Consider the following 49159-nt stretch of genomic DNA (forward strand, 5'->3'; position numbering starts at 1 on the left):
GCGCGAGGCCTCGCGCGCGGCGGGCCGGTGGGCCGCATTGTCGGTGGTGTGCGGCACCATCGGAGGTGTGAGGTCCGCGCCGACGATTCTCCATCTCGACATGGACGCCTTCTTCGCCGCCGCGGAGCAGGCGTCCAAGCCGAGCCTGCGCGGCAAGGCGGTGGTGGTCGGCGGGCTGGGGCCGCGCGGCGTGGTGGCCACCGCCTCCTACGAGGCACGCGTCTTCGGGGTGCGGTCCGCGATGCCCACCGCCCAGGCGCGGAGGCTGGCGCCCAACGCCGCGTACCTGTCGCCGCGCTTCTCCCTGTACCGCTCGGTCAGCGACCAGGTGATGGCGCTGCTGCGCGCCCTGTCGCCGCTGGTCGAGCCGCTCAGCCTCGACGAGGCGTTCGTCGACCTCGAGGCCGGCGGCGTCGCCCACGACTCCGCCTCCGCCCTGCGGGCGGGCGAGCGGCTGCGCGAGGACATCCGCGCGGTCACCGGACTCACCGGATCGGTGGGGCTCGCCGCGTCGAAGATGCTGGCGAAGATCGCCTCCGAGGAGGCCAAGCCGGACGGCCTGGTGCTGATCGAACCGGGGACGGAGCGGGAACTGCTGGCGCCGATGCCGGTGCGGACCCTGCCCGGCGTGGGGCCCGCCACCGGCGACCACCTGCGCCGCGCGGGCATCACCACCGTGGGGGAGCTCGCCGAGGCCGGTGAGGACGAGTTGGTGCGGCTGGTGGGCAAGGCCCACGGACAGGGCCTGTACGCCATGGCGCTGGCCCTCGACACCCGGCCGGTGGTGGCCGAGCGGGAGACCAAGTCGGTGTCCGTGGAGGACACCTACGACGTGGACATCCACGACCGGGTGCGGATCCAGGTGGAGGTCCGGCGGCTCGCCGACCGCTGCGTGCGCAGACTGCGCGACGGCGGCCACGCGGGGCGCACCATCCAGCTGAAGGTGCGGCGCTACGACTTCTCCACGCTGACCCGCTCGGAGACCCTGCGCGGTCCGACGGACGATGCCGCGGTGGTTCAGGAGGCGGCGGCGCGGCTGCTGGAGGGGGTCGACACGACCGGCGGGGTGCGCCTGCTGGGAGTCGGCGTCTCGGGCCTCGCCGACTTCACGCAGGAGGACCTCTTCGCCCAAGCCGCGCAGGCCGCGCAGGCCGCGCAGGCCGCGCAGGCAGCCGAGGCCGCGCAGGCCGCCCCTGCTGCCCGTGAGGCGCCCGCGGGGGAGGGTGCCGGAGGAGAGCGGAAGGCCGGCGGTTCCGCGGTCGAGGACGACGCGGCGTACCGGTCGCCGCCCGGGCGGGAGCCGTCGGTCGAGCGGCCGGCGCCGCGGTGGCCCGCCGGGCACGACGTACGGCACGCGGTGCACGGACACGGCTGGGTCCAGGGCAGCGGGCTGGGACGCGTCACGGTGCGCTTCGAGACGCCCACGTCACCGGCGCCCGGGAGGGTGCGGACCTTCGCGGTCGACGATCCCGAGCTGGAGCCCGCCGACCCGTTGCCCCTGGTCGAGGCGGAGCCCGAGGCGGCTGCCGGGGGTCAGGACGATGCCGCTTCGTCCGGGACCGGGGCGAGCCCGGCGAAACCGGTCGCGGCGGCCGCCGGTGGCGGGAAGGACGACGGGGCGTCCGGCTGAGACGGCGGCCCGCCGGCCCGGCCCGGCCGGACGGCGGCGAGGATCAGGCGTCCTCCTGGTCGGGCAGGTGGCCGAAGTCGCGGTCGGGGATCGCGGCGGGAGGCTCGACGTCGAAGCCGTAGTGACGGTAGAGGGAGAGTTCCTGCTCGGGGGAGAGGTGGCGGCCCACCCCGTAGCCGGGGGCGTCCTTGATGTGGGCGCGGCCGTAGGGGACGCGCAGCGCGCCCTCGACCAGTTCGCTCGTCTCCAGCGGGACGAAGACGTCGCGGCCGAAGAGCCCGGTCCGCACCGCCGCCCATTCGGGGGAACCGGTGGCGTCGTCGAGGTACACCTCGTCGACCGTGCCGATGCGGTTGCCGTCGCAGTCGAACGCCTTGCGGCCTATCAGGCTCCGGGGATCGATGTCTGTCCGCACGTTCCCTCCTTCTGGTCGCAGCTCGCTGACGCAGCACATCCGTCGGGACCACCAAAGTGCACTTTCCGGGCGGCGGCCACTCGAAAGCCCACTCCACAGCCTCGCTGGTAGGCTGGGCAGTGGCTGCTGACCCCGCGCGGGAGAGTCCTCCGAGAGTCTTCGGAGGCGCCGAAGGAGCAAATCCTCCCCGGAATCTCTCAGGCACACGTACCGCGCGGACGAGGTCACTCTGGAAAGCAGAGCGGCGCCGGTCCTCCGGATGTCCGCCGCTCTCACCGACGGTGAAAGCCGGGCGCCTCGGGCGGCCGGTGAAGCTCTCAGGTCGTGATGACAGAGGGGGAGGCCGTCGGGCACCCCACAGCCGTGGTGCCCCCCGAAGGTCGCGCAAGACCAGGAGGCCTCCGCCCATGACTGCCCCTCGCACCCCGCTCTCCCAGCTCGAGCAGGGCATCCCCTTCGAGCAGCGTCACATCGGCCCCGACGAGGGCTCCCGCGCCAAGATGCTGGCGCAGGTCGGCTACGGCTCGCTCGACGAGCTGACCGCCGCCGCGGTGCCCGACGTGATCAAGAACGCCGACGACCTCGACCTGCCGGGCGCGCGCACCGAGGCCGAGGTGCTGGCCGAACTGCGGGAGCTCGCCGACCGTAACCAGGTCCTCGCCCCGATGATCGGCCTGGGCTACCACGGCACCTTCACCCCGCCGGTGATCCTGCGCAACGTGATGGAGAACCCGGCCTGGTACACGGCGTACACGCCCTACCAGCCGGAGATCTCCCAGGGGCGGCTCGAGGCGCTGCTCAACTTCCAGACCATGGTCGCCGACCTGACGGGTCTGCCCACCTCCGGCGCCTCGCTGCTCGACGAGGGCACCGCGGCCGCCGAGGCCATGGCCCTGTCGCGCCGGGTCGGCAAGAAGAAGAACGGCCTGTTCCTGGTCGACGCCGACGCGCTGCCGCAGACCGTCGCCGTGATCGAGACCCGCGCCGAGCCGACCGGGGTCGAGGTCGTCGTCGCCGACCTCTCCCAGGGCATCCCCGCCGAGATCGCCGGCCGCGAGATCAACGGCGTGCTGATCCAGTACCCCGGCGCCTCCGGCGCGGTCCGCGACATCAAGCCGCTGATCGACCAGGCCCACGAGCTCGGCGCCGTCGTCACCGTCGCCGCCGACCTGCTCGCGCTGACCCTGCTGACCTCGCCGGGCGAGCTCGGCGCGGACATCGCCGTCGGCACCACCCAGCGCTTCGGCGTCCCGATGGGCTTCGGCGGCCCGCACGCCGGCTACATGGCCGTCCGTGAGCAGTTCGCCCGCAACCTGCCCGGCCGCCTCGTCGGCGTCTCGCAGGACGCCGACGGCAACAAGGCCTACCGCCTGGCGCTGCAGACCCGCGAGCAGCACATCCGCCGCGAGAAGGCCACCAGCAACATCTGCACCGCGCAGGTCCTGCTCGCCGTGATGGCCGGCATGTACGCCGTCTACCACGGCCCGGACGGTCTCAAGGGCATCGCCGAGCGCACCCACCGGTATGCCGACATCCTCGCCGCGGGCCTGAAGGCCGGCGGGGTGGAGATCGTCAACGAGGCATGGTTCGACACCGTCACCGCGCGGGTCGAGGGACGGGCCGCCGAGGTCGTCGAGGCCGCCCGCGAGCGGGGCGTCAACCTCCGCCTGGTCGACGCCGACCACCTCTCGGCCGCCTGCGACGAGACCACCGGCCGCGCCGAGCTGGAGGCCGTCTGGGCCGCCTTCGGTGTCGAGGGCGACGTCGAGGCGCTGGACGGCACGGCCGCCGACGGCCTGTCCGAGGGCCTGCTGCGCACGGACGTCTACCTCACCCACCCGGTGTTCCACCAGCACCGCTCCGAGACGGCCATGCTGCGCTACCTGCGCCGGCTCTCCGACCGCGACTACGCGCTCGACCGCGGCATGATCCCGCTGGGCTCCTGCACCATGAAGCTCAACGCCACCACCGAGATGGAGCCGGTCACCTGGCCCGAGTTCGGCGCGCTGCACCCCTTCGCCCCGGCCGAGCAGGCCGAGGGCTACCTGTCGCTCATCCGCGAGCTGGAGGAGCGCCTCGCCGAGGTCACCGGCTACGACAAGGTCTCCCTGCAGCCCAACGCCGGCTCCCAGGGCGAGCTGGCCGGTCTGCTCGCGGTCCGCGGCTACCACCGGGCCAACGGCGACCTGGACCGCACCGTCTGCCTGATCCCGTCCTCCGCGCACGGCACCAACGCCGCCAGCGCCGTGATGGCGGGCATGAAGGTCGTCGTGGTGAAGACCGCCGACGACGGTGAGATCGACGTCGACGACCTGCGGGCCAAGATCGAGAAGCACCGCGACCAGCTGTCGGTGCTGATGATCACCTACCCCTCGACGCACGGCGTCTTCGAGGAGCACGTGGCCGACATCTGCGCCCAGGTCCACGAGGCCGGCGGCCAGGTGTACGTCGACGGCGCCAACCTCAACGCGCTGGTCGGGCTCGCCAAGCCCGGTCACTTCGGCGGCGACGTCTCGCACCTCAACCTGCACAAGACCTTCTGCATCCCGCACGGCGGCGGCGGCCCCGGCGTCGGCCCGGTGGGCGTGCGCGCGCACCTCGCCCCGTACCTGCCGAACCACCCGCTCCAGCCCGCCGCCGGTCCGGAGACGGGCGTCGGCCCGATCTCGGCGGCTCCGTTCGGCTCCGCGGGCATCCTGCCCATCTCCTGGGCGTACGTCCGCCTGATGGGCGGCGAGGGCCTCAAGCGCGCCACCCAGGTCGCGGTCCTCGCGGCCAACTACGTCGCCAAGCGGCTCGAGCCGCACTACCCGGTGCTGTACACCGGTCCCGGCGGCCTGGTGGCGCACGAGTGCATCATCGACCTGCGCCCGCTGACCAAGGCCACCGGCGTCACGGTCGACGACGTGGCGAAGAGGCTCATCGACTACGGCTTCCACGCCCCGACGATGTCGTTCCCGGTCGCCGGCACGCTGATGATCGAGCCGACCGAGTCCGAGGACCTCGCCGAGCTCGACCGGTTCGTCGAAGCGATGATCGCCATCCGCGCGGAGATCGAGAAGGTCGGCGCCGGCGAGTGGCCGGCCGAGGACAACCCGCTGCGCAACGCCCCGCACACCGCGGCCACGCTGGCCGGCGAGTGGACGCACGCCTACGAGCGGGAGACGGCCGTCTTCCCGGGCGGCGTCTCCATGCCGGACAAGTACTGGCCGCCGGTGCGGCGCATCGACCAGGCGTTCGGCGACCGGAACCTGGTCTGCTCCTGCCCGCCGCTGGACGCGTACGACAACTGAGGGACCGGCTGTCCCTTCCCGCGCGGCGCCGAGCCGCGCGGGGTCAGGGCCGGTGGCGGTGCCGCCACCGGCCCTCCCGCTTTCCCGGCCGGGCTCAGACCGCGGTGGCGAACCGGTGCGGCGCGATGACGCGGCCGTCCGGCAGGAGCTCCCCGGTGTCCTCGAACAGCACGACTCCGTTGCACAGCAGGCTCCAGCCCTGCTCGGGGTGGTGCGCCACGAGGCGGGCGGACTCCCGGTCGGGGGAGTCGGCTGTCGGGCACGGCGGCTGGTGCTGGCACATGGTCGGGTTCTCTCGTTCTGTGGTGGACGCTTCGGCTTTCCTGTCACGGCTGTTCACGGCCGCCCCCCGTATGACGTCGTGCGGACAAGTTTCGCGCTCACGGCGGGCGTTCCGCAGGGTTTTCGCGGTACGCCCCCTCATCGGTTCAGGACGCACCGCCCGTGCGGTCGGTTCGTGCCCCGTGCGTAGATCTTCCGGGTGGTTCGAACGGGTGGTACGGGTCTGGTCACTTCGGGCCCGGCACGCGCCGCGCCCCCACGGCACGGGGGGCCGTGGGGGCGCGGCGCGTGGCGGTGGACGACGCTCAGGCGGCCGGGCGCAGGACCGGCGGCGGGCCCGCCGGGCCCACCCGGCGGGTGAGCAGCGGCAGCAGTTCCTCGACCCGGTGCGGACGGTGGCTGGCGATCCCCGGTGGGGCCGGGGCCAACGGGATCAGCAGGTCCAGGGCGTCGGGCAGCCCGGCCGCGGCGTCCGCCTCGGGGTCCGCGTGCAGCCAGAGCGTCAGCATGTACAGGCCCGGTACGGACAGCAGGCGGGGCTGGTACGGCTGTCCCGCCTCCTCGGCCTGACGCAGGGCGCGTTCGGTCGACATGACGTAGGGGCCCTCGAAGAAGTGGGAGAAGGCCCAGCCCTCGGCCGTCTCCAGGGTCTCCGCGGCGGCCACGGCGTGGTCGCCGGAGCGGATCAGGAAGCGCCACCCGGCGAGCCGGACGACGGGCGTCCCGTCCGCCGTGATTCTGTCCAGGACATGGACCGGCAACGGCAGTTCGGGGTTGAGGGGCCCCTGGGCGCCGCGCAGGGACGGCGTTCGGGGATCACGGACGGCGGCGGGTGTGCCGAGGGCCGCCAGTACGGTGCGCAGGGCGGCGGGCGGTGCCGGAGGGACATGCAGCGGCATGGTGGGTCGCCTCTCTTTCGACAGGCACGGTGGCGCGCGGGCGAGGGGTGGGGCGGGCGCTGTCTGCTGCCAGCTCGAGGGGGTCGGAGAGCCGCGCCGGACCGGTCGGATCACCCGGACCGGGCCGGCCCGATGTCACCTTCGGTGACGGGGCGCACGATCGTGGGCGCACGTGCTTCTCCGCCTCGTTTGCGCAGTTTATACGACCCGTGTTCACGGAGTGTTTCCGCTAGCTGTTTTCCATGTGAACGGCAAGTATTGTTCGCGCCGGAAATCCGTCGGGTTATGTTCCGATTTCCAGGACGCTTCCACGGGGTGACCTCGGGCGACGCCCGAAGCGGGGTCGGCCGGTTTTCGACGGCGTTTTCCCGGGCTTCCGGAACGCCGGAAACCAGGCCCTGGCGCATGCCGTGCGAATGTGCCGAATGGCGCTGGAGGTCAGCCTAACGGTCGGCGGGTCCTCATGGGGACGTTATCGATCGGCCAGGGCGGGCATCATCAGTTGCGGACCGGACGAAGACCCGGGCGACAGACAGACGGACACCGGCCGCACAGGCGGCCACCCATCCGAGGAGGACGCAGCGATGGGGGAGAAGGTCGAGGCAGGGTCGTTCGACCTGTCCGATCGCCAGCGCTACCGGGACAAGCTCCAGCGGTGCCTGGCGGGTCTCGAGCGGTTGCTGAAGGAGAGGCAGTTCGACCGGCCCAAGAATCTCATGGGCCTGGAGATCGAACTCAATCTCGCGGGATCCGACGGCATGCCGCGAATGATGAATGCGGAGGTGCTGGAACGGATCGCCAGCCGTGATTTCCAGACCGAACTCGCGATGTTCAACCTCGAGGTCAACATCGAACCGCACCGGCTCGGCGGGCAGGTATTCGACCAGCTCGCGGAGGAGCTGCGGACATCATTGGCATATGCCCACCGAAAGGCGGGGGAGGTCGACGCCGGGATCGTGATGATCGGCATCCTGCCGACGCTCGAGCGGGACGATCTCATCTCCGCCAACATTTCCGACGTCGATCGTTACACGCTTCTCAACGACCAGATCGTCTCAGCGCGCGGGGAGGACTTCGCGCTCGAGATCGACGGGGTCGAGAAGCTCACCACCACGGCGCGTTCCATCACTCCGGAGGCCGCCTGCACCTCGGTGCAACTGCATCTGCAGGTGACCCCCGAGCGGTTCCCCGACGTGTGGAACGCGGCGCAGGCGATCTCCGCGGCGCAGATCGCGGTGGGCGCCAACTCGCCGTTCCTGTTCGGCAAGGAGCTGTGGCGGGAGTCGCGGCCGCCGCTGTTCCAGCAGTCGACGGACACCCGGCCGCCGGAGCTCCAGGCGCAGGGCGTGCGGCCGCGGACCTGGTTCGGCGAACGATGGGTCTCCTCGGCGGTCGACCTGTTCGAGGAGAACCTGACGTACTTCCCGGCGCTGCTGCCGATCCTGGACGACGAGGACCCGATGGAGGTGCTCGACGCCGGAGGCACGCCCAAGCTCGGCGAGATGGTGCTGCACAACGGCACGGTGTACCGGTGGAACCGGCCGGTGTACGACGTCGCCGACGGGACGGCGCACCTGCGGGTGGAGAACCGGGTGCTGCCGGCCGGGCCGACGGTGATCGACGTGGTGGCCAACGCCGCGTTCTACTACGGGCTGGTGCGCGCCCTCGCCGAGGAGTCGCGACCGGTGTGGACGCGGCTGCCGTTCGAGTCGGCGGCGGCCAACTTCGAGGCGGCCTGCCGCTACGGGATCGACGCGCGGTTCGAGTGGCCGCGGCGGGGACGCATGGGCGGCACGCAGCAGGTCGAGGCGGTCACCCTGGTGCTCGAGGAGCTGCTGCCGCTGGCGCACGCGGGTCTCGAGGCATGGGGGATCGAACCGGCCGACCGCGAGCTGTACCTCGGAGTGATCGAGGAACGGTGCCGCCGGAGGGTGAACGGCGCCTCCTGGCAGGCGGCGGTGTTCCACACGGCCCTCGAGCGCGGGATGTCGCGGCAGGAGGCGCTGGCCGCGATGACCCGCCGGTACGCGCAGCTCCAGTGGGAGGGACAGCCGGTCCACACCTGGCCGCTGGGCCTGCCGGAGCCCGGGGAGGGGTAGGTCCCACCCCCGCCGCGCCGCCCACCCGTCGCGCCACCCACGCGCCGCCCCCCTGACGCCGCCCCCGGGCCGCGTCAGGGGGGCGGCGCGTCGGCGTGTCGTCGGGGCTCTGGCAAGCTGTGGGGCCTGTGGTGCGTGCGGACGGAGGCGCGGGTGACGGGGACGACGGGGACGGGGTCCGGGATCGGGGTCGAGACGGTGCCGCGGCGGATGCTGCGGGACGAGACGTTGCTGGTGCTCGCCGTCTCCCTCGGCGCGAGCGCCGTGGCGGCGGTCATCAGCTTCGTCGGGTCGCTGACCCGGCCCGGCGGCCTGAAGGACCAGGCGGCCACCCTCAACGCGTCCGCGGCGCCCGGTCGCCCCTGGCTGGACCTCGCCTGGCAGCTGTTCGGCATCGCCTCCGCGCTCGTCCCCGTGCTGCTGGTCGCCCACTTCCTCACCCGTGAGGGCGGGAGCCTGCGGACCCTCGGCCTCGACCGCACCCGACCGTGGCAGGACCTCGGGCGCGGCGCCGCCGTCGCCGCGGTGATCGGCAGCACGGGCATCGCCTTCTACCTGGCGGCGCGGGGCCTCGGCTTCAACCTCACCGTGGTGCCCGAGGCGCTGCCGGAGGTCTGGTGGAAGTTCCCCGTGCTGATCCTCTCCGCCGCGCAGAACGCGGTGGTGGAGGAGGTCATCGTGCTGGGCTACCTGCTGCACCGGCTGCGCGGCCTCGGCTGGAGCCCGGGCGCCGCGCTGGCCGCCGGCTCGGTGCTGCGCGGGAGTTACCACCTGTACCAGGGCATCGGCGGCTTCATCGGCAACATGGTCATGGGCGTCGTGTTCGTGCTGCTGTACCGGCGGTGGGGCAGGGTGGGACCGCTGGTGGCGGCCCACACGCTGCTCGACGTCGGCGCGTTCGTCGGGTACGCGCTGCTCGCCGGGCGGGTGGACTGGCTGCCCACCGCCTGACCCGCCCGGTCAGGGGGCGGGTGCGAGGAGCTCGCCCTCGACGACGGTGACGGCCCGCCCGGTCAGCAGGGTCCGGTCGCCGCGTACCTCGGTGCGCACCAGGCCCGAACGGGCCGACGCCTGGAGGCCGGTGAGGTCCGGGCGGCCCAGGCGCTCCGCCCAGAAGGGGGCGAGGGCGGTGTGGGCGCTGCCGGTCACCGGGTCCTCGTCGATGCCGACCCTGGGGAAGAAGCACCGAGAGACGAAGTCGTGGCCGGCGGCCGGGTCCGCGGGGCGGGTCGTCGCGATGACGCCGCGCTCCGAACAGCGGGCCAGCGTCTTGAAGTCGGGGCTCAGCGCGAGGAGGGTGCGTTCGTCGGCGACCTCGACCAGCAGGTCGCCCACGTCCGGGCCGGTGTCCAGGACCGTCAGCGGCTCCGCGCCGAGGGCTTCGGCCAGCTCGGCCGGGGCCTTCGCCGGGGTCAGCGGGGCGGTCGGGAAGTCGAGGGTGATCCAGCCGTCCTTGGCCGGTGTCGCGGTCAGGACGCCGCTGAGCGTGGCGAACCGGACCGGCCCCTGGTGGGCGCCGGTGGTGTGCAGGACGTGCGCGGTGGCGAGGGTGGCGTGCCCGCACATCCTCACCTCGGTGGCCGGGGTGAACCAGCGCAGGGCCCAGTCCGCCTCGCCGCCGCCGGGCAGCGGGTGGGCGAAGGCGGTTTCCGCCTGGTTCATCTCCAGCGCGACGTTCTGCAGCCAGGCGTCGTCGGGGAAGGCGTCGAGCAGGAGGACCCCGGCGGGGTTCCCTGCGAACGGGCGGTCGGTGAAGGCGTCGACGAGTCGGATACGCATGCCAGGACGTTAGCCGGGCCCCGGCGGGGTGCGACAAGGCCAATCGCGGGCGGGTGGACCCGGTGGCGCCGGGCCGCCGGGTCCACGGGGGCACGGGCAGGGCCCCGCCCGAGGCGTGAGACAGCAGCCATCGAGGATGACGGTGCTGTCACCTGCTGTCATCATGTGTCGGTGCGTGACTCAGGAATCGGTGTGGTGCGGTCCGGGAAGGGCGCGGGACTCACTCTCGCCGTCCTGTCCGCGGTGACCTTCGGCGGATCGGGTGTGGCGGCGAAACCGCTGATCGAGGCGGGGCTCGCCCCGCTGGAGGTGGTCTGGCTGCGGATCACCGGGGCGGCCCTGGTGCTGCTGCCGGTGGCCTGGCGGCACCGGGACCTGCTGCGGCGACGGCCCCTGATGCTGCTCGGCTTCGGCATGTTCGCCGTGGCGGGCGTCCAGGCCGCGTACTTCGCGGCGATCTCACGGGTCCCGGTCGGCGTGGCCATGCTGGTGGAGTACCTGGCGCCCGCGCTGGTGCTCGGCTGGGTGCGGTTCGTGCAGCGGCGTCAGGTCGCCCGCGCGGCCGCGCTGGGCGTCGCGCTGGCGGTGGCGGGACTCGCCTGCGTGGTGGAGATCTGGTCGGGGCTCGGCTTCGACCCCCTCGGCCTGCTCCTGGCGTTCGGGGCGGCCTGCTGCCAGGTCGCCTACTTCGTCCTCGCCGACCACGGATCCGACGGGGAGCGCGAGGCGCCCGACCCGCTCGGCATGATCGCCTTCGGGCTGCTCGTGGGCTGCCTGGCGATCACCCTGCCGGCGCGGCCGTGGGCGATGGACTGGCAGGTGCTGACCGGGACCGTCGACATGAACGGCGCCGCGGTGCGGGCGTGGGTGCTGGTGGGGTGGATCGTCCTCGTCTCCACGGTGCTCGCCTACCTCACCGGCGTGCTCTCGGTACGGCGGCTGTCGCCGGCGGTCGCGGGCGTGGTCGCCTGCCTCGAGGCCGTGGTGGCCTCCGCGGCGGCCTGGCTGCTGCTCGGCGAGAACCTGGGGGCGGTGCAGATCGCGGGCGGCGTGCTGGTGCTGGTCGGCGCGTTGATCGCCCAGTCGTCCGCCCCGGCCACGCCGGCGGCGGAGCCGGTGGCCGGCGGGACCGGGACGGTCGCCGCCGCCACCGAACCCGAGGCGAGGGTCGGGGACGCCGGGCGGCCCTGAGGTCCGTCCGCGGTGACTCCGTGACGTCGGCGTGCCCTGCTGTCCGGCCGCGCGGTGACCGGGGGGTCGGGCCGTGGAGGAACGGGGCCCTCCACGGCCCTCGGGGGGCAGGCCGGCACGGCCGCGATGTCAGGCCAGCACGGCCGCGATGTGGGGCGGCAGTTCCGCGCCGGGGACCAGGGCCTCGTCGGGGAGCGGGGCCTCGTAGCCCTTGCGGAGGGGGAGGACGCCCGCCCAGTGGGGGAGGCCCAGGTCCTCGGGTTCGTCGTTGACGCCGCCGGTGCGGATCTTGGCGGAGACCTCGGTCAGGTCCACCCGCACCACGGCCGTGGCGGCCAGCTCCTTCTTGTTCGCGGGACGGCTCTGCGCCGAGCGGCCCGGGACCACGTGGTCGACCAGGGCGTCGAGCGCCGCGCGCCGCTCCTCGGGGTCGGTGACCTGGTGGGCCGTGCCGTGCACCACCACCGAGCGGTAGTTGACCGAGTGGTGGAAGGCCGAGCGGGCCAGGACCACGCCGTCGACATGGGTGACCGTCACGCAGACCGGCATCCCCGGCTCCTCGCCGTGCGCCTCCCCGGCGCCCCGCATCGGGCGCGAACCGGTGGAGCCGTGCAGGTAGAGCCGCTCGCCGACCCGCGCGTAGATCGTCGGCAGCACCACCGGGGCGTCACCGCGGACGAATCCGAGGTGGCAGACCCAGCCCTCGTCGAGGATCGCGTGCACCACGTCCTTGTCGTACGAGGCGCGCTGCGGCGCCCGGGTCGGGACGGTGCGCTCGGTGGGCGTGTACTGCTCCCCCTGCATGGCGTTCTCCATTGTACTAGTGCATAATGTTCTTTGTGCTAGGAGAATATAGGATCGCAGGTCGTCGCGCCACGGAGATCGCCGCCGACGTCGAACAGGCGGTGAGCGCCGGGGTGCTCCAGCCTGGTCAACAGCTCCCGCCCATGCGGGAGTTGGCCGAGGAACTCGGGGTCAATCCGAACACCGTGGCCGCCGCCTACCGGACCCTGCGGGAGCGCGGGGTGATCGAGACGGCGGGCCGCAAGGGGAGCCGGGTCCTGCCCAGGCCCGCCACCACCGGTCGCGACGCGATCGACGTGCTGGTGCCGGAGGGGGCGCGCGACGTCTCCCGGGGCAACCCGGACCCCGCGCTGCTGCCGCCGCTCGCTCCCGCCTTCGCGGCGGCCGCGGCGCTGGCCGACCGGGCGCCCGTGCTCTACGGGGACGACCCGCTCGACCCCGATCTGGTGCGCCTCGCCCGCGCGGACCTCGCCGCCGACGGGGTGCCGGACGGACCGGTCGCCGTGACCTCCGGCGCACTCGACGCGATGGAGCGGGTGCTGGTCGCCCATCTCCGGCCCGGCGACGCGGTCGCCGTCGAGGACCCGGGCTGGGGCAGTGTGTTCGACCTGGTTCCGGCCCTCGGGCTGCGGGCGGTGTCCGTCGGCGTGGACGACGAGGGACCGCTTCCGCAGGACGTGCGGCGCGCCCTGGAGGACGGCGCCCGGGCGCTGGTCGTGACCGCCCGGGCGCAGAACCCCACCGGTGCGGCGGTGGGCGCGGCACGTGCCGGGGAGCTGCGGGAGGTGCTCGGGCGGCACCCGCGGACGCTGCTGATCGAGGACGACCACGGGCACGGCATGGTCGACCTGCCGCTGCACCCGCTGGCCGGGGTCACCAGCTCCTGGGCGTTCGTCCGCTCCGCGGCCAAGACCTACGGGCCGGACCTGCGGCTCGCGGTGCTCACCGGTGACGCGGTCACCGTCGACCGGGTACGCGGACGCCAGCGGCTGGGCCCCGGGTGGGTGAGTCGGCTGACGCAGCGGGCGGCGGTGGAGCTGTGGACCGGCGGCGCGGTGGACCGGGCGGCCGTCGCGGAGTCCTACGGGCGGCGGCGAAGGGCGCTGATCGGTGAGCTCGCCCGCTGCGGGGTCGAGGCGCACGGACGCAGCGGCATGAACGTGTGGATCCCGGTCTCCGACGAGACGGGCGCGGTGGCGGGACTGCTGCAGGCCGGGTGGGCGGTGGCGCCGGGGGCCCGCTTCCGGACGGTCGCCGGGCCGGCGATCCGGGTGACCGTCTCCACGCTCGAGGAGGCAGACATGCCGGAACTGGCCCGCGCCGTGGCCCGCGTCCTGAACGGCGACACGACGCGGGGATACGTCTGATGCCCGTCCCCGCTCCGGCGCCTCCGGCGACCGTGGGCCGGCGAGGACACCGGGCCGGTTCCCCTGGCCTCGTAGCATCGCCGCCATGATGAACCTCGAACGCCTGCGGGTGCTGGACGCCCTCGCGCGGCACGGGACCGTGGGCGGGGCGGCCGAGGCGTTGCACGTGACGACCTCGGCGGTCTCCCAGCAACTGGCCAAGCTGGAGCGGGAGACCGGGGAGAGACTGCTGGCCCGGCACGGCCGCGGAGTGCGGCTCACCGACGCGGGGCTGCTGCTGGCCGGGCACGCGGCGCGGATCCTCGCCCAGGCGGAGCGGGCGCGCGCCGAACTCGAGGCGCGGCGCGGGACCGTGGCGGGCGAGCTGCGGGTGGCGGCGTTCCCGACCGCCGCCCGGGGCCTGCTGCCGGGCGCCCTGGCGGCGCTGCGGGCCCGGCACCCCGGGCTGCGGGTGCGGTCCTGGGAGGTCGACCCCGGGGCGGCGGTGGTGGGGGTGGCCCGCGGCGACCACGACCTCGCGGTGGTGCTCGACTGGCACGACCGGCCGCTGGCCGTCCCGGAAGGGCTGCGGACGGCCTCGCTGCTCGACGACCCCGCCGAGGCGGCGCTCCCCGCCGGGCACCGGCTCGCGGGCACGGTCGAGATCGACCTCGCGGAACTCGCCGGCGAGGAGTGGATCACCTGGGGAACGGGGGAGTTCTGCCACGAGTGGCTGCTGGCCACGCTGCGGGCGCGTGGCGTGGAGCCGGACATCGCCCACCGGGCGCCCGAGACGCACACCCAACTCGCCCTGGTGGCCGCCGGTCTGGGCGTCTGCGTGGTGCCGGCGCTGGGGCGCGAGCCGGTGCCGGCCGGCGTGGTGACGGTTCCGCTGCGGCCGCGGGTCTCCCGTCACGTCTACGCGGTCTGGCGGGGCGACGCGGACCGGCGGCCGGCCATCGGCGCGATCGTCGGCGCACTCCGCGCGCAGGGCGCTCGGGGCGGGGGAGCCGTGCCTGCGTAGGACGGGGGAGCCGGCCGCCAAGTCCTCTGCCCCCGCCCGCGAGTTCAGCCCCGGGGGAGCTTGCGGAAGTCCCAGGAGGCGACGGCCTCGGGGGTGAGGCGGATCCACGCGTGGCGGTGATCGTGCGGAAGCGCCTCCAGACCGAAGTACTTCCGCGCGAACAGGGCTTCCACCCTCTCGAGTTCGGGGAACGGCTCGCCGACGCGCGGGATCTCGCCGACGAACTCGGCCGTGCCGGAGAGCTCCGCGCCGCGCAACTCGCCGTACTCGTCACCTGAGTCGACCACCACCGCGACCCGGAGGTCCTTGCGCAGGTCGGCCCAACGGCGGCTGCGCGTCAGGGAGTACAGCCACAGCGAGGAGCCGTCCCAGACGAACCAGAGCGCGCTGACGTGCGGCGCGCCCTCCGGTGAGACCGTGGCGACGCGGCAGGTGCGTTCCGTGGTGAGGAACGCGTCCAGCTCCTCGGCGGTCATCATGATCTTCCGGCCACGTCGCTGTGTCGCTGCCATCTGCTCCCTTTCCGGGGGGTTGTTGCCGACCCGCACACTCTCACCTCGTCCCCGGCCGGCGGGCAAGGGGCGTCGGCCCGTGTCGCCGACGGTCCCGGCAGGTCGGGACCTTCGGCCCTGAGGGAGGGGCCCCACCGGCACGCAGGCGCGGTGGGCGGCAGCCAGGACATTGGACCTGTCAGCAACCGACGGACCCCGTCGGACACCGCCAGGACCCGTCGGACGCCGACCGGACCTCACGCGAAGGGACTTCTCCCATGGCCGTGCACGAGCAGCTCCGATCCGACGGCTCCACCCCCCGCTCCGGCGTACCGGCGGCGGCGTCGGCCGCGTCCACCCCGGCGTCGGCCCTCGCCCTGGCCGCGCTGCGGCTGGCGACCGGCTTCGTGTTCCTCTGGGCGTTCCTCGACAAGACCTTCGGCCTCGGGTACGCCACCGGCTCCGGCAAGGGCTGGATCGACGGCGGCTCCCCCACCGCGGGCTTCCTGGGGCACGTCTCCGTAGGCCCGCTGCAGGAGACCTTCCGCGGCTGGGCCGGGGCGACCTGGGCCGACTGGCTCTTCATGCTCGGCCTGCTGGGCGTCGGGCTCGCGGTCACCGCCGGCGTCGCGCTGCGGCCCGCGGCCCTCGCCGGCTCCGTGATGATGGCGCTGATGTGGGCCGCGGAATGGCCGCCCGCCCGGCAGCTCACGGACGGCGCTCCCAGCATGTCGACCAATCCCCTTGTCGACTACCACCTGATCTACGCGCTCGTCCTGGTGGTCCTGGCCGCCGCTTCGGCGGGCCGGGTCCTGGGCGCGGGAGCGCTGTGGGCACGCCTGCCCCTGGTGCGTGACCACCGCTGGCTGCGCTGAACCGGCCCTTGCGACACCGGCCGGTTCCTCCGCCGACGGACCGGCCGGCTCTCCCCGGGGAGCCGCGCCCATCGGCTCGGCTCCCCGCGACACCGACGACGGACCACCCCACCCCACCCCACCCCACAGGAGGCCACACCATGACCCGCACCATCGTCGCCGCGATCGACGGCTCCCCGGCGAGTCGTTCCGCCGCCGGCTGGGCCGCCCGCGCGGCGGAACTGCGGGGGCTGCCGCTGACACTCGTGAAGGCGTGGGAGCCGCTGCCCGACCGTCTGGCCGCGGCCACCGGGTCCGACGCCGCGACCCTGGAGCACTGGAGCGGCCGGGTCCTGCGCGCGGTCGCCGAGGAGATCACCGGCCGCAACCCCGGTCTGGAGGTGTCCGAGCGGCTCGTCGCCGGACGGCCGGCCGAGGCGCTGGCCGAGGCGGCCGCGGAGGCGGAACTCCTGGTGCTCGGCTCGCGTGGCCTGGGACGCGTCGGCGGATTCCTGGTCGGCTCGGTCGGGCAGGCCGTGGTCGCCTCCAGCCGCACCCCCGTGGTCCTGGTGCGCGCGGGGCAGACCGGCGCGGAAGAGTACCTGCCGGCGGTTCCGTCCGGCGGGCGCCCCGTCCCTCGGCCCGTCGTCCTGGGCATCGACACCGAGAAGCCCGGCGAGGCCGTCACCGCCTTCGCCTTCGAGGAGGCGGCCCGGCGCGGCGCACCGCTGCACGTCGTGCAGAGCTGGGCGCTGCCGCCGTACACCGTCCACTCGGTGGCCGCCGCGGTGGACCTGTACGAGCAGTACACGCGGGAGATGGCCGCCCTGCTGGCCGAGACGCTGGCACCCTGGCGGGAGAAGTTCCCCGCGGTCGAGGTGGTGGAGGTCTCGCGCACCGGCGGCGCCGCCGACCACCTGCTGGACGCCGCCGCCGAAGCCTCGCTGGTCGTCGTCGGCCGACGGATCCGGCGCGGCCCCCTGGGCGTCCACATCGGGCCCGTCACCCACGCGATGCTGCACCACGCGACCACGCCCGTAGCCGTCGTGGCCCACGAGTGATGCCGCGTACGGAGCACGGAGCCCCGCGGGCCGAACGACGGGCGGGCCGAACGGCCCTCCCGGACCGGGCCGGGCGGCCGGGTCCACGCACCCGGAGGTCCCTCGCGCGACGCCGCGGGCGTCATCAGAATCGACGTACATCCCCTGTCGGCACCGGGCGAAAGACGGAAACGGCCATGTACCTCAACGACGGATTCCGCGAACTCGACCGGCCCGAGAGCCTGCGACTGCTGGGGACCGCCGCCATCGGGCGGATCGTCCACACCCGGCAGGCGCTGCCCGCCGTGCTCCCGGTGAACTTCTGCCTCGACGACGACGGCGCGGTGGTGCTGCGCACCTCGGCCGCCTCCGAACTGGCCCGGGCCGTGGACGGCACCGTGGTGGCCTTCGAGGCCGACGAGGTCGACCGGGCCGCCCGCTCCGGCTGGAGCGTCCTGCTCACCGGCGCCGCCGAGGTGGTGACCGACCCGGCGGAGCACCGGCGGCTGGCGGAGCGGGGCCCGCGCTCCTGGGTGGCCGTGCCGCCGCGGCAGGAGGTCTTCATCCGGATCCTGCCCGAGCTGGTCACCGGCCGCAAGGTCGTCGGCGACCGCGCCCCGCACGACGCGGAGATCGGCGCCCGACCCGCGCCCGCCGGAACGGGCGGTCCGCCGCCCGTTCCCCGTTCCCCGGCTCCCGCCTGACGCGGGGCCGTCCGGCCGGGACGGCAGGGCCGTCCGGCCCTTTCCCGCCCGTGCGGGGCCCGGAGATGCTCGGCGGCGGGGCCTGCCGACGACCGGCCGCCCCACGCCACGGCGGACCCGCGGGACGGCGAGCAGGCGAGAAGGAGTGAGAAGGAGAGAGATGGCGGACATCGGGCGGACCGGCGAGGAGGGCCCGGTGCGGGTCTTCCTGCTCGACGACCACGAGGTGGTGCGGCGCGGGGTGCGCGACCTGCTCGACGACGAGCCGGACATCACCGTGGTCGGAGAGGCGGGCACCGCCGCCCAGGCACTGGCGCGGGTGCCGGCGCTGCGCCCGCAGGTGGCCGTCCTCGACGTGCGGCTGCCGGACGGCGACGGGGTCTCCGTCTGCCGCGAGCTGCGGTCGGCCATGCCCGGCCTGGCGTGCCTGATGCTCACCTCGTTCGACGACGAGGAGGCCCTGCTGGACTCGATCATGGCAGGGGCCGCAGGATATGTACTGAAACAGATCCAGGGCTCCGACCTGATCACCGCCGTCCGTACGGTCGCCCGGGGCAGGTCGCTGCTGGACGCCGGCGCCACGGCGAAGCTGATGGCCCGGCTGCGCGCGGGGGCCGCGCCCGAGCCGGAACCGCTGCGGAACCTCACCGACCGGGAGCGTGAAATCCTCGCACTGGTGGGGGAGGGCCTCACCAACCGGCAGATCGGTCAGCGGCTCCACCTCGCGGAGAAGACCGTCAAGAACCACATCTCGCGGCTGCTGGCCAAGCTCGGCGTGGAACGCCGGGTCCAGGCGGCGGTCATCGCCGGCCAGGCCCATGGGCGTCCGGCGCGCGAGCAGTACTGAGAGGCCGACGTGGGCAGCACCGACGAAGTCCCCGAGCCGCCGCGCCTGCGGCTGCCCCAGCTGCAGCTCGACGAGCTGCTGCTGGAGGTACAGGCCCGGCTCGACCTGGCCCGGGGCACCCGGGACCGGGTGCACAGCCTCCTGGAGGCCGTCCTCGCGGTGGGCCGGGAGCTCGACCTGCAGCAGGCGCTCCGCGGCATCGTGGAGGCCGCGGCCGTACTGGTCGACGCGCGGTACGCGGCGCTCGGCGTGATAGGCCCGGACGGTCAGCGCCTGTCGGCCTTCCACACGGTGGGGGTCGGCGAGGAGGAGGCCGCTGCCATCGGTCCGCTCCCGGAGGGGCACGGCATCCTCGGCGAGCTGATCCGCCGTCCCGAGCCGCTGCGGCTGGGCAAGCTGTCCCAGCATGCCGCCTCCTACGGCCTGCCCCCGAACCATCCGCCGATGAACAGCTTCCTGGGCGTCCCGATCCGGGTCCGCGACCAGGTCTTCGGCAACCTGTACCTGACCGAGAAGCGGGGCGGGGCGCAGTTCGACGAGGACGACGAGTCCGTGCTGTCCACGCTGGCCGTCGCGGCGGGCGTCGCCATCGACAACGCCCGCCTGTACGAGGAGTCGCGGCTGCGTGAGCGCTGGCTGCGGGCCAACGCGGAGGTCACCCACGGCCTGATGTCCGGCGTCGGCCGCACCGAGGTGCTCCGGCTGGTGGCGGACCGCGCCCGGGAGATCACCGGCGCCGCCCGCGCCGTGGTCGCCGTCCCGGTCGACGGGGACCGGACCCTGCGGGTCGAGCTGGCCACCGGCGCCGGGACCGAGGCGTTCCACGGTGCGGAAATGGCGCCCGGCAGCGGCCTGATAGGCACCGCGTTCTCCTCGGCGGCCCCGGTCACCAGCGACGACATCGCGCACGACGACCGGCTGGCCACCTCCGCCTCCCGCGTCACCGGGCTGGGCCCCGCCGTCGCCCTCCCCATCGGCACCGGTGACACGGGCGTCAGGGGCGTGGTGATGCTGGTGCGCGAGGCGGGGGAGCCCCGGTACACGGAGAAGGAGACCGAACCGCTCCAGACCTTCGCCGCGCAGGCCGCCATCGCGATGGAACTGGCCGACCGGCGGCACGACGCCGAGCGGATGGCCGTCCTCCAGGACCGCGACCGCATCGCCCGCGACCTGCACGACCTGGCGATCCAGCGGCTCTTCGCCACCGGGATGACGCTGCAGAGCGCGGGGCGGTTCATCGACCATCCGCGGGCCTCGGACCGGGTGATCCGCGCGGTCGACGACCTGGACGAGACCATCAAGATCATCCGGTCCACCATCTTCGGCCTGCGCTCCCACGGCGACGGGGAGAGCTCCGGGCTGCGGGCCCGGGTGGTCCGCCTCGCCGGCGAGTCCGCCTCCGTCCTCGGCTTCGCGCCCGGCGTGCGGATGCAGGGCCTGGTCGACACGCACGTGCCTCCGCGCATCGCCGACCAGGTCGAGGCCGTCCTCTCCGAGGCCCTGACCAACGTCGCCCGGCACGCCGGGGCGAGCCGGGTGGACGTCGGCCTGGAGACCGACAGCCGGGTCGTGCGGCTCACCGTCACCGACGACGGCGTCGGCATGCCCTCCGGCGGTCGCCGCAGCGGCGTGCGCAACATGACCGAGCGCGCGGAGCAACTGGGCGGGACCCTGGAGTTCAGCACCCCCGAGCAGGGCGGTACCCGCCTGGAGTGGTGCGTGCCGCTGACCGGCACGGGGTGAACCCGCCCGGAGTGGTGCATGCCGCTGACCGGCACGGGGTGAACCCGCCCGGGACGGACGTTCCTCGGCGGACCCGCCGCCGCGGGGCCCTGGCCCCGCCCTCCGCACGGCTCGCGCGGCTCCGCGATCCGTGATCCTGGTGTCGTGCGGCTCCCGGATCAGGCCGCCGGGACCGCCCCGATCCGCGACGATCACGAGCGGCGGCACCGTATAACCTGGGCGGATGCTCAGCGAAGTCGCAGCCTCCCGCTTCGTGACGCCGCTCCGGGAGGGCGGGTCCATGCCGGCGCTGGTCGAGGCCGACGACCTCGGCCTGTACGTCCTGAAGTTCCGCGGCGCCGGACAGGGCCACAAGACGCTGACCGCCGAGGTGGTGTGCGGCGAGCTGGCCCGGGGGCTCGGGCTGCGGATGCCGCGCCTGGTCGTCGTCGACCTCGACCCGGCGCTGGGCCTGGGCGAGCCGGACCGGGAGGTGCAGGACCTGCTGCGCGGCAGCGGCGGCCTCAACCTCGGGATGGAGTTCCTGAGCGGCGCCGTCGGCTTCGACCCGCTGGCCTTCGAGGTCACCCCGGAGGAGGCCGGACGGATCGTCTGGTTCGACGCGCTGGTCAACAACGTCGACCGCTCCTGGCGCAACCCCAACCTGCTGACCCACCGCGGCGAGCTCTGGCTGATCGACAACGGCGCCACCATGATCTGGCACCACAACTGGCCCGGCGCCGACGCCTCGGCCGCCCGCCCCTACCGCGCGTCCGACCACGCCCTCGCCCGCTTCTCCCCGGACGTCGCCGCGGCCGCCGCCGAGCTGGCCCCCCTGGTGACCGAGGAACTCCTCGCCGAGGTGACGTCGCGGATCCCCGAGAGCTGGCTGCCCGACGAGCCCGGCTTCGACTCGCCCGACGCACTCCGCCGCGCCTACGCCCGCCCGCTGCTGGCACGCGCCGCCGTCGTCCACGACCGCATCGAGGGACTGAAGTGAGCCGGAACCCCGAAGGCCACGACCGCCACGACGCCGACCGGCAGGTGTTCACCCGCAACGTCGTCGACCGCAGGACCCGCGACCGGCAGGTCTACGAGTACGCCCTGCTGCGGGCCGTGCCCCGCGTCGAGCGGGGGGAGTGCGTCAACGTGGGCGTGCTCCTCTACTGCCGCGGCGAGCGGTTCGTCGCCGCCCGGACCCACCTGGACGAGCCCCGGCTGCTCGCCCTGGACCCCCGTGCCGACGTCGGCGCGGTGCGGGCCGCGCTGCGCGCGGTGGAGGCCGTCTGCGCGGGCGGCGAGGCCGCGGGACCCGCCGCGGACGACGACGCCGGCAAGCGGTTCCGGTGGCTGGTGGCCCCCCGCTCCACCGTCCTCCAGCCCGGCCCCGTGCACACCGGGCTGACCGCCGATCCGGCCGCCGAGGTCGACCGGCTGCTGGACCTGCTCGTCCGGTAGACGCCCGGACGGTCACCTCGCACCAGTCAGGTGTCGGTCAGGTGGATCACATCACGCGGTGGCCCGTTGACAGCGGGTGTCCGGGCTTCTAGCGTCACGTCCTGCCGAGGGTACTAAGCGGTCGCTCACCTGTCGGGCGTAGAGTCCGCAGGAGAGACCGCACCGCGGGATCACCGAAGGCGTTCAGGCTTTCCGAGGGCGAGGAGACGCACCCATGTCCACCACTGAGCAGCGAGTCGCAGTCGTCACCGGCGGTGCGCGCGGCATCGGCGCCGCCACCGCCGTCCGGCTGGCCGCCGAGGGCCGCGCCGTCGCGGTCATCGACCTCGACGAGGCCAACTGCAAGGACGTCGTCGACGAGATCACCGCGGCCGGCGGCAAGGCGATCGGCGTCGGCTGCGACGTGTCCGACGAGGCGCAGGTCGAGGCCGCCGTGTCCCGCATCGCCGAGGAGCTCGGCGCGCCGACCATCCTGGTCAACAACGCGGGCGTGCTCCGCGACAACCTGCTCTTCAAGATGAGCGCCCTGGACTGGGACACCGTCATGGGCGTGCACCTCAAGGGCGCCTTCCTGATGGCCCGCGCCTGCCAGAAGTACATGGTGGACGCGGGGTTCGGCCGCATCGTGAACCTGTCCTCCTCCTCGGCCCTGGGCAACCGCGGCCAGGCCAACTACTCCGCCGCCAAGGCCGGTCTGCAGGGCTTCACCAAGACCCTCGCCAAGGAGCTCGGCAAGTTCGGCGTCACCGCCAACGCCGTCGCCCCCGGCTTCATCGCCACCGAGATGACCAAGGCCACCTCCGAGCGGGTCGGCGTGGACTTCGAGGACTTCAAGAAGGGCGCCGCCGCGATGATCCCGGTCCAGCGGGTCGGCGTCCCCGAGGACATCGCCAACGCCGTCGCCTTCTTCACGGGCGAGGAGGCCGGCTTCGTCTCCGGCCAGGTCCTGTACGTCGCCGGCGGCCCGCTCAACTGACGCCGGACCGCAAGGTCCCGGGACACGGAGGTAACACCCCCATGACCGCACAGCCCGAACTGCCCGAGCTCTCCGGCAAGGTCGCCGTCATCACCGGCGCCAGCCGGGGCATCGGCTTCGGCATCGCCGAGGCGTTCGTCGCCCGCGGTGACCGCGTCTGCATCACCGGACGCAACGAGGAGGCGCTGAAGGAGGCCGTGGAGCGCCTCGGCTCCGAGCGCGCCATCGGCGTCGCCGGCAAGGCCCACGACCTGGCGCACCAGGACGCGGTCGTCGCCGCCACCATGGAGGCGTTCGGCCGGGTCGACCACCTGGTCAACAACGCCGGCACCAACCCGGTCTTCGGGCCGATCGCCGACCTCGACCTGGCGGTCGCCCGCAAGGTCTTCGAGACCAACGTGATCTCCGCGCTCGGCTTCGCCCAGAAGACCTGGGCCGCCTGGCAGCGGGACAACGGCGGCACCATCGTCAACATCACCTCGGTGGCCGGCGTGCAGGCCTCGCCCTTCATCGGCGCGTACGGCATCAGCAAGGCCGCGATGATCAACCTGACCCTGCAGCTGGCGCACGAGTTCTCGCCGCAGGTCCGGGTCAACTCCATCGCGCCCGGCGTGATCAAGACCAAGTTCGCCGAGGCGCTGTACGAGAACCGCGAGGCCGAGGTCGCCGCGGGCTACCCGCTCGGCCGGCTCGGCGTGCCCGAGGACATCGGCGGCGTCGCCGCCTTCCTGACCTCGGACGCCTCCGGCTGGATGACCGGCCAGAACCTGGTGGTCGAGGGCGGTCTCTTCCTCAACGCCGGCGTCGCCTGACGCGAGGCGCCAGAAGTGGGCGGGGGCCCGGTGACCGGCCGGTGGGGCGGGTCACCGGGCCCCCGCCGTGTGCCGGCCCGCCGTCCGCGCCCCTCACGCGCTCCGGGGCGCCGGTACGGTTGTCGGTGGGCGGCTGTAGGTTCCAGACCTGGAAGTGACCGCACACCGGAGGACGTTGACGTGACCGACATCGCCATGCTGCCCGAGTCCTGGCGCGGGGTACTGGGCGGCGAACTGGAACAGCCCTACTTCAAGGAGCTGACCGAGTTCGTCGAGAAGGAGCGGGCGAACGGCCCCGTCTACCCGCCCCGCGAGGAGGTCTTCGCGGCCCTCGAGGCGACGCCGTACGACAAGGTCAAGGTCCTCGTCCTCGGCCAGGACCCGTACCACGGCCCCGGCCAGGGCCACGGCCTGTGCTTCTCCGTGCGACCGGGTGTGCGGACGCCTCCGTCGCTGCGGAACATCTACAAGGAGATGCAGGCCGAGCTCGGCCACCCCGTCCCCGACAACGGTTACCTGATGCCCTGGGCCGAACAGGGCGTGCTGCTGCTCAACGCGGTGCTCACGGTCCGCGAGAGCGAGCCCAACTCGCACAAGGGCAAGGGCTGGGAGAAGTTCACCGACGCGGTGATCCGCGCGGTCGTCGAGCGGCCCGACCCGGCCGTCTTCGTGCTGTGGGGCGCCTACGCCCAGAAGAAGCTGCCGCTGATCGACGAGAGCAGGCACGCGGTGGTGAAGGGCGCGCACCCCTCGCCGCTGTCCGCCAAGAAGTTCTTCGGATCGCGCCCCTTCACCCAGATCGACGAGGCGATCGCGGCCCAGGGCCACGAGCCGATCGACTGGCGCATCCCCGACCTGGGCTGACGCCCACCCGGGCCGACGTCGGCCTCGGCTCACCCCGACCCGCACGGCACCGGACGCGGCCCTGCGTCCGGTGCCGAGCGGGTCAACGGCCGGGGCCCGCTCGGTCCCTGCTCCCGCCCCCACGCGGGAGCGCCCTGCCGCCGACCGGACGGCGTCGCCGGGCGGGGCGACCCCGGTGGCCCTAGCGTCGACCGCGGGACCGCCGCGCGGCGGTCCCGCCGGTCAGGCCGGAAACGGCGGGCGACGGAGGGCGCGATGGGGCTTCAGGAACGGGACGCGGGCGCGGTCGGCGTGACGACGCGGATCGGCCAGGCCGTGCTGCTGCACCACGGCGGCGACCGGGAGGAGGCACGCGGCCGCTTCCTCGGCCTCTGGCAGGAGATCGGCGCGGACGGCGACGCCTTCCACCGCTGCGCCCTCGCCCACTACCTCGCCGACACCCAGGACGACCCCGCCGACGAACTCGCCTGGGACCTGCGGGCGCTGTCCGCGGCCGAGGAGCTGATGGAGGCGGTCCGGTCGCTGTACCCCTCGCTGCACCTGAACGTCGCGGCCGACTACGCCAAGCTGGGCTGCCCGGAGGCCGCCCGCAGCCACCTCCACCGCGCCCGGCGCGCGGCCCAAGACCTGCCGGCGGACAGCTACGGCACGCGGGTGCGCGAGGAGATCCGGGAGCTGGAGGCCGGCCTGGAACCCTGACGCGCCCGCGTGCCGTAGCCGTGGTGGTAGGTGCTCGGGCTACTTGGTGGCGCGGTTCTGCATCCTGCGGCAGATCGCCTCCTCGGCGCTGCCCTGACTCCAGCCGCCGTACTCGGTGCCGATGCCGCAGGCGTCGACCGAACCACCCTTGGGACGGCGCGGCCGGTCCGGTCGGCCCGCCGCGTCCCGGGCACGCTCGCCGGAACGGTGACCGGGACCGTCGTCCCCCTCCCGGTCGGAGCCCCGGCCGGCGGATCCGCCCTCGCGCGGGCCCTTGCCCTTCTTGGCGCTCTTCGAGGACGTGCCGCCGTCCCCGCCCTTGCCGTCCTCGCCCTCCCCGGCGTCCTTGCGGCCGTCGGAGTCCTTGCCGCCCTTGCCGTTCCTGGCGTCGGCGCGGTCCTTCGCGTCCTTGCCGTCCCCGGAGCCCTTCTTCGCGCCTTCCGCGTCCTCCGCGGCGGCGGAACCCACGGGCAGCGGTGCGCCCTGGCCGTCCGGGCCGGGCACCGACCGGGCGGACGGGGCCCCCGACCCCCCGGGGGAGGGGCCGGCGGAAGGAACCGTCACACAGCCGGAGAGCGCGGCGCAGGCGACGGTGACGAGAAGCAGTGCGGTGGTGGTCGTCGTTCGCTTCACCCTCGTCACTCTGGCGGCTGCGGGACGGGCGGGGACAGCCGACAGGCGGGCGGTCCCTTCGTAAGGGTGACGTGGCGCCTGCGGGGTTGCCGCGTCGACGCGGACCGCGTGGGCCCTGCCGCGGCGGGGCCCACGCCCCGTCCCGGCCGTTCGCTGCGGTCGGCGGTCGGCGGTCGGCGGTCGGCGGTCGTCGGTCAGCGACCGCGTCGTGCGCGGAGCCGGGCCGTGGCCGCCATGGCCGCCAGGACGACGAGGACGCCCGCCGCGCACGGCAGCGGCCACGAGCCCCACGTCGTGTACAGCGTGGCGCCGGGCCCGGCCAGGTGGACGGTGTGCACCGAGACCCCGCGCTCGGAGGTGCCGAGCCGCGGCCCCACCGCACGCCCGGAGCCGTCGTACACGGCGGAGACCCCGGTCAGGGTGGCGTGGGCCGTCGGGACGCCGGTCTCCGCCGCCCGCAGCGCTGCCAGTGAGGCGTGCTGCTCGGGGGCCCAGGTCCCCTGGAAGGTGGAGGTGGAGGACTGGACGACCAGCAGCCCCGCGCCCTCGGCGGCAAGATGCCGGCTCATGTCGGGGAACGCGGACTCGAAGCAGACCAGCGGCCCCAGCCGCAGCCCGGGCGCGGCGTCCATCACCACCGGGGCCGATCCGCGACGGCGGTCCTCGTCGGCCGCGCGCCCCACCGAGGTGGCCCAGCCGAGCATCGACCGCAGGGGGACGTACTCGCCGAAAGGGACCAGCCGCATCTTGTCGTAACGGTCCCCGGTGGGGCCCTGCGGGCCGATCAGCACCGAGCTTTTGAAGATCCCGGGACGGTCCGAACGGCGGGCGTCCACGTTCACCAGCAACGGCGCGCCGGTGTCACGGGACAGCGCGGTGAGCCTGCGGGCGAGGTCGGGACGGGTCGCCAGGTCCTCGCCCACGCTGCTCTCGCCCCAGACCACCAGGTCCAGCTCCTCGCCGCGGGAGGCCGGCTCGCGGGTGAACCGTTCCTCCAGGGCGAACCGCCGCTCGGGGCCGTCCTCACCGGTCACGACACCGGGCTGGACCAGCGCGATCCGGGCCGTGCCGCCCGGCGCGGGCCGGGGGGCCCACGCCCAGGCGCTCGCGGCGGCCACCGCCACCACGGCCAGCGCCGCCGCCGCGACCCGCCGGGCCGAGCCGACGACGAGCAGCAGCGTGACGGCGGTGTTGACGCAGACCAGCAGGAAGCTCAGCAGCCACACCCCGCCCACCGAAGCCAGGGCCAACGCGGGAGCCGTCTGCCACTGGCTAGCCCCGAGCATCGCCCAGGGACCTCCGAGCCCTTGCCAGGACCGCACCAGTTCGATCATCAGCCAGCCGGAGGGCAGCGCGAGCAGCGCCGCCACGGCCCGCCGGGCGGACGGAGCGCCGGTCAGCAGCCGCCGGGCCAGCGCGCCCCAGGGTGCCCACAGCGCCCCGAGCAGCGCGGCGAGCACGGGCGTGAAGACGTGCAGGCTCGGCAGCAGCCAGTGGTGGGCGGTGAGCATCAGGCCGAAGCCGCCGCACCAGCCGTCCAGCGCGGCCCGCCGGCCGGTCGGCGCGGTCCGGATCAGCAGCAGCCAGGGGACCAGCGCCACGGGAGCCGACCACCACCAGTTCGGCTCCGGGAACGCGAGCACGGGCAGCGCGCCCGCCGCGGCGGCCACCACGGGCCGCCGCCAGGAGGAGATCGCCCACCGCCCGGCCGTCACGCCTTCAGGGTGCCCGCCCCGGGGCGGATGAGACGGGTACGGCGGAGGGAAACGGCGCCCGCGGAAATGCGTGGCGGCGCGCGGGGCGCGCGGGGCAGGCTGTCCGGATGAACGACGAGACCGGCGTGGACACCCTCCCGCGCCACCAGGTCAGGGCGGACTGGTCCGAGGACGCCGTCACCGTGTACCAGGCCTACCGGCCGGAGATCGGAAGGCCGGCCGCCCGCGCCGGCCGCTTCCCGGTGACCTGGAAGCGTGACCGGATGACCTGGATCAAGCCGTCCTTCCTCTGGATGATGTACCGCTGCGGCTGGGCCACCAAGGAGGGACAGGAGACCGTGCTGGCCGTGCGGATCCGCCGGGAGGGCTTCGAGTGGGCGCTGCGCCACGCCTGCCTCTCGCACTACGTACGTGGCCTGCACGAGGACCGGGCGTCCTGGAGCCGGGAGCTGCGGCGGGCGCCGGCGCGGGTGCAGTGGGACCCCGAACGGGACCTGTGGATGCGGCCGCTGCCCCACCGGTCGCTGCAACTGGGCCTCGCGGGCGAGGCGGCGGCCCGGTACGCGGACGAGTGGATCCTGGGCATCGAGGACGTGACGCCGCGGGCCCACGAGATCAAGGCGCTGCTGACGGCGGGGGACGTCGAGGGGGCCGGGGCGCTGCTGCCCGCGGAGCGGGCGTACCCGCTCGACCGGGAGGCATGCGCCCACCTGCTGCGCTGAGGGACCTACGGGTCGCGGCCGCCGCTCAGGGAAGCAGACGCTGTTCCTTGGCCGCGGCGACGGCGCCGGCCCGGTTGTCGACGCCGAGCTTGTCGTAGATGCGGCTCAGATGGGTCTTCACGGTCGCCTCGCTGATGAACAAGGCGCGGGCGATCTCGCGGTTGGCCAGGCCCTGGGCGAGCTGGGCCAGGATGTCGAGTTCGCGGGCGGTGAGCGTCGGCCGGGGAGCGCGCATCGCCGCCACCACGCGGCCGGCGATCGGAGCGGAGAGCGCGGTGCGGCCCTGCGCCGCGGCGCGGATCGCGGCGAACAGTTCCTCCGGCCGCTCGGCCTTCAGCAGGTATCCGGTCGCGCCGGCCTCCAGCGCACGGGTCACGTCGGCGTCCGTGTCGTAGGTGGTGAGGACCAGCACGCGCGGAGCGCCGGGCCGGGCGGTGATGCGACGGGTGGCCTCGATGCCGTCCGTGCCGGGACCGAGCTGAAGGTCCATCAGCACGACGTGCGGCGCCAGCCGGTCGGCCAGGACCACCGCCTCGTCGCCGCCGGCGGCCTCGCCGACGACGTCGATGCCGTCGGCGCTGGACAGCAGCGCCCGCAGCCCGGCCCGCACGACGGCGTGGTCGTCGCAGACCAGCACCCGCGCGACAGGTTCGGCGGCGGAAGGGGTGGGGGAGGTCATCGGGACTCCGGCGGGGTGAGGGGGATCGAGGCGGTGAGCACGGTGCCCTCGCCCGGAGCGGACTCCACGGTCAGTGTGCCGCCCAGCTGCGCGAGACGGGCACGCATCGCGGGCAGTCCGTGGCCGCCCTCTCGGCCGGGCGCGGGGACCGCGCCCGGATCGAAGCCGCGGCCGTCGTCCGCGACGTCCAGGACCACCTGGTCGTCGAGATAGCTGAGGGTGACGGCGGCCCGGTTCGCTCCCGCGTGCTGCCGCACGTTGGCCAGCGCCCCCTGTGCGACGCGCAGCAGCGCGGCCTCGCCCCGCTCGGGCAGGGGCAGGGGCACCCCCTCGATGTGGTGGCGCACGGTCAGGCCGTCCTTCGTCCCGCGCTCGGCGAGCCGGCGCAGGGCGGCGAGGAGCGAGCCGCCGTCCGCCAGATCGGCCGGCGCCAGGTCGTGCACGAAACGGCGGGCCTCGGCCAGGTCGCGGCCCGCGCCCCGGGCGGCCTCCCGCACGTGCTCGAGCGCCGCCGCCGGGTCGGTCGCCCACACGCGCTCGGCGGCCTGCAGCAGCATCCTCTGACTCGACAGTCCCTGGGCGAGGGTGTCGTGGATCTCCATCGACAGCCGTGCCCGCTCCGCCAGCGCGCCCTCGCGGCGCTCGGTGGCCGCGAGCTCGCGCCGGGTGCGCAGCAGGTCCTCGATGAGGGCGCGCCGCCGCTCCGCCTGCCGTTCCATGTGCAGGAAGACGCCGGTCATCAGAGCGGCGACGGCGGGCGGGGTGACCAGGACCGCCGGGTCGAAGCCGTCGCTCAGCCGTTGCAGCGACACCACGACGAGCACCGTGAGCAGGCACGCCAGCGGGATCGCCGCGCCGGCCGGCAGGGAACGCAGCGCCAGGATGAGCAACGGGGCCGCGCACCAGGCGAAGCTGGGCGCCAGCAGGGTCAGGACCGACCAGGCCGCCACCACCGCCACCAGCCACACGAGCGGGCGGGAGGCCGGCCGGTCCCGCCCACGGGCCGGACCGGCCACCGGGCCGAGGGCGTAGAGCAGGGCGAGCAGCGCCGCCGCCGCGACCACCGAGGTCACACCGGGGCCCGGCGGATGGCGCAGCAGGTAGCGGGCGAGCGAGCCGCCCAGCAGCGCGTAGAAGGCGAGGTGCACCACCGGCCCGAGCCAGCGCGCGTCCGGATCCGCCCCTGGATCCGCCGCCGGGTCCGAGGCCTCGGGAGACCGGTGCCGTGTGTGCCGCATGGGTGTTTCCTCGCGTCCGCCGTGGGCCTCGCGGCCCTCGGCCTGCCTCGGGCTCACGCCCGTCCTTGCCGCTGCTGCCGTCCCGCCTCCTGGGAGGCCGGCCGGAGCGACGGGCCGTCCGGCCGGAGAGGGCCGGGCGGCGACCGCCGCCGTCTCCAGGTAAACCCGTGCGCGGGATGGGCGCATCAGCCGTTCGGATGACACCTCCGTCAGCCGTCGGGACCCGCGTGACCAGCCGGAACGCCGACGCCCCGGGACCGGGTGCGCTCCGAGGATGGATACCGAGAGGCCGGGGAGCGAGGTTCCCCGGAGGACCCACGAGGAGCTGTGCACCATGACGAAGAAGAAGACGACCCCGCGTACCCGCGTCCTGCTCGGCACCATCGCCGCCGCGGCGCTGGGCGCCGGAACGCTCGGTGCCGTGACCGCGAACGCCGCCGGCCCCGCGCCCGCCGCGGCGGCCGACGTGGCGAAGAGCCGGGACACCACACAGACCACGCATCTGTCGGCAGACGCCGCCGTCCGGGCCGCGCAGGCCGCACTGGACGCCGCGGAGGACGCGGACCAGAAGGTGACGGTCGCCGTCGTGGACCGCAACGGCAACACCGTGGTGACCCTGCGGGGCGACGGCGCCGGTCCCCAGTCCTACGACTCGGCGGTGCGCAAGGCGTACACGGCCGTCTCCTGGAACGCGCCCACCTCGGTGCTCGCCGGGCGGCTGGACCAGGCCCCGAACCTGAAGGACATCCCGAACACCCTCTTCCTGGCCGGTGGCGCGCCGGTCACCGCCAAGGGCGCCCCGATCGCCGGCATCGGCGTCGCCGGGGCCCCGTCCGGCGACCTGGACGAGAAGTTCGCGCAGGCGGGCGTGGCCGCGCTCGGCAGGTGAACCTGTGCGGCGGCGCCCGGTCCGAACCGGTGCGCCGCCGCGGTCCCACGTCCGCCGGGGGCGGAGCGACGGGTCAGAAGGTCAGGCTCCACTTCACGAGCGTTCCGGAGTCCAGGTCGAAGATGCCCGGGGTGCCGTCGTCGACGCGCAGCTTCCAGGTGCCGACCGCGGGAACGGCCGAGGCGTCGACCGTGTACGTGGCCCGCAGATCGGGCCTCAGCTCCCAGGGACCCCAGGGCTTGACCGGCACGACCGTACCGTCGGGGGCGACCAGGTCGATCACCATGGCATTGCCCATGGGGTGGGTGATGTCGACCGTGACCTCGAGATCGCCCGATGCGTCGACCGGCCTGCCCCGGACGGTCATCGGGGACTCCACGGTGCCCTTCTCCGGGATCACGTAGCTGGTGGGGTTGACGAAGTAGTGACCGCCGGATTCCAGCGCGGTCCAGGTGAACGACAGCTGCCGGGTGTCGCCGGCCGCGTTGGTGACGGAGATGACCGTGTCGGATTCACCGGCCTTCTCGGGCGTGCCGGTGATCAGGCCGCTGGTGCGGTCGATCGACAGACCCCGCGGGAGTGACTTCCCCGAGAAGGTGAGCGCGCCGGGACGGGTGCTGGACGCCGTGATCCGGCGGCTCACCGGCTGGCCGACCGCGACCGGCTCGGTCTGCGGCGGGTCGACGGCGATGTGGTTGACGTATCCGTTCCCGAGGTTGACGGCCGCCCAGGCGTTGGCCACGGCCTCGTAGGCGTCGCTGCCCGCGCCGTAGAGGTCGGCCGCGGCCAGGAGCGTCGCGGTCCGGGCGCCCGGGTAGTCGGTGGTGCTGGTCATGTAGACGGTGAGCGCGCGGTACACCACGTCGGTGGCGTCGGTCAGACCGATGCCCGCGACCGGCCGCCCGTCGTAGGTGGGGCTGTCGTACTCCACGCCGTTGATCGTCTTCTGCCCGCTGCCCTCGGCGAGCAGGTAGAAGAAGTGGTCGCCGACGCCGGCCGCCATGTGGGACTCGGCCTTCTTCGTCTGCGGCGTCCAGTAGTCCAGGGGGATGTAGCCGTAGTACTCGCCGGCCCTGGTGGGACGGTCCATGTACCGGATGGGCTGTCCGGTGCCGCGCAGGTCGGCCAATTCGGCCTGCAGGTAGTCGGGAACGTCCTTGGGGTTGCCGGCGTGGAATTCCACGGCCGTGGCGAACATGTCGCTGATCGCTTCGTTGAGGGCCGCGGATTCGCCGAAGTCGCCCAGCCCGGCCGTGGCCGAGGTGACACCGTGCGCCATCTCGTGCGCGGTGATGTCCAGCGCGGTGACCGGGTGGAGACCGTCCCTGCCGTCGCCGTAGCTCATGCAGAAGCAGCCGTCCTGCCAGTTGGCGTTGGCCAGGTGGACGCCCTCCTGCGCCTGGTAGTGCACCCGCGAGGTGCTGCCGCGACCGTCGCCGGCTATGCCGTGCCGGCCGAACCGGTCGCGGTAGAAGTCCCACGTGGTCTGGACGCCGTACGCGGCGTCGGCCGCCGCGGTCTCGCGGTTCGCGGCGGTGCCGTCACCCCAGACGTCGTCGGGCCCGGTGAACAGGACGCCGCGGGAGTTGCCGGTGGCGTCGAGCGTCCGCTGGCCACCGCGCTCGGGGTCGATCAGGGCGTAGGTGCCGTCCTCCTGGCGGGTGGAGCCGATGGTGACGTCACCGCTGTACTGGCTGTGACCGTCGGCGAGCCGCACGTGTTCGCTGTTCGCCAGGACGGTGCCGCTCGCGGCGTCGGACACGACGTGGCGTTCGCTGGGGGACCCGTCCTCCTGCAGGCCGGTGACGACGGTCTCCCAGGCGAGTTTCGGCCGGCCGTCCGCCATCCACACCACCAGACGGGGGTCCTCCTTCGCGTCCGCCTTCCGGGTGCCCTTGTTCCTCGCCTTACCCAGGGCGGTCTTCCTCGCCGTGGTCGCCGGCACCTCGGCCGTGGTGGTCGACAGGGCCGGCGTCGCCGTGGAGGCGTAGGTGACGGTCTGCTCGTCGCCGCGCCGATGGACCACCAGGTCGCCGCCCAGGAGCGGCAGACCGGCGTAGGTGCGCTCGTAGCGGGTGTGGACCGTGCCGTCGGCGTCCTTGATCACGTCCTTCGGGACCAGCTTCTCCCGGGAACCGAGCTCGAGCGAGCGTGCGGTGTCCGACGCCGTGTCGGTGGCCCGGTCGAGCAGCTTCCCGCGCTGTCCGGGCGAGAGGTCCGCGGCCCTGGCGCCCGGCCTGGCGGTCGCCTCGATCCGCGGAAGAGCCTTCACGCCCCGGGCGTGGTCGGAGGCACGAGGCGCCGGTGCGGGGTCTGCCGAGGCAGGCAGCGAGGACAGCGCGAGCGCCAGGGCGGTGACCGTCACGGTGGCGGCCAGGCGCTGTCGGGGCCGGCACGGCCCCTGTGGGGACGCGGCCGGATTGCTCAGGGGATTCACTTCTGTGTCCATTCGTTCCGTCGTTCCGTCGTTCCGTCGTTCGTCGAGCTCGCCGGAGCAGGGAGCCTCCGGCGGGAATGCGCGCGTCAGCGCGGTGCACGGCCTTCTGGGCGTGCCGGGCGGTGCGGGTGCGGGTGCGGGTGCGGTGTGAGGAGTGCGGCGCTGTGCGATGCCGCGCGATGCGGTGCGGCGCGGTGCGGGGCGGTGCGGGGCCGCGCGATGCGGTGCCGGGCGGGGCGGTGCGGGGCGGGGCGGTGTGGGAGTGCGCTGTGGTGTGCCGGGCGGCCCTTGGGGCAGGTCCGCGCGGGATGCCGGCCGAGCCGGCGGCGTGCACCGGCGCGTCACCTGCCGACGCACGGGCGAGGGCCTGGCGTACGGTCCTCGCAACCGCGCCGCGACCGGCGGTCGTTCTAGCCGTTGGCGGCGGTGACGTTCACCGCGGCCCACGCCTCGTCCACTGCCTGGTACTCGGTGCCGCCCTGGCCGTAGAGGTCCGCGGCGGCCTGGAGCGTCGCGGTGCGGGCGTCGTGGAAGTCGGTGCTGGAGACCATGTACCGGGTCAGCGCCTGGTAGAAGATCGCCACCGCCTTGTCGCGGCCGATGCCGGTCACCGTGGAGCCGTCGTACGTCGGCGAGTCGTACTCGACGCCGTTGACGGTCTTGCGCCCGCTGCCCTCCGCCAGCAGGTAGAACGCGTGCGAGGAGACCCCCGAACCGGCGTGCACCTCGGTCTGGGGGGCGGCGGGGCTCCAGTAGTCCACGGCGCCCTCCAGCACGTCCAGCGACGGGCGGTCGAGCCGGCGCAGGAAGCCCTGTGCCAGGCCGAGGTCCTCACCCAGCAGGTAGTCGGGGGTGTGACCGGCGGTGTCGGTGTCGAACTCCACGGCCACGGCGAAGATGTCGGCCAGCGACTCGTTCAGCGAGCCGGGCTCCCCGATCTGGTCGCCGTACACGCTGTAGTCGGTCTCCAGACCGGCCGTGGCCGACACCACACCGTGCGTCAGCTCGTGTCCGGTGATGTCGAGCTGGGTCAGCGGCTTCGTGAAGAACACGCCGTCGCCGTCGCCGTAGACCATGCACCAGCAGCCGTCGCTCCACCCGGCGTTGCCGTAGTTGGTCGCGTAGTGGACGACGCCGGCCGGGCCGACCCCGTCGTCGCGGATGCCGGAGCGGCCCAGCGTGTCCTTGTAGAAGTCGAAGGTCGACGCGAGCCCGAACTGGGCGTCCACGCCGGCCGTGTTGGTGTCGGACGTGGTTCCGTTGCCCCAGCTGTTGTCCGCGTCGGTCATGGTGCTCGCACCGGAGAGGACACGTGACTCCGACAGGACCCTGTTCCTGGCGTCCCTGATCTCGGCCTTGCCCCGGGTGCCGTCCACGAGGCTGTAGCTCGAGGCGGCGGTCCGCGTGGTGTTCAGGGTCACCGTGCCGCTGTACATCGACAGACCCGTGCCCACGGCCGGCGCGGGGTAGGAGCCGCCGCCGGGCTTCTCCGGCTTGCCCGCCGCCACGCTCCCGTCCAGGGACGGTGCGGCGCGCCCGCCCAAGGCCTTGAGTCTCCTCTCCAGCTTGGGGGAGATGAACCCCTCCAGGGCGGCGGCGTCGCTGATCACGCCGCCCGTGCTCGCGTCGAGCACGACCTTGCGGGACGCCGCGGCGTCGCCGTTCACCGCCACCCGGGTCTCGTAGGCGAGAACGCTCCTTCCGTGCTGGACGCGCACGATCAGCCGGGGTGTCGACGCCGTGCCCTCGGACACCACCGACGCGGCCCTGTCGCGTGCCTGCTTCACCGTCACCTTCGCCGCTACGGTCGGGAGGGAGACCGGCTCGTCCGAGGCCCGGGTCACTCCGAGGTACTTCGAGGACGCGGTGAGGTGGACAACGATGTCGGCACCCACGACAGGGAGGGCCCGGTAGGTCTGCGAGAAGCGCACGTGCTGATCGCCGTCCCCGTCGGCCATGACGTCCGTGGCGACCAGTCCGCTCCGGTCGGTCAGACCGGTCTGCGAGGCGTGTGCGAAGGCCGCGGACCGGGCCGCGTCGGCGATCGCGGTGTCGACGGACGTGGTGCCGGCCACCGCGGTCGTCGTGACCGACGCGGAGGCGGCGGTGGCGAGGGCGACCGCGATCGCCACCTTGGATATGAGAGGAGCACGCATGTAAGGGCTGTCCTTTTTCCTGAGGCGTCCTGGCGCGCTCGGTGATTGACGTACTCCGCGCCATTGGGAGGAGCATGCCAATCGAGTGTTGCTTGCGGGTTGCCGCGAGTTAAGAGATCAATGCGTCGCCGATCTCGGCGCCTTGACTCCTCGGGGGCCTTAGCCTTTCCGGTGGAGAGGGGCCGCGTCGCGCCGTACCGGAAAGGCCGCGACGGGCCAGGTGAACGGCAGGGAGCTCAAGTGTGCACGGCGTGCCCGGAGTTCGCGCCGCGTCCTGACGGTCAGTTTTCAGGAATCGGCATTCCGCGCGCCGCGCCTCTTTCGGCGTGCGGAAAACGGTACGGATGCATGCTGAAACGACACGTCTCCGCTGGAATTGAGCGGCAGGTTCCGGGTCGGCCCGCGAAGGCGCGGCGCGGGACGCTTGGAGCCGCCCTGGACGGCCCGATCACCGGAAAGGCCCTAAGGCTTGTCCCGTATAACGCTGTGACCTGGTACATCGGTCGGCGGTACTGTCGGCCGATGGAGCCTGACAAGTCAAAGGAGTGCCCGCTTCATGGTGCTGGGGCGAGCGCGCAGAGCTTGGTGGGGCATCGGCTCGCGGAGGTCGTCGGCTCGTGGCACATGTACGGCAGTGATGCCCCTGCGGGCCCGCTGGATGTGTGGCTGATCGATGACCGGGGTGCCGCCATCCACGTCACGACCGGATCGGATTGGTGTCTGATCGTTGAGGCGTCGATGCCGCACGCCGGCTACGACATGGGCGACTTGGGACGCGTCACCGTGGGGACGATCGATGAGGAGTCGCCGTTCGTGGACCACGTCGGGGAGGAGGTTCTGGAGGTGCGGGAGGAACACGCACCGAACACCGGGCGCGTCGCCCTGGAGCTCACGTTCCCTACAGGTCGGGTCCGTTGTGACAGCTGGGCTGGGGACCTCCGCTTGACCTCGGTGTGATGATCTCGGCGTGACTGGTGTGATCACGGCGTCAGAGTCTTCCTGGACAGGCCCGTTCATGGGGCTCAGCCCAAGGCTGTTCCAGAAGCTGGTGGCCAAGCTGCGACGCGAAGGGGCAGACGCGACCCGCAGGGCCGGCCGTGGAGCCTTCCGCTGGAGAACAGGGCATTGCTGGTCGCCGCCCACTGGCGGACGAACCTGACCATGCGACAGGTTGGCCCGCTGTTCGGGGTCTCCAAGTCGGCGGCGGGCCGCATCATCGACCGTCTGGGACCGATGTTCGCGCTCCAACCGCGGAAGCGGTTCGCCAAGAACACTGTGCTCATCGTGGACGGCATCCTCGTGCCCACCCGCGACCACACCGTGGCCGAGGGGTCGAAGAACTACCGGTACTCCCCGAATCACCAGGTCGTGATTGATGCTGACACCCGCCTGGTCGTGGTGGTTGGCCAGCCGCTTGCCGGCAACCGCAACGACTGCAAGGCGTGGGAGGAGTCCGGGGCCAAGGCCGCCGTCGGCAGGACGCTCACGATCGCCGACGGCGGCTATCTGGGCACGGGACTCGTGATCCCACACCGTCGCGAGCGCGGCCAGATCGAACTCCCGGCCTGGAAGGAGGAGCACAACCGCTCCCACAAGCAGGTCCGAGCCCGTGTCGAGCACGTCTTCGCCCGCATGAAGACCTGGAAGTTCCTCCGCGACTGCCGACTCAAAGGCGACGGCGTCCACCACGCCATGCTCGGCATCGCCCGCCTGCACAACCTCGCCCTGGCCGGGTAGCGGTGAGAGTACGCACTACCACTGCCGTGTCCACCGCGACTCGAAGATCGATTGGGGGACAGCCCTCAGGCCGGCTGCAGTGCCTCCGCCCGCACGGCGCGGGCCCACTCGACGACCAGCTGTTCGTAGCGGGCGCGGTCCTGGGCGGTCGGCGCGCCGCTCGAACGGAGCCACAGCGCGCGGATCATCTCGTTCAGCTCGGCGGCTGAGCGCGCGGAATCACGGACCTCGGCATTGAGGAGCATGGTGTCCACCCTAGGGGCAAGGTATGACACTCCGCTACCGCCTCACTACACATCGGCCGCGTGCGGGCTCAGCACACCCGTCGTGATCAGGCCGAGGATGATGAGGCCGAGGGCGATTCGGTACCAGACGAACGGCATGAACGACTTGGTGCTGATGAACTTCATGAACCAGGCGATCACCGCGTAGCCGCAGACGAACGCGATCACCGTGGCCAGGAACGTCGGACCCCAGGAGACGTGGGAGCCCTCCGCGGCGTCCTTGAGTTCGAACAGGCCCGACGCCAGGACGGCGGGGATCGCCAGCAGGAAGGAGTAGCGGGCCGCGGCCTCCCGGCGGTAGCCCATGAAGAGGCCGCCGCTGATGGTGGCTCCCGAGCGGGAGACGCCGGGGACCAGGGCCATGGCCTGGCAGAGGCCGAAGATCAGGCCGTCGCGGATGCCGAGGTGCGTCAGGTCCTTCGGCCGGCGGAGACGGTGCCGCCCGCCGCCCCCGGAAGGCCGCCCGCCGCCCTCCACGGGCCGCTCGGCGGCCTCCGAGGCCCGCTCGGCGAGACGGTCGGCGACGCCGATGACGACGCCGACCACGATCAGCATCGTGGCGGTGACCCGCAGATCGCGGAACGGGCCCTCGATGTGGTCCTTGAGGGCCACACCGAGGACGCCGATCGGGATCGAGCCCACGATCACCAGCCAGCCCATCTTGGCGTCGTGGTCGCGGCGCGCCTCCCGGTCCCGCAGGGAGCGGAACCAGGCACTCACGATCCGCCCGATGTCCTGGCGGAAATAGATCAGCACCGCGGCCTCGGTGCCGATCTGGGTGATGGCGGTGAACGCCGCCCCCGGGTCGTGCCAGCCGGAGAACGCGGCGGTCAGCCGGAGGTGGGCGCTCGAGGAGATGGGCAGGAACTCGGTCAGCCCCTGGACGAGTCCGAGGACGAGCGATTCGAACCAAGACATGGGTGCAGGTAGTCCAAGTGCTGATCGGGGAGGAAGGCCGGGTCACGACGACGCCGGGGTGCGGGCACTGTAACGGTGCCGCGGCGTCCTCCAGGTGATCCACGGATGAACGGGAGGCGTCGCGTCGCCGACCGGTCAGCGCGCGCGCAGGTGGTGGCGCTTGCGCCAGGCGAAGACGGCGCCCCCCATGGCCGGGAGGGCGATGACGGCCACGGCGATCAGGAAGGCCGGCGAGGTGGGACTGGCGGCGCGGGCCCCGGCGACCGCGTAGGCGGCGGTGTTGGGGATCGAGCCGAGGGCGGTGGCGAGAAGGAAGGAGGAGGCCCGCATCCGGGAGACGGAGGCGCAGTAGTTGGCGGCCCAGAACGGGATGCCGGGGAAGAGTCTCAGCACCATCATCGAGCGGAAGCCGTGCCGGCTGAGCTGGCCGTCGGCCGCCTGGAGCCAGCGGGCGCGCAGCAGCGGCCGCAGGGCGTCCTGGCCGAGCAGCCGGCCGAGGCCGAAGGCGAGACCCGCGCCGAGCACGGTGCCGCCGAGCGCCGTCGCCAGGCCCAGTGTCGAGCCGAAGAGCGCGCCGGCCGCCAGGTTGAGCACCGGGCGCGGGACGAAGGCCACGGTGCACAGCCCGTAGGCCACTCCGAACGCCAGCGCGGCGAGACCGCCGCCGAACTGGGGCGGCCAGCCGTCGGCGACGAGGCGCTGCGGCTCGAACATCAGGACGGTCCCGGCGGCGGTGGCCAGGAGGAGCAGCAGTAGGCCGAGACGGGCCCACGGCGACAGCAGCAGCCGGGCGCAGCGGGCCAGCGGCCCGCGTGGCACGGGGGCCGCGGGCGGCGCCGGCTGGTTCGCCGGTTGCGCTGTCCTGGTCGGTTTGACGGGAGGGGTGATCACTAATCCAGCGGCCGCGGCGGGGGACGGTGCCGCGGCGGTGCCCCCAGAGCGGGTGGTGGCATCGAGCATTTGGCGACAGTAACCGAGGATGTGGGGTGTTCGCTCCCTACCGTGGCGTACGACATACCGTCATACCGGCACAATGGCTTGGTGAACGAGCCCGTACCCGTGTCCCGCGCCGTCGACCACGGCACCGCGAAACTGATGCCCGACGTGGACCGGGAGCGGGCCTGGCTGCTGACCGTCGACGGGGCGCCGCAGTCCTACGTCGACCTGGACGAACCGGCCCACCTGGAGTTCGAGTACACCCGCCGGATCGGGCACCTGGTCGACACGCTGGCCGAGCCCGGGGCGGGGCTGGACGTGGTGCATCTGGGCGGCGGGGCCCTCACCTTGCCCCGCTATGTGGCCTCCACCCGGCCGGGGTCCCGTCAGGACGTGGTCGAGTACGACCGCGGACTCCTGGAGATGGTGCTGGAGCACCTGCCGCTGCCGGAGGAAACCGGTGGGGGCGGTGTCCGCACACATGTGGGCGACGCACGTGCGTGGCTGGAGCGCGCACCGGAGGACAGTGCGGACCTGGTGGTGGCGGACGTGTTCGGCGGCTCCAGGGTGCCGGCGCACCTCGCCTCGCTCGGTCTCGTGCGGGAGGCGCGGCGGGTGCTGCGGGACACGGGGGTGTACGTCGCCAACCTGGCGGACGGGGCGCCGTTCGCGTTCCTGCGCTCCCAGATCGCCACGGTGGCGGCCGTCTTCGCGGAGACGGCGCTGATCGCCGAGCCGGGTGTCCTGCGCGGGCGGCGGTTCGGAAACGCGCTGCTCGTCGCGTCGGGCCGGCCGCTGGACGTGGCGGGGGTGGCCCGGCGGGTGGCCGCCGACGCGTTCCCGGCGCGGGTGGTGCACGCGGAGGCGCTGCGGGACTTCACCCGGGGCGCGGCGGCCGTGGACGACGCGGACGCGGTCCCCTCCCCGGAGCCGCCCGACGGCGCCTTCGGCATCGGCTGACCTTGTCCACCCCCGTCCGTCGGGGCAGGAGCGGCTACCGCGGCGCCTCGGCGGGGGCAGGAGCAGGGACGGTGGCGTCGAGGGCGACCGGCGTGACCGGAGGGACGACCGCGTCGAGGGCGCCGCCCGCCTTGGCGTGGGGGTCGGACCGCAGGGTGAGGCGGCGGACGTCGGGGACCAGGAGGACCGCGGCGGTGACGAGGACGACCAGCGCCGCGCAGCCCCACAGCGCCGAGGTGCGTCCGAACGCCGTCTCGGCCGGCCCGGCCAGCGCCGTGGCCAGCGGCACCATCGCGATCGAGCCGAACCAGTCGTAGGCGGAGACCCGGGACAGCTTGTCCTCGGGTATCTCCTGGTGCAGCGCCGTCATCCAGGAGACGCCGAAGACCTCGATGGTCACGCCTGTCGCGAACATGACCCCCCACAGCACCCCGGTCGGCACCGGAACCGCGAGGGCGGCGCTGGGCAGCGCCAGCGGGAAGACGCACAGCGTGCCCGCCAGCAGCAGCCGCCGGGGCTTCCAGCGGGTCATCAGCAGACCGCCCGCCATGGTGCCCGCCCCGAACGCGGCCAGGGCCAGCCCCCAGGGACCCGCGCCGCCCAGGCTGTCGCGGGCCACCAGCGGCCCGTACACCGCCTCGGCCGCGCCCACCACCGCGTTGGCCACCGAGAACTGGATCACGATGCCCCACAGCCAGGGACGGGACGCGAACTCCTGCCAGCCCTCCCGCAGGTCGGCGAGCATGCCGCCACCGGGCTCGCGCGGCGCGATGCCGCGGACGTCGAGGAGGGCCCGCAGCGAGGCGGCCACCGCGAAGGCGGCCGCGTCGACGGCCAGCACCCAGCCGGGGCCCATGGCGGCGACCATCGCCCCGCCCAGCGCCGCCCCGCCCAGCGAGGCGCCGTGCATGGCCATGCGGTAGACGGCGAAGGCACGGCCGGCCTCGCCGGCGGGGACCGAGGAGAGCAGCATGCCCTCCGAGGCGGGACCGAAGAACGCCTGCGCCGCACCGCCGAGGCCGGCCAGCAGCATCATCTGCCACAGCCGCGCCTCCCCGGCGATGACCAGCGCGGCGAAGGCGGCCTGGGAGAGACAGTTGACGGTGTTCGCCGCCACCATCACCCGGTGCCGGGGAAGCCGGTCGGCGACCGCCCCGCCGATGAGCAGGAACAGCACCAGCGGCAGCGTGCGCGAGGCCACCACCAGGCCGACGTCTCCGCCGGATCCGCCGGAGTCGAGCACGGCGAAGGCCGAGGCGATCATCGCGCCCGCGCCACCGAGGTTGGTGACGCAGGCGGCGGCGGTGAGCAGGACGTAGTTGCGGCGGCCGCCGGTGGACGGCGACGGTGCGGGCGGGGTGGTCACCCCCTGACTATCCCCGCTGACCAGGGCGGTCGCCAAACCTGTTTCCGGCCCTCACGGGACCGGACTCGTGCGGGACCTGCTCCCGGAGGGCCGGTCCCGCACGAACGGGCCGGGGCGTCAGCCCTTGGGGGTGCCGTGCAGGCGGACGGTGTCGAGCACCTTCATGATGGTCTCCTCGGACACCTCGTCCTCCACCCCGGTGGCCCCGAACAGGGTCCAGGCCACGAAGTCGCCGTTGGAGTTCTTGAAGCCGAAGGTGAGGGCCTTGCCGTCGGTGGCGCACTTGCCCTTGTCCGGGGTGTTCTTGGACCGGGCCCAGGCGATGCTGCCCTCGACTCCGGACGCCGTCGTGTAGGGCTTGGCCTTCTTGTCCCAGGTGACGCTCTTCTTGTCGGGCTGCGTGTAGCCGGCGAACACCCACGTGTTGGAGTGGTTGATCGCCACCTCGTCGGTGCTCTTCGCACCGTTGGCGCCCTTGGTGCCGACGGTGGCCAGGGCGGTCTCGTCCTCCCGGCCGTCCTTGTCGTCGTCCGAGACGCACCACTTCGACTTGTAGTACGCCGGCGCCGACATGACGATCAGCGGATCGAGGTCGTCCGAGCCGTCCTTCTCGAACCCGATCAGCATCGTCGGGCTCTCCACCTCCCAGTCCGCCGGGACGTCGAAGGCGGTGCCCCACTTGGGGTTCACCACGACCTTCCAGCCGGGGACCGTCGGCTTCGGGCCCTCGCCGCGCGGGTTGTCCTCCGAGGACCCGGTGGGCTTCGGGGAGGCGGGCTTCGAGGCGGACGCGGAGGCGGACGGCTTGCCGTCACCGCCGGCCACGACCTTCTCGTCGTCGTCGCCCAGCACGAGGAAACCGGTCACCGCGGCCGTCAGCACCACCGCGGAGGCGGCGACGATCGCGACCAGCTTCGTCCGCCGCGACGGGTCCGAGGGACCGCCGCCGGCGGGCGGCTGCGCGGGGCCCGCCGGCCCGGCCGGCCCCCACTGGCCCTGCGGGGCGTAGGGACCGGGCTGCGGCTGCTGCTGGTAGCCGGGCGACTGGTACGGGTTGGGCTGCTGCTGGTACCCCGGCTGCTGGTAGGGGTTCACCGGCTGCTGCGGGGTGTTCGGGTTCTGCTCGCCACCAGGCGGCTGCTGTCCAGGCCACATGAGCCGTAACCCTAGTCGCGCAGAGACACGCTTTGGTCACCGTTCCTCGTCCGTGGTGTAGCGATGGGCAGATCCGGTTCCGGCGGACGGACGGTAGGCTTCCCGGCATACGGGCGCGGGTGCGGGCACGGGTGCCGACGCCCCCCGTGCCACGACGGCGACAGCGCGCACCGGTCGGTGGGGACCGGACACGACAACCCGGCGAGACACGAGAGCGCAGGAAGAAGGCACAGGTGCACGTCCAGGAATGGCTCGAGACGGTGCCGGCGGGCGCGGTCTACGCGTTGGTGGGCATCGTCATCGGTCTGGAGAGCCTCGGCATCCCGCTGCCCGGCGAGATCGTGCTGGTCTCCTCGGCGCTGCTCTCCTCCCAGCACGCGGGCATCGACCCGCTGATCCTCGGCATCTGCGCCAGCGCCGGAGCGATCATCGGTGACTCGATCGGCTACGCCATCGGCCGCAAGGGCGGACGCCCGCTGCTGGCCTGGCTGGGCGCGAAGTTCCCGAAGCACTTCAGCGAAGGGCACGTGGCCGCAGCGGAGAAGTCCTTCGACAAGTGGGGCATGTGGGCCGTCTTCTTCGGCCGGTTCGTCGCCCTGCTGCGGATCTTCGCCGGCCCGCTGGCGGGCGTGCTGCAGATGCCGTACTGGAAGTTCCTGATCGCCAACGTCAGCGGCGGCATCGTCTGGGCCGGCGGCACCACCGCGGTCATCTACTACGTGGGCATCGTCGCCGAGGCGTGGCTGAAGCGGTTCTCCTGGGTGGGGCTGGTGCTCGCGGTGGCCATCGGGCTCACCTCCATGATCCTGATGAAGCGCCGGGCGGCCAAGATGACGGCCTCCGCCTCGGACGCCTCCGGGGACGGGACCGGGGCGACGGACGGCGGGGCGACGGACGAGGGGACGGACGGCGGGACCGGGCGGACCGCCGAGGCGGAAGAGGCCGCGGCGACCGTTCCCGACGGGACGGAGACCACGCCCGCGGACCGGGCGGGAAAGACCGCGCCGGCGGCCGGGCGGGAGCCCGAGCCGGCCGCCGAACGCTGAGGCCGGCTCAGTCGGCCGCGTGCACGGCCCGGTGCGCCTTCGCCAGCTCCGTGTAGTGCGCCGCGTTCAGCTGGATCCCCGCGCGCTCCTCCTCGGTGAGTTCCCGCCGCACCTTGGCGGGGACTCCGGCGACGAGCGAACCGGGCGGCACGACCATCCCCTGCGGCACCAGGGCCTGCGCCGCCACCAGTGACCCGGCGCCGATCACCGCGCCGTTGAGCACGGTGGCGCCCATGCCGATCAGGCAGTCGTCCTCGACCGTCGCCCCGTGCACCACGGCGTTGTGGCCGATCGAGACGCCCCGCCCGATCGTCACCGGGAAGCCGGGGTCGACGTGGAGCGTGCAGTTGTCCTGGACGTTGCTGTTCTCGCCGACCACGATCGGGCCCGCCTCCGAACGCAGCACCGCGCCGTACCAGACGCTCGCGCCCCGGCGCAGCGTCACCTCGCCCAGCAGGACGGAGTTGGGCGCCGCGTAGGCGTCCTCCTCCAGGACCGGTTCCTTGCCGCCGATGCCCGCGACCAGCGCCTCGTGCGCCATTGCCCCTCCAGGTGGTAGCCGTTCCCCGGCACGGTATGCCACCGCCGCTGGGGTGAAGATCACAGGTCCTCGGCAGGGTCGCGGTGCCGGGTGCTGGTTACCGTGAGCGGGTGCCCAAGAGCCAGAACTCCCTCACCGCGTGGCGGCGTCGCCTCCTGCAGCGTGGCGTCCACGCCGCCTGGGCGTGGGTCCAGCGCACCGGAGCGGTGTCCGCCGAGCAGCCGGGCCGGCTGCGGTTCCGGTCGATGGGGCCGCACACCAAGCTCGCGTTTCCCCTGGGCACCGTCTTCGGCGAGCCCTGGATCGAGCTGGGCTCCTACTGCATCATCGGCGAGCAGGTCACCCTCACGGCCGGCCTGATGCCCGACCTCGACCTCGGTGCCGAGACGATTCTGCGCATAGGGAACGGCGTGGTCCTCGGGCGCGGCAGCCACGTCATCGCCGACACCACCGTGTCGATCGGCGACGACTGCTACTTCGGGCCCTACGTCTACGTCACCTCCACCAACCACTCCTACGACGACCCGCACCAGCCCATCGGCAAGCAGTGGCCGCGCACCGATCCGGTGGAGATCGGACCCGGCTGCTGGATCGGCACCGGCGCCGTGATCCTGCCCGGCGCCCGGATCGGGCGGAACGTGGTGGTCGGCGCCGGCTCGGTGGTGCGCGGGGTCGTCCCGGACCACTCCGTGGTCGTCGGCGCGCCCGCCAAGGTCGTCCGGCGCTGGACGCCCGACCAGGGCTGGCAGCCGCCGCTGCGCACGCCCGCGCCGTCCCCCATCCCCGCCGACGCCACCCCCGAGCAGCTGCTGGCCCTGGCCGAGCTCGACGACGAGACGGTGGCGCGCCTGGCGGCCCTCGACGAGGAGGAGACCGCCCGTTTGACCGCCCCCGACGGCAAGCCGGACGCCTCGGCCCCGCAGAGGGCGCGGGACGTCTCCCCGGCCGCCCTCGACCTGCGCGAGGAGCGGGACACCGGTCTCCGACGGGCCGTGCGGAGCCGTCGGCGGTAGCGTCGGCCGCGGAACGCGCGCACCCCGGACGCAGGTGCGGCGCGGGAGCGGAGGAGACCGATGAGCTTCACACCGACCCCGAACGGAACCCGCGGCGCGGCCCAGCCGGGCGCTCTGACGCGCCGGGTGAACGCGCTCGCCATGCGACGGATCGTGCGCCGCGGCGGCGGTCGCGTCATGGGCATGGAGGCACTGGTGCTGACCACCGTCGGACGCCGCTCCGGCCGGACGAGGAAGACGCCGGTGGCCCGCTTCGAGGAGAAGGGCGGGACCTGGCTCATCGTGGCGAGCGCGAACGGCGCGGCACGCAACCCGGACTGGTACTACAACCTGGCCGCCCATCCGGACCGGGTCGCCGTGACCCTGGACGGCCGGACCATGGAGGTCACCGCCGAGCAACTGCGCGGCGAGGAGCGGGAGAAGGTCTGGCGGGTGATCACCGCCGTCCAGCCCCGCTTCGCCGGCTACACGGAGAAGACGGACCGCGAACTGCCGGTGATCCGGCTGACGCCCCGGCCGGTGCGCCTGGGCGAGGGACCCGGCGCCTGAGGCGGGAGTTCCACCTCGCGGGCGGCGGCGGGGGAACCGGAGCGGTTCCGCTACCGTGCCCGGCATGCGCGCACCTCTGGGAGACTTCGCCGACGCCCGTCCCGCCACCGCCTGCCTCGACGAGCTCGTCGGGCCGGTCGCCGAGGCGGTCAGGACCTGGGGCGGGAGCGTCCCGGCGGAGAACATCGTCTACGTCGACACCGACCCGGAGAAGGCGGACACCGCCGTGTTCGTCCAGCACTACGGGAGCGACCTGCTGGACGCCTCGGCCAACTGCGTCGTGGTGGCGGGCAGGCGCGGCCAGGAGACCGGCTACGCCGCCTGCCTGGTGCTCTCCACCACCCGGGCCGACGTCAACGGCCTGGTGCGCCGCCGGCTGGGGGCGCGCAAGGCGTCGTTCGCCCCGATGGACACGGCCACCGGCCTGACGGGCATGGAGTACGGCGGGATCACGCCGGTGGGGCTGCCCGCCGGGTGGCCGGTGCTGGTGGACTCCGCCGTGGCGGCACTGCCGTACGTCCTGGTCGGCAGCGGCCGGAGGCGGGGGAAGCTGCTGGTGCCCGGCCCGGCGCTGGCCGAGCTGCCCGGGGCCGAGGTGGTCGAGGGGCTGGGCCTCCTGGCCCGCTGACCCCGTCCGTCCCGGAGGCGGCGGGCCGGCGCCGTGGGACGGGTTTTCCCGGGAACATGCTGTGGGGAACGCCACTGGAGGCACGGCCGTCCGCTTCCGCGTCCCGGCCGTCGGTTTCCTAGGGTGGAAGAACGCCCTGTTCCCTGACGGCCCCCGCGGCCCGGAGACCTCATGCAGCTTTCGTCCTTGGCCGCGGCGCGGCCCGACCAGCCCGGCGGCATCGCCGGCTGGGCCGTCGATCTGGTGGAGCGCCTGGGCGGTCCCGGAGCCGGACTGGCGATCGCGCTGGAGAACCTCTTCCCGCCGCTGCCCAGCGAGGTGATCCTGCCCCTGACCGGCTTCGCCGCGGGACAGGGCGTGCTGAGCCTGCCCTCCGCGCTGTTCTGGACCACCCTGGGATCGGTGGTGGGCGCGGTGGCCCTGTACTGGATCGGCATCCTGCTGGGCCGCCGCAGGCTCTACGCGGTCTGGGCGAAACTGCCGCTGGTGAAGACCTCCGACCTGGAGAAGACCGAGGACTGGTTCGCCCGGCACGGCACCAAGGCGGTGTTCTTCGGCCGGATGGTGCCGGTCTTCCGCAGCCTGATCTCGGTGCCCGCCGGACTGGAGCGGATGCCGCTGCCGGTGTTCCTGGGGCTGACCGGCCTGGGAAGCCTCATCTGGAACTCCGTGCTGGTCCTGGCCGGCTACTGGCTGGGCGACCGCTGGGAGCTCGTGGAGCAGTACGTGGGCGTGCTGTCCAAGGTGGTCCTCGGCGCGGCGGTCCTGGGGCTGGCGGCCTGGATCACGGTGCGGCTGCGCGAGCGCCGCGCGGAGTCCGGCAGCCGGTCCTGAGCCACGGGCGTACGGCTCGGGCGACCCAGGCTCGGGCGCCCAAGGCTCGGGCGGCTCAGGAGCAGGCGGCTCAGGAGCAGGCGGTCAGGCGAGCCACCAGGTGGTGCCAGGCGTCCTCGACCCGGTCCAGGCCCATGCCGCAGCGAACCGTCAGGTGATGGGTGAGCGAGGTGCTCAGGAAGGCGAGCAGGGTGTGGGCGAGCAGCTCCACGTCGCCCCGCGCGCCGTGCTCGCGCAGCAGGTGCGTGAGGTGGGTGTGACGCAGCAGGTGGGGCGGGCTGCTGAGCGCGCGCAGCGGGTCGGTCTGCAGGGCCAGCCACAGCTCCGTGTGGCTTGCCTCGTGGCGCAGCACCGCCGGGCCGAAGGCGTGCAGCCGCTCCAGGGCGGGCGCGCCCGGGCCGACCGGCGGCGGGCCCGAGAGGAACGAGGTCTGGAACTGCCGCTCGCGGTGGTCGAGGAGGGCGAACAGCAGGCCCGTGCGGTCGCCGAAGCGCCGGAAGACGGTGCCCTTGCCGACGCCTGCCGCCTGGGCCACCGCCTCCATCGTCAGGTGCGCCAGGCCGTGCTCGCCGAGCAGCCGGGTGGCGGCGTCCAGCAGCCGCGCGCGGTTGCGGGCGGCGTCGGCGCGCAGACCGCAGGAGGCGGCCGCGGAATCCGCCGGCACCCCGGTCGTGGGGCCGACGACCGTGAGAGGTTCGCCGGAGGGCGGCGGTACAGCGGTGTCCATGAGCTTCACAGTACCGCAACACAGCGAAAGTGGACCGTGGTCCGGATAGGTGGTACAACTTTGAACGAGGGTCGGCGAGGCGGAGCGTTCCGCTTCCCGTCCAGGTGGTGAGCGTCTGCTCGCCGCCACCCCTGTCGTCCTGTTTCCCCAAGGAGTGCTCATGTCCGTCCGCATCCTCGCCCTTGTCGGCAGCCTCCGTGCCGGCTCGCACAACCGCCAGCTCGCCGAGGCCGCCGCCAAGCACGCCCCCGAGGGTGTGGAGGTGCAGGTGTTCGAGGGTCTGGCCGAGGTGCCGTTCTACAACGAGGACATCGACGTCGAGGGCTCGCTGCCCGAGGCGGCCGCCCGTCTGCGTGAGGCCGCCGGCTCCGCCGACGCGCTCCTGTGGTTCACCCCCGAGTACAACGGCACCATGCCGGCCGTGCTGAAGAACGCCATCGACTGGCTGTCCCGCCCGTTCGGCGCCGGTGCGCTGTCCGGCCTCCCGGTCGCCGTGATCGGCACCGCCTACGGCCAGTACGGCGGCGTGTGGGCCCAGGACGAGGCGCGCAAGGCCCTCGGCATCGCCGGCGCCGTGGTCGTCGAGGAGCCCAAGCTGGCCATAGCCGGCTCGGTCGTCCGCTTCGCCGAGCTGCACCCGGCCGACGACACCGAGGCCGTCGACGGCCTGGTCGAGGTGCTGTCCCAGGTCGCCGAGCGCACCCGCGCCGCTGCCGCCTGAGGCGCCCCGCTCCGCAACCGCCGCGACGGCGGCACGGGTCTTCACC

Annotated in this window: 47 protein-coding genes, 1 pseudogene and 1 riboswitch; of the genes and pseudogenes, 29 read left to right on the forward strand and 19 right to left on the reverse strand. The window is 73.6% G+C overall.

The genetic code is table 11. The annotated features are described in order from the left end of the window. Nucleotides 1-67 precede the first annotated feature (67 nt). Complete coding sequence (locus ACFRAV_RS23775; protein WP_382558323.1) at nt 68-1630, forward strand: DNA polymerase IV; 1563 nt, start codon at nt 68-70, stop codon at nt 1628-1630. 43 nt (nt 1631-1673) lie between these two features. Here ACFRAV_RS23775 and ACFRAV_RS23780 read toward each other — a convergent pair whose 3' ends face one another. Continuing rightward, on the reverse strand, nt 1674-2045 hold the full coding sequence (locus ACFRAV_RS23780) for a PRC-barrel domain-containing protein (RefSeq protein ID WP_351118297.1): 372 nt from the start codon (nt 2043-2045) through the stop codon (nt 1674-1676). A gap of 127 nt (nt 2046-2172) precedes the next feature. Continuing rightward, a riboswitch (glycine riboswitch) is annotated at nt 2173-2268 on the forward strand. A gap of 184 nt (nt 2269-2452) precedes the next feature. On the opposite strand from ACFRAV_RS23780, the gene gcvP reads away from it, so the two are divergent. Then, nucleotides 2453-5338 (forward strand): aminomethyl-transferring glycine dehydrogenase, encoded by a 2886-nt coding sequence (gene gcvP, locus ACFRAV_RS23785; protein ID WP_382558282.1) that lies wholly within the window; start codon nt 2453-2455, stop codon nt 5336-5338. Between the two features lie 94 nt (nt 5339-5432). Here gcvP and ACFRAV_RS23790 read toward each other — a convergent pair whose 3' ends face one another. Together ACFRAV_RS23790 and ACFRAV_RS23795 are read right to left on the reverse strand one after the other, a co-directional pair. Continuing rightward, a complete protein-coding gene (locus tag ACFRAV_RS23790) occupies nt 5433-5621 on the reverse strand; it encodes a DUF5999 family protein (protein ID WP_351118295.1) in 189 nt (62 codons plus the stop codon). 304 nt (nt 5622-5925) lie between these two features. Beyond that, nucleotides 5926-6519 (reverse strand): hypothetical protein, encoded by a 594-nt coding sequence (locus tag ACFRAV_RS23795; protein ID WP_382558283.1) that lies wholly within the window; start codon nt 6517-6519, stop codon nt 5926-5928. A 584-nt stretch (nt 6520-7103) separates the two neighbouring features. Between ACFRAV_RS23795 and ACFRAV_RS23800 the strand changes: the two genes are divergently transcribed. Then, entirely contained in the window at nt 7104-8618 is a 1515-nt protein-coding gene (locus ACFRAV_RS23800) for a glutamate--cysteine ligase (RefSeq protein ID WP_382558284.1), read from the forward strand. Between the two features lie 210 nt (nt 8619-8828). Further along, complete coding sequence (locus tag ACFRAV_RS23805) at nt 8829-9569, forward strand: CPBP family intramembrane glutamic endopeptidase (RefSeq protein WP_382558324.1); 741 nt, start codon at nt 8829-8831, stop codon at nt 9567-9569. A 9-nt stretch (nt 9570-9578) separates the two neighbouring features. Here ACFRAV_RS23805 and ACFRAV_RS23810 read toward each other — a convergent pair whose 3' ends face one another. Further along, the gene (locus tag ACFRAV_RS23810) at nt 9579-10397 is read right to left on the reverse strand and encodes a PhzF family phenazine biosynthesis protein (protein ID WP_382558285.1); all 819 of its coding nucleotides are present in this window, start codon (nt 10395-10397) and stop codon (nt 9579-9581) included. A 165-nt stretch (nt 10398-10562) separates the two neighbouring features. On the opposite strand from ACFRAV_RS23810, the gene ACFRAV_RS23815 reads away from it, so the two are divergent. Continuing rightward, complete coding sequence (locus ACFRAV_RS23815; protein ID WP_382558286.1) at nt 10563-11588, forward strand: DMT family transporter; 1026 nt, start codon at nt 10563-10565, stop codon at nt 11586-11588. A gap of 129 nt (nt 11589-11717) precedes the next feature. Here ACFRAV_RS23815 and ACFRAV_RS23820 read toward each other — a convergent pair whose 3' ends face one another. Further along, nucleotides 11718-12404 carry a pyridoxamine 5'-phosphate oxidase family protein gene (locus tag ACFRAV_RS23820; protein ID WP_382558287.1) on the reverse strand — a complete coding sequence of 229 codons (687 nt, stop codon included), beginning with the start codon at nt 12402-12404 and terminating at the stop codon, nt 11718-11720. Between the two features lie 23 nt (nt 12405-12427). Between ACFRAV_RS23820 and ACFRAV_RS23825 the strand changes: the two genes are divergently transcribed. Both ACFRAV_RS23825 and ACFRAV_RS23830 read left to right on the forward strand, forming a co-directional pair. Next, nucleotides 12428-13759: an aminotransferase class I/II-fold pyridoxal phosphate-dependent enzyme gene (locus tag ACFRAV_RS23825; protein ID WP_382558325.1), complete on the forward strand. Its 1332-nt coding sequence runs from the start codon at nt 12428-12430 to the stop codon at nt 13757-13759. An 85-nt stretch (nt 13760-13844) separates the two neighbouring features. Further along, nucleotides 13845-14762 carry a LysR family transcriptional regulator gene (locus ACFRAV_RS23830; RefSeq protein ID WP_382558288.1) on the forward strand — a complete coding sequence of 306 codons (918 nt, stop codon included), beginning with the start codon at nt 13845-13847 and terminating at the stop codon, nt 14760-14762. Between the two features lie 44 nt (nt 14763-14806). Here the strand turns inward: ACFRAV_RS23830 and ACFRAV_RS23835 are convergent, their stop codons facing one another. Next, entirely contained in the window at nt 14807-15274 is a 468-nt protein-coding gene (locus ACFRAV_RS23835) for a pyridoxamine 5'-phosphate oxidase family protein (protein ID WP_382558289.1), read from the reverse strand. A 257-nt stretch (nt 15275-15531) separates the two neighbouring features. On the opposite strand from ACFRAV_RS23835, the gene ACFRAV_RS23840 reads away from it, so the two are divergent. The 11 genes from ACFRAV_RS23840 to ACFRAV_RS23890 all read left to right on the forward strand — a co-directional run bounded on the left by ACFRAV_RS23840 (nt 15532) and on the right by ACFRAV_RS23890 (nt 25229). Further along, on the forward strand, nt 15532-16128 hold the full coding sequence (locus ACFRAV_RS23840; RefSeq protein ID WP_382558290.1) for a hypothetical protein: 597 nt from the start codon (nt 15532-15534) through the stop codon (nt 16126-16128). Between the two features lie 140 nt (nt 16129-16268). Continuing rightward, nucleotides 16269-17168: a universal stress protein gene (locus ACFRAV_RS23845; RefSeq protein WP_382558291.1), complete on the forward strand. Its 900-nt coding sequence runs from the start codon at nt 16269-16271 to the stop codon at nt 17166-17168. A 176-nt stretch (nt 17169-17344) separates the two neighbouring features. Beyond that, a complete protein-coding gene (locus ACFRAV_RS23850) occupies nt 17345-17851 on the forward strand; it encodes a pyridoxamine 5'-phosphate oxidase family protein (protein ID WP_382558292.1) in 507 nt (168 codons plus the stop codon). A gap of 160 nt (nt 17852-18011) precedes the next feature. Then, nucleotides 18012-18698: a response regulator gene (locus tag ACFRAV_RS23855; RefSeq protein WP_382558293.1), complete on the forward strand. Its 687-nt coding sequence runs from the start codon at nt 18012-18014 to the stop codon at nt 18696-18698. A 9-nt stretch (nt 18699-18707) separates the two neighbouring features. Continuing rightward, nucleotides 18708-20441, forward strand: a complete 1734-nt coding sequence (locus ACFRAV_RS23860) for a GAF domain-containing protein (RefSeq protein WP_382558294.1) — start codon at nt 18708-18710, stop codon at nt 20439-20441. A gap of 223 nt (nt 20442-20664) precedes the next feature. Next, on the forward strand, nt 20665-21420 hold the full coding sequence (locus ACFRAV_RS23865) for a HipA family kinase (protein ID WP_382558295.1): 756 nt from the start codon (nt 20665-20667) through the stop codon (nt 21418-21420). Nucleotides 21421-21464: 44 nt separating this feature from the next. Then, nucleotides 21465-21878, forward strand: a complete 414-nt coding sequence (locus ACFRAV_RS23870; RefSeq protein ID WP_382558326.1) for a DUF3037 domain-containing protein — start codon at nt 21465-21467, stop codon at nt 21876-21878. Between the two features lie 214 nt (nt 21879-22092). Beyond that, the gene (gene fabG, locus ACFRAV_RS23875) at nt 22093-22854 is read left to right on the forward strand and encodes a 3-oxoacyl-ACP reductase FabG (RefSeq protein ID WP_382558296.1); all 762 of its coding nucleotides are present in this window, start codon (nt 22093-22095) and stop codon (nt 22852-22854) included. A gap of 41 nt (nt 22855-22895) precedes the next feature. Continuing rightward, a complete protein-coding gene (locus ACFRAV_RS23880; RefSeq protein WP_382558297.1) occupies nt 22896-23666 on the forward strand; it encodes an SDR family oxidoreductase in 771 nt (256 codons plus the stop codon). Nucleotides 23667-23846: 180 nt separating this feature from the next. Continuing rightward, on the forward strand, nt 23847-24530 hold the full coding sequence (locus ACFRAV_RS23885) for a uracil-DNA glycosylase (RefSeq protein WP_382558298.1): 684 nt from the start codon (nt 23847-23849) through the stop codon (nt 24528-24530). 255 nt (nt 24531-24785) lie between these two features. Further along, nucleotides 24786-25229 (forward strand): hypothetical protein, encoded by a 444-nt coding sequence (locus ACFRAV_RS23890; RefSeq protein ID WP_382558299.1) that lies wholly within the window; start codon nt 24786-24788, stop codon nt 25227-25229. A gap of 39 nt (nt 25230-25268) precedes the next feature. On the opposite strand, the gene ACFRAV_RS23895 is transcribed toward ACFRAV_RS23890, so the two are convergent. Both ACFRAV_RS23895 and lnt read right to left on the reverse strand, forming a co-directional pair. Then, nucleotides 25269-25862, reverse strand: a complete 594-nt coding sequence (locus tag ACFRAV_RS23895; protein WP_382558300.1) for a hypothetical protein — start codon at nt 25860-25862, stop codon at nt 25269-25271. A 194-nt stretch (nt 25863-26056) separates the two neighbouring features. Then, nucleotides 26057-27577, reverse strand: coding sequence for an apolipoprotein N-acyltransferase (lnt, locus tag ACFRAV_RS23900; RefSeq protein ID WP_382558301.1), 1521 nt, complete (start codon nt 27575-27577; stop codon nt 26057-26059). A gap of 107 nt (nt 27578-27684) precedes the next feature. On the opposite strand from lnt, the gene ACFRAV_RS23905 reads away from it, so the two are divergent. Beyond that, complete coding sequence (locus tag ACFRAV_RS23905) at nt 27685-28299, forward strand: DUF4291 domain-containing protein (RefSeq protein WP_382558302.1); 615 nt, start codon at nt 27685-27687, stop codon at nt 28297-28299. Nucleotides 28300-28324: 25 nt separating this feature from the next. Here ACFRAV_RS23905 and ACFRAV_RS23910 read toward each other — a convergent pair whose 3' ends face one another. Next, nucleotides 28325-28978, reverse strand: coding sequence for a response regulator (locus ACFRAV_RS23910; protein ID WP_382558303.1), 654 nt, complete (start codon nt 28976-28978; stop codon nt 28325-28327). Next, nucleotides 28975-30216 (reverse strand): sensor histidine kinase, encoded by a 1242-nt coding sequence (locus ACFRAV_RS23915; RefSeq protein ID WP_382558304.1) that lies wholly within the window; start codon nt 30214-30216, stop codon nt 28975-28977. Before ACFRAV_RS23915 ends, ACFRAV_RS23910 begins: the two co-directional genes overlap by 4 nt. 334 nt (nt 30217-30550) lie before the next feature. On the opposite strand from ACFRAV_RS23915, the gene ACFRAV_RS23920 reads away from it, so the two are divergent. Beyond that, a complete protein-coding gene (locus ACFRAV_RS23920) occupies nt 30551-31105 on the forward strand; it encodes a heme-binding protein (RefSeq protein WP_382558305.1) in 555 nt (184 codons plus the stop codon). Nucleotides 31106-31178: 73 nt separating this feature from the next. Here the strand turns inward: ACFRAV_RS23920 and ACFRAV_RS23925 are convergent, their stop codons facing one another. Together ACFRAV_RS23925 and ACFRAV_RS23930 are read right to left on the reverse strand one after the other, a co-directional pair. After that, the gene (locus ACFRAV_RS23925; RefSeq protein ID WP_382558306.1) at nt 31179-33377 is read right to left on the reverse strand and encodes a M4 family metallopeptidase; all 2199 of its coding nucleotides are present in this window, start codon (nt 33375-33377) and stop codon (nt 31179-31181) included. A 575-nt stretch (nt 33378-33952) separates the two neighbouring features. Next, complete coding sequence (locus ACFRAV_RS23930; protein ID WP_382558307.1) at nt 33953-35698, reverse strand: M4 family metallopeptidase; 1746 nt, start codon at nt 35696-35698, stop codon at nt 33953-33955. Between the two features lie 348 nt (nt 35699-36046). Here ACFRAV_RS23930 and ACFRAV_RS23935 point away from each other — a divergent pair, with 348 nt between their 5' ends. After that, entirely contained in the window at nt 36047-36655 is a 609-nt protein-coding gene (locus ACFRAV_RS23935; protein WP_382558308.1) for a hypothetical protein, read from the forward strand. A gap of 10 nt (nt 36656-36665) precedes the next feature. Further along, a pseudogene (locus ACFRAV_RS23940) lies at nt 36666-37435 on the forward strand (transposase). A 65-nt stretch (nt 37436-37500) separates the two neighbouring features. On the opposite strand, the gene ACFRAV_RS23945 reads toward ACFRAV_RS23940, so the two are convergent. From ACFRAV_RS23945 to ACFRAV_RS23955, 3 genes are all read right to left on the reverse strand, one after another. After that, the gene (locus tag ACFRAV_RS23945; protein ID WP_382558309.1) at nt 37501-37680 is read right to left on the reverse strand and encodes a hypothetical protein; all 180 of its coding nucleotides are present in this window, start codon (nt 37678-37680) and stop codon (nt 37501-37503) included. Nucleotides 37681-37725: 45 nt separating this feature from the next. Further along, nucleotides 37726-38637, reverse strand: coding sequence for an undecaprenyl-diphosphate phosphatase (locus ACFRAV_RS23950; RefSeq protein ID WP_382558310.1), 912 nt, complete (start codon nt 38635-38637; stop codon nt 37726-37728). Between the two features lie 135 nt (nt 38638-38772). After that, nucleotides 38773-39597, reverse strand: a complete 825-nt coding sequence (locus ACFRAV_RS23955) for a TVP38/TMEM64 family protein (protein ID WP_382558311.1) — start codon at nt 39595-39597, stop codon at nt 38773-38775. Nucleotides 39598-39678: 81 nt separating this feature from the next. Here ACFRAV_RS23955 and ACFRAV_RS23960 point away from each other — a divergent pair, with 81 nt between their 5' ends. Beyond that, nucleotides 39679-40533 carry a spermidine synthase gene (locus tag ACFRAV_RS23960; RefSeq protein ID WP_382558312.1) on the forward strand — a complete coding sequence of 285 codons (855 nt, stop codon included), beginning with the start codon at nt 39679-39681 and terminating at the stop codon, nt 40531-40533. A 34-nt stretch (nt 40534-40567) separates the two neighbouring features. Here the strand turns inward: ACFRAV_RS23960 and ACFRAV_RS23965 are convergent, their stop codons facing one another. Continuing rightward, a complete protein-coding gene (locus tag ACFRAV_RS23965; protein WP_382558313.1) occupies nt 40568-41899 on the reverse strand; it encodes an MFS transporter in 1332 nt (443 codons plus the stop codon). 117 nt (nt 41900-42016) lie between these two features. Continuing rightward, entirely contained in the window at nt 42017-43054 is a 1038-nt protein-coding gene (locus ACFRAV_RS23970; protein WP_382558314.1) for a hypothetical protein, read from the reverse strand. A gap of 233 nt (nt 43055-43287) precedes the next feature. Between ACFRAV_RS23970 and ACFRAV_RS23975 the strand changes: the two genes are divergently transcribed. Beyond that, nucleotides 43288-44100, forward strand: a complete 813-nt coding sequence (locus ACFRAV_RS23975) for a DedA family protein (protein ID WP_382558315.1) — start codon at nt 43288-43290, stop codon at nt 44098-44100. Nucleotides 44101-44107: 7 nt separating this feature from the next. Here ACFRAV_RS23975 and ACFRAV_RS23980 read toward each other — a convergent pair whose 3' ends face one another. Next, nucleotides 44108-44641 (reverse strand): gamma carbonic anhydrase family protein, encoded by a 534-nt coding sequence (locus ACFRAV_RS23980; protein ID WP_382558316.1) that lies wholly within the window; start codon nt 44639-44641, stop codon nt 44108-44110. A 110-nt stretch (nt 44642-44751) separates the two neighbouring features. Here ACFRAV_RS23980 and ACFRAV_RS23985 point away from each other — a divergent pair, with 110 nt between their 5' ends. The 4 genes from ACFRAV_RS23985 (at nt 44752) to ACFRAV_RS24000 (ending at nt 47665) form a co-directional block, all read left to right on the forward strand. Next, entirely contained in the window at nt 44752-45654 is a 903-nt protein-coding gene (locus ACFRAV_RS23985; protein WP_382558317.1) for an acyltransferase, read from the forward strand. A gap of 60 nt (nt 45655-45714) precedes the next feature. Then, nucleotides 45715-46203, forward strand: a complete 489-nt coding sequence (locus ACFRAV_RS23990; RefSeq protein ID WP_382558318.1) for a nitroreductase/quinone reductase family protein — start codon at nt 45715-45717, stop codon at nt 46201-46203. Nucleotides 46204-46267: 64 nt separating this feature from the next. After that, complete coding sequence (locus ACFRAV_RS23995) at nt 46268-46831, forward strand: YbaK/EbsC family protein (protein WP_382558319.1); 564 nt, start codon at nt 46268-46270, stop codon at nt 46829-46831. 171 nt (nt 46832-47002) lie between these two features. Continuing rightward, nucleotides 47003-47665 carry a DedA family protein gene (locus tag ACFRAV_RS24000; RefSeq protein ID WP_382558320.1) on the forward strand — a complete coding sequence of 221 codons (663 nt, stop codon included), beginning with the start codon at nt 47003-47005 and terminating at the stop codon, nt 47663-47665. Between the two features lie 70 nt (nt 47666-47735). On the opposite strand, the gene ACFRAV_RS24005 is transcribed toward ACFRAV_RS24000, so the two are convergent. Then, nucleotides 47736-48392 carry a TetR/AcrR family transcriptional regulator gene (locus tag ACFRAV_RS24005; protein WP_382558321.1) on the reverse strand — a complete coding sequence of 219 codons (657 nt, stop codon included), beginning with the start codon at nt 48390-48392 and terminating at the stop codon, nt 47736-47738. Nucleotides 48393-48552: 160 nt separating this feature from the next. Here ACFRAV_RS24005 and ACFRAV_RS24010 point away from each other — a divergent pair, with 160 nt between their 5' ends. Then, complete coding sequence (locus ACFRAV_RS24010) at nt 48553-49113, forward strand: NAD(P)H-dependent oxidoreductase (protein ID WP_382558322.1); 561 nt, start codon at nt 48553-48555, stop codon at nt 49111-49113. Nucleotides 49114-49159 lie beyond the last annotated feature (46 nt).

This window comes from Streptomyces sp. NPDC056600 (assembly GCF_042792855.1).
Classification (GTDB): Bacteria; Actinomycetota; Actinomycetes; order Streptomycetales; family Streptomycetaceae; genus Streptomyces.

What these genes read in the sequence shown, in the direction of transcription:
- gcvP (WP_382558282.1), top strand. Translation starts at nt 2,453, where the DNA reads ATGACTGCCCCTCGCACCCCGCTCTCCCAGCTCGAGCAGGGCATCCCC.
- ACFRAV_RS23790 (WP_351118295.1), bottom strand. Translation starts at nt 5,621, where the DNA reads ATGTGCCAGCACCAGCCGCCGTGCCCGACAGCCGACTCCCCCGACCGG.
- ACFRAV_RS23795 (WP_382558283.1), bottom strand. Translation starts at nt 6,519, where the DNA reads ATGCCGCTGCATGTCCCTCCGGCACCGCCCGCCGCCCTGCGCACCGTA.
- ACFRAV_RS23800 (WP_382558284.1), top strand. Translation starts at nt 7,104, where the DNA reads ATGGGGGAGAAGGTCGAGGCAGGGTCGTTCGACCTGTCCGATCGCCAG.
- ACFRAV_RS23805 (WP_382558324.1), top strand. Translation starts at nt 8,829, where the DNA reads ATGCTGCGGGACGAGACGTTGCTGGTGCTCGCCGTCTCCCTCGGCGCG.
- ACFRAV_RS23810 (WP_382558285.1), bottom strand. Translation starts at nt 10,397, where the DNA reads ATGCGTATCCGACTCGTCGACGCCTTCACCGACCGCCCGTTCGCAGGG.
- ACFRAV_RS23820 (WP_382558287.1), bottom strand. Translation starts at nt 12,404, where the DNA reads ATGGAGAACGCCATGCAGGGGGAGCAGTACACGCCCACCGAGCGCACC.
- ACFRAV_RS23830 (WP_382558288.1), top strand. Translation starts at nt 13,845, where the DNA reads ATGATGAACCTCGAACGCCTGCGGGTGCTGGACGCCCTCGCGCGGCAC.
- ACFRAV_RS23835 (WP_382558289.1), bottom strand. Translation starts at nt 15,274, where the DNA reads ATGGCAGCGACACAGCGACGTGGCCGGAAGATCATGATGACCGCCGAG.
- ACFRAV_RS23840 (WP_382558290.1), top strand. Translation starts at nt 15,532, where the DNA reads ATGGCCGTGCACGAGCAGCTCCGATCCGACGGCTCCACCCCCCGCTCC.
- ACFRAV_RS23845 (WP_382558291.1), top strand. Translation starts at nt 16,269, where the DNA reads ATGACCCGCACCATCGTCGCCGCGATCGACGGCTCCCCGGCGAGTCGT.
- ACFRAV_RS23850 (WP_382558292.1), top strand. Translation starts at nt 17,345, where the DNA reads ATGTACCTCAACGACGGATTCCGCGAACTCGACCGGCCCGAGAGCCTG.
- ACFRAV_RS23855 (WP_382558293.1), top strand. Translation starts at nt 18,012, where the DNA reads ATGGCGGACATCGGGCGGACCGGCGAGGAGGGCCCGGTGCGGGTCTTC.
- ACFRAV_RS23865 (WP_382558295.1), top strand. Translation starts at nt 20,665, where the DNA reads ATGCTCAGCGAAGTCGCAGCCTCCCGCTTCGTGACGCCGCTCCGGGAG.
- fabG (WP_382558296.1), top strand. Translation starts at nt 22,093, where the DNA reads ATGTCCACCACTGAGCAGCGAGTCGCAGTCGTCACCGGCGGTGCGCGC.
- ACFRAV_RS23880 (WP_382558297.1), top strand. Translation starts at nt 22,896, where the DNA reads ATGACCGCACAGCCCGAACTGCCCGAGCTCTCCGGCAAGGTCGCCGTC.
- ACFRAV_RS23890 (WP_382558299.1), top strand. Translation starts at nt 24,786, where the DNA reads ATGGGGCTTCAGGAACGGGACGCGGGCGCGGTCGGCGTGACGACGCGG.
- ACFRAV_RS23905 (WP_382558302.1), top strand. Translation starts at nt 27,685, where the DNA reads ATGAACGACGAGACCGGCGTGGACACCCTCCCGCGCCACCAGGTCAGG.
- ACFRAV_RS23910 (WP_382558303.1), bottom strand. Translation starts at nt 28,978, where the DNA reads ATGACCTCCCCCACCCCTTCCGCCGCCGAACCTGTCGCGCGGGTGCTG.
- ACFRAV_RS23915 (WP_382558304.1), bottom strand. Translation starts at nt 30,216, where the DNA reads ATGCGGCACACACGGCACCGGTCTCCCGAGGCCTCGGACCCGGCGGCG.
- ACFRAV_RS23920 (WP_382558305.1), top strand. Translation starts at nt 30,551, where the DNA reads ATGACGAAGAAGAAGACGACCCCGCGTACCCGCGTCCTGCTCGGCACC.
- ACFRAV_RS23930 (WP_382558307.1), bottom strand. Translation starts at nt 35,698, where the DNA reads ATGCGTGCTCCTCTCATATCCAAGGTGGCGATCGCGGTCGCCCTCGCC.
- ACFRAV_RS23935 (WP_382558308.1), top strand. Translation starts at nt 36,047, where the DNA reads ATGCTGAAACGACACGTCTCCGCTGGAATTGAGCGGCAGGTTCCGGGT.
- ACFRAV_RS23945 (WP_382558309.1), bottom strand. Translation starts at nt 37,680, where the DNA reads ATGCTCCTCAATGCCGAGGTCCGTGATTCCGCGCGCTCAGCCGCCGAG.
- ACFRAV_RS23950 (WP_382558310.1), bottom strand. Translation starts at nt 38,637, where the DNA reads ATGTCTTGGTTCGAATCGCTCGTCCTCGGACTCGTCCAGGGGCTGACC.
- ACFRAV_RS23955 (WP_382558311.1), bottom strand. Translation starts at nt 39,597, where the DNA reads ATGCTCGATGCCACCACCCGCTCTGGGGGCACCGCCGCGGCACCGTCC.
- ACFRAV_RS23970 (WP_382558314.1), bottom strand. Translation starts at nt 43,054, where the DNA reads ATGTGGCCTGGACAGCAGCCGCCTGGTGGCGAGCAGAACCCGAACACC.
- ACFRAV_RS23980 (WP_382558316.1), bottom strand. Translation starts at nt 44,641, where the DNA reads ATGGCGCACGAGGCGCTGGTCGCGGGCATCGGCGGCAAGGAACCGGTC.
- ACFRAV_RS23990 (WP_382558318.1), top strand. Translation starts at nt 45,715, where the DNA reads ATGAGCTTCACACCGACCCCGAACGGAACCCGCGGCGCGGCCCAGCCG.
- ACFRAV_RS23995 (WP_382558319.1), top strand. Translation starts at nt 46,268, where the DNA reads ATGCGCGCACCTCTGGGAGACTTCGCCGACGCCCGTCCCGCCACCGCC.
- ACFRAV_RS24000 (WP_382558320.1), top strand. Translation starts at nt 47,003, where the DNA reads ATGCAGCTTTCGTCCTTGGCCGCGGCGCGGCCCGACCAGCCCGGCGGC.
- ACFRAV_RS24005 (WP_382558321.1), bottom strand. Translation starts at nt 48,392, where the DNA reads ATGGACACCGCTGTACCGCCGCCCTCCGGCGAACCTCTCACGGTCGTC.
- ACFRAV_RS24010 (WP_382558322.1), top strand. Translation starts at nt 48,553, where the DNA reads ATGTCCGTCCGCATCCTCGCCCTTGTCGGCAGCCTCCGTGCCGGCTCG.